This is a genomic window from Synechococcus sp. 'PEA 65AY6A-5F PE A', assembly GCF_047462575.1.
In the GTDB taxonomy this organism is placed as follows: Bacteria; Cyanobacteriota; Cyanobacteriia; order Thermostichales; family Thermostichaceae; genus Thermostichus.
Window position 1 is genome coordinate 1 of sequence record NZ_JAOALE010000018.1, and the last position, 41,684, is coordinate 41,684.

Genomic DNA, 41,684 nt, shown 5'->3' on the forward strand with positions numbered 1-41,684 from the left:
AGCGCGAAGATTGACAACCTAACCTTAAATCATCCGTTAAGTTCTGTCAACTACCTCGCTTGATCCTGAGAGAGGCCATGTCAGTTCCCCGCTGGATTTTAGGGATCCACACCACCACGCCTGTTCTGGGCTTGGCCGTGTTGCCGCTGGAGGAGAAGCTGGGGGAGAGCCGCAGCCGGAGTTGGTGGCTGGATCGGGAGATGGCGGCGCAGTTGCACCCTTGCCTGAAGGAGTTCTTGGCCGGCCAGGACTGGTCGCAGATGGCGGGGATCGCTGTCGCTCTGGGGCCGGGGAGTTTTACCGGCAGCCGTTTGGGGGTAAGTGTGGCGCGGCTGTTGGGCCAGCAGTTGCGCATTCCGGTGTTCGGCTACTCGACTTTGGCGGTTCTCGCCCGCCAGGTGTGGCAGGAGCAGGGATCCCCGCCTCAGCCGCTGACGGTGGCGGTGCAGATGGACGCCAAGCGAGGGGAGCAGTATGGTGGCGTGTACCGGCTGGGGCCAGAACATTGGGTTGCCGAAGTGGCGGATCAGATCTGGGAAGAAGCGGCTTGGCAGAAGGTTCTGCGGCAGTGGCCCCAGGCTCTGGTCGTCGATGCTGCCGACTGGGTGGATCCGGCGCCTGTGCTGGCGTTGGCGGAACTGGCCCGCGCCGACTTCCAAGCAGGCTTGCGCCCTTCCTGGCAGACGGTGTTGCCTCTTTACGGACGTCAGCCGCCCATTGATCTCAGAGAGCTGAATCGGAGTGCCCCGCAGCCGGGGTAAGATTGGGAAGTCTGAGCAACGGATCCCTGTGCTGACATGATCTCAAGCAACGACTTGCGCCCCGGCGTCTCTGTGGAAATTGATGGCGCTCCCTACAAGGTGATCGAGTTTCTGCATGTGAAACCCGGCAAGGGCGCGGCCTTTGTGCGCACCAAGCTCAAAAATATGCAGACCGGCAACGTTGTGGAGAAAACCTTCCGCGCCGGCGAGATGCTGCCCGCCGCCACTATTGAAAAAGTGAATATGCAGTATCTCTATTCAGAAGGGGACAATTTCGTGTTCATGGACATGGAGACCTACGAACAGGCTCCCCTCAGCGCTGCCCAAATCGGCTCTGCCGTGAAATACCTGAAAGAGAACATGGAGGTGGCCATCCTGCGCTGGAAGGGGCAGGTGATCGATGTGGAGCTGCCCAACACCGTTGTCTTGGAAGTGGTGGAAACCGACCCCGGCGTGAGAGGAGATACGGCAACAGGGGGAACCAAGCCCGCCAAGCTGGAGACCGGCGCTGAGATCCAGGTGCCTCTGTTTATTAAGGTGGGAGAACGGGTGCGTGTCGATACTCGCACCGACACCTATATAGGCCGCGAGTGATGGCTCCCCCTCTTCTTGCCGCTGGGCTGCCGTTGTGGACAGGTGATGCATCAGGAGTAATCTTCCCTTGGATGTTGTCAATTGGCAGGAAGTTCGCCTTCTGCTGGCCGCTCTGCAGGAGAGCGACGTTACCGAGCTAATCCTGGAGTACAAGGATTTCCGCCTCACCCTGCGCAAAGGGATCCCGGCTGGCCTTGCTGCTGCTGCCGCTGCTCCGCCCGCTGCCCCGCCGCCAGAACCCCCCCCTGCTTCCCCTGCAGAAGCTCCCCCTCCTGAGAGCGCTCCTAAGCCTGCCCCCAGCCACTGGGTGGAGGTGACGGCGCCGATGGTGGGCACCTTCTACAGCGCTCCTGCCCCTGGAGAAACGGATTTTGTGCAGATTGGCCAACGGGTGAACAAGGGCCAAACTCTCTGCATTATCGAAGCCATGAAGCTGATGAACGAGATAGAAGCTGAAACGGCGGGCGTGGTGAGGGAGATTTTGGTGAGCAACGGCCAGCCGGTGGAATTTGGCCAAGTTTTAATGCGACTGGATCCCACCGGCTAACAACAAGGCTGGGGCAGAGATAGGGAGGGATCCCTTGGTGGAGGAGGGGCTGTGGCAATTTCTCTTGCCGACCTTTGCCTGCGACTAGGCAACTTTGCCGATGCTTCAGCCCAGAGCTGCCGAGATGGTTGAGGGAGTCACGGTTCTGCCCCCCCAGCACATCGTCGGGCAGGAGCTGGCGGCGCGGCTGCTCGTGGCGGCCTTGGAAAAGGGGCGGGTGACCTCAAGCTACTGTTTCTTGGGACCAGAAGGGGTGGGACGGAGCCTGATGGCCCGCTGGTTTGCCCAGGCCCTCTTCTGCGAGGCCAGCTCAGGGATCCCTTGCGGCCAGTGCTCCAACTGCCGTTGGCTCCTCGCAGGCACCCATCCCGATCTCCACTGGGTCAGCCCCACCTATGTCCACCAGGGCCGCCTGATAGCAGCAGACGCCCCGGAGGCACAAGCTCTGCAGCGGCGCTCCCCGCCGCAAATTCGCCTGGAACAGGTGCAGGAAGTGGTTCGCTTCTGTGCCCGTAGGCCAATGCACGCCCGCCGCTCGCTAGTTGTACTGGAGGGAGCGGAAACCCTGACAGAAAGTGCGGCCAATGCCCTGCTGAAAACCCTGGAGGAGCCTGAGCCGGCCCACATCGTTCTTATCGCCTCCCACCACTCGCCTACCCCCCCTCCCCACCCTTTGCCACCGACGCTGCTGTCCCGCTGCCAGATGGTGCCGTTTCGCCGCCTCAGCTCGGCAGAGATGGAGCAAGTGTTGACAGCTTTGGGCTGCCCGGAGCTGCCCGGGATCCCTCGCTCTGAGCTAATTGCCCTAGCCCAAGGCAGCCCTGGACGGGCGCTGGCCGCCCAGCAGCACCTGCAAAGCCTTCCGCCGTCACTGCTGCAGGACCTAAGACGCTGGCCCCACTCGCTGCGGCAGGCGCTGGAAGTGGCTAGGGCAGTGGCTGCTCTCGATTTGCCGGCGCAGCTGTGGCTGATTGACTATCTGCAGCAGCAGTTCTGGGCGCAGGGATCCCGCCAGGCCATCCGGCAACTGGAGCAGATTCGCCAACAGCTTTTGCAATTTGTGCAGCCGCGCCTTGCTTGGGAGGTCAACCTGGCCGGATTCGACAGCAGTGGCAACCCAAGCCCTGTGGCAAAGTGAGGAGAGAGCGTTCAAGACGTGTCTATGCCTGCATGGCTTTCCGCCCTCCTTGCCGCCCTTGGAGGCTACCTGCTGGGATCCATCCCCACCGGCTACTGGGTGGGCCGTTGCTGGGGTGGGATCGACCTCCGCCAAGCGGGATCCGGCTCAACGGGGGCAACCAACGTGTTGCGGACAGTGGGCAAGGGGCCGGCGCTGCTGGTGTTGCTGGTGGACGCTGCCAAGGGAGCGGCAGCGGTGGCGCTGGGATCAGCTCTGGGCTCGCCGTGGTGGGTGGTCGTGGCGGCCCTGGGGGCGGTGATCGGCCATAGCCGCTCCTGCTGGCTGGGCTTCAAGGGGGGCAAGTCGGTGGCCACCAGCCTGGGGATCCTGTTGGCCATGGCTTGGCCGGTAGCCCTGGCTACCTTCGGTGTCTGGCTGCTGGGGATCGCCCTCACCCGCATCGTCTCGTTTAGCTCCCTGCTGGCGGCGGTGGCGGCGCCGCTCTTGATGTGGGCTCTGGGCCAGCCTCTGCCGTATTTGCTGTTTGCCTTGGCAGGGGGGGTTTATGTCATTGCTGCCCATCGCCGCAACATCGAACGCCTGCTGGCCGGCTCGGAGCCGCGCATCGGCCAAAAATGGGCCCAATCCCCCTGATCCCGGTTGTCAAAGTTGCGTAGCTTTACATGGAACCCTCCACCGTGGTTTTTGTCTACGGATCCCTGCTGCGGGGCGGCCAGTACCACAGCCTGCTGCAAGGGGCAGAGTTTTTGGGCCCAGACAGCCTCAACCACATCGACCTCTACGATCTCGGCCCCTACCCGATGGCCGTTCCTGGCCGCAACCGGCTCTACGGCGAGCGCTACCGCATTCCCTTGGGCCTGTTGCCCCGCCTAGATGAGCTGGAAGACCACCCGCGGCTATACGAACGGCAGTGGGTGCAACTGGAGAGCGGCACCTTTGCCTGGGTTTATCTGGGTCGGCCTGAGCAGGTGCAGGGGTGTCCCCTCATTCCTAGTGGCCGCTGGCTGCCCTGGGACCCCTAGAGATCGAAGTGGAGCTTGACGCCCTCAACATACTGGGGCAGTAGCTCGGCTGAGGGTGGATCCCATTCTGGGGGATCCAACTCTCTGGCAGAGGGAGCAACGGCCTCTACGGGGCTGGACGTGCGCTCCAGGTAGTAGATGCAATCTCCGCGTCGCCAGATGCCCGGCTCCGGCAGGTAGAACAGCCGACCGACCTGGGACGACTTGCCCTTCTCCCCAAACCAGCCTCCCAGACGCTGCGGACGCACCAGCAACAAAGGCAGGCAGAGATCGGCTTTGATGCGGTAGGCGAACTGATCCCGCAGCCGCTCCAACGTGGGATCCTCTAGCCCCATCTGGGCCGAAAAAGGGTTGAGCAGCGCTGAGCGCGCTGCCGCGATCGACTCCTGAGCCGAGGCCGCGGCGGATTGGGGGGGCTTCAGGCCCAGGTCCGCCAGGGTGGGCAGGGTGATCGAGCGCAGCTCGGCCCGATTGGCCTCCAGGTAGCTGGCCCAGCGCTGCAGTTGGGAAAAAGGGATCGGCAGGGTGCGGATCCCTTCCGAGATGGGCATCTCCGGCAGCAACACCGTCCAGATGGCGGCAGAAACCGAAAGCTTCACCATCAGCTCGGCAATGGCCCAGTTCACCTGCGGATCCAAAGTCAGGATCAACAGAGTTTCCGCATGGTCGATATCGGCCTTCAAGAAGGCTGACTCGCTCAGCACGGCTTCCTGCAAAGATCCGGGCAGCACCTGGCCAGGTTCCTCTGAGGACTCCGTCCCGCTGACGCGAACCGGCAGGGCTTTGGAGCTGCCATTGCCGCTGGCGGGGTGGGTCCCTGAGGTATGGCCGGCTTTGTGGCCGTTAAGCTCGGCGGGAAGATTGGCGGTGCGCTCGCGCAGACGGGATCCCGACGGCAGCGGCAGCACCTCCACCGCCTGGTTGAGGGAGCGCAGCAACTGGGCCAACTGGCCGACCAGCGGATGGTTGCCGATGATCACCGTAGAACTCCCCTGATCCAAGCCCAGCCAGCGGGCCACCCAGGCAGCGGTCAGCCCCTGCACCGTCACCGTGACCGAGATGGTCAAAAACACCAGCGCCTTGAGGGCATCCCCCCCGGTAATGCCCCGCTCGGTGAGCAAAATGGCAAACAAAGAAGCCACCGAGGCCGCCACGATGCCGCGGGGGGCCAGCCAGGCCACAAACAGCTTCTGCCGCCAATTCAGGTCGCTGCGCCAGGTACACAGCCACACGCTCAAAGGACGCACCACCAGCATCAGGCAGAGCACCGTGGCCAAGGCTCCCCACCCCAGCGCAAATACCGCCTTGAGCGAGAGGGTGGAAGTCAGCAGAATAAACAACACCGAGATGGCCATCACCACCAACTGGCCGTGAAACTGGCGCACGCTCCGCTCGGCAATGGCCGCCTTCTGCCGCACCACCAACCCGGCCATCACCACCGCCATTAGACCCGCCTCGGAGCGCAGCGACTGGGCCAGGGCAAACACCCCCAGCGCCCCCGCCAGCACCACCGAGTTGCGCAGCTCCTCCGTCAAAAACTGCCGCGACCAGAGCAGGAAGGATCCCATCAGCCAGCCCCCCAGCGCCCCCACCGCCGACCCAATGGCCAAGCGGCTAGATAGCTGCTCTAGGGCCAGCAAGAAACTGGGGTGGCCGGAGAGCACCACCTGCAGCACCACCACCGCCAAGATGGCCCCCACGGGGTCGATGAGCACCCCTTCCCCCTCCAGCAGGGTGCTGACGGCGGAATCGACCCGCACCCGCTTCAGGATGGGGTTAATCACCGTCGGCCCCGTCACCACCACCAGGGATCCAAACAAAAAGGCCAGGGGCCAGGGAAACTCCCCCAAATAGTGGACCGCCAGCGCTCCCCCTCCCAAGGTCAAAAGGGATCCCAGCAACACCAGATTGCGCAAGCTGTCGGAGACCTGGTTAAGGCGTTGCAGCCGCAGGTTCAGCCCCCCCTCAAACAGGATCAGAGCCACCGCCAACGACACCAGCGCCTCCAGGCCAGATCCCATGATTTGGGGACGAACCCAGCCCAGGCCATCTGGCCCCAGCAGCACCCCAAACAGGAGCAGGAAAACAATGCTGGGCACTTTAACAAAATTGGCCAGGACTTGAGCCGCGATCCCGGCCACCAAGGCCAGCGTAAACAGGATCGTCAGCTCAAAGGAGTTTTCCATGCCGAGGCTCAACCTCCCTTAGCGCGAACTCCGTCCCGGCGACTTTGTCCTGGTCAGCATTGGGGCCACAGACGGTTTACCATGAGCAGGCTGCAAACAGCTACAAGGCACCCCCGGCCGGGACAGACACAAGTGGGAGCAAAGAGAAGGCATCTTGGCGAACGGACGCAACCTAGGCGGATGTAACACTCTATGTAACACCTTGAATTACTGCTCCCTGAGTCTAGGGTAGCTCAGGGAGAAGGCGAGCTCAAATGGCCGCCCTCGGATGGGGCCGCTCCGGGATCCTGTTGTGGGTTCTCCCCTTCACAGGAATTGAGGCGGGCCTCCGCCAGGGGCTTGACACGGCGAATGGGGAGGTTGGCGATCAGGGCCGTCGTCCCCCCTTCTGCCGCCAAGTGAAACTGCATCCCCTCCGAATCCAGCTCCACATAGCGAGATACTACCCCTAAAATCTCCAGGCGCATCGCTTCCAAGGCTGCCGGGGTGAGGTCGGCGCGGTCGTGGGCCAAGATCAGTTTCAGGCGCTGCTTGGCTTGCTCGCGGCTGTTGCCGGAGTGGCGGGAAAAAAGCTGATCCAAGAAATCGAGAAGCATGGGCTTTATTGAAGGTGCATAGCAGGGAAAGCAAAGACTCCAGGCAAAGAGGATGATCCCGTTGAGATGGAGCTCAAGAGCCGTTGAGATTCAGAGCACCTTTTGGCTGAAAAACCGCTTGGCCTTTTCCCAGAAAGACTCGCCCAAGCTGGCCAACTTGGGAAATTCCACCGTCTCCCCTTCCAGCCGTCGGGCAATGCGCTGGATGGCCTGGGCAGCCTGAGTCGGGTTGGCCGAGAGGACTAGGGGCTCCCCTTTGTTGGTGGAGACGATCACCTCCCGGTCTTCTGGAATGATACCCACCAAGGGGATGGCCAGCACCTCCACCACATCTTCCACTGCCATCATCTGGCCAGCGGTTACCATATCGGGGCGCAGGCGGTTGACGATTAGCTGGATAGAGGAAATCCCTGCCGCTTCCAACAAGCCCACCACCCGGTCTGCATCCCGCACCGCTGCTACTTCGGGCGTAGTTACTAGCAGGGCTGCCGTTGCCCCCGCAATGGCATTGCGAAACCCTTGTTCAATTCCCGCCGGGCAGTCGATCAACACGTAGTCATGGCTGCTGGCAAGCTTTTCCATCAACTGACGCATCTGATCCGGGCTGACTGCCGTTTTGTTGCGGGTTTGGGCCGCCGGCAGCAACGCCAAATTGGGGGTGCGCTTGTCCTTCACCAATGCTTGTTCAAGGCGGCATTCCCCCGCAATCACCTCCAAAGCCGTGTACACCACCCGATTCTCTAGCCCCAGCAACAAGTCCAGGTTGCGCAGGCCAAAGTCGGCATCCACCACCACCACCGAGCGACCCAAGCGCGCCAAGGCAGTGCCCAAATTGGCCGTTAGGGTGGTTTTCCCCACTCCCCCCTTCCCAGAGGTGACGACGATAACTCGGCTCATACCCCCCTCCGCAGAAAATCCTGAAGGCTGGCAATGCAGATGACACCCTCCTGCAAGTAAACCACCTCTGGCGTGTTGGGAGGGGATCCGCCCTCGGGTGGACGGGCCACCTGATCGGCAATGCGCAACTGAGTTGGCTCCAACTGTAAGGCCAAGATCACCGCGCCTCTATCCCCCTCAGCACCAGCATGCACCAGCCCTCGCAGCCGTCCCCAGACCCAAATGTCGCCGCCGGCAATGATCTCGCCGCCGGGGTTGAGATCCCCCAGCAGAAAAACCGAGCCACGGTGGCGCACCGACATCCCCGACCGCACCGTGGACCGCAGGTAGAGGGGAGTAGTATCCGGGGAGACGGGGGGAATCGCCTCCAAGGGGGAAGATTGTTCCACAGAATAGCCTAGGGTCGCCGCCGCGATCGCCGTCCCTCGGGATCCGGTTTGGACGCGCCACAAGGACAACCGATGCCGCGACAACAAGACGGCCAGAGTTTGTAGGGTGGGCAAGTCCAGCTCTCGCTCTTGGCACCACAGGGTCAGGGGGGCCACTCCTGCCCAGTAGGGTTTGCGGCTGCGCAATTGCCACACCAAATCGTCCCAGACTTCTTCCCAAGCCAGGGTGGCGGGCAAATGCAGATGGATCCCTTGGGCATCGAATCGAAAATAAACACCCCTTTCGGATCCCCGCGGATTAGAGGATGAGGTCGGCGAGACTGCAGAAATTTCCGGGTTCCATGCCGGGGATCCCATCATGGCTGCCCAACGATTTGCCTCAATACAAAGCCTTATCCTATTCCATTCGCCCAACGTCGGGAATGCGCTGCAGTCTATGTTGAGCTATCGGGGCCTTCTACACTGCTACCCTCGGGGCAAAAGGTTGAGAGCAGTGAGCTGCAGTCCAATCAGTCAAAATAGAAGAGCGTAACCACCTTGTGTTGCTCCTCAGCGTGCCTGCAGGCCTCCAAAAGCGTGACGCTGTCGTGGAAAACAAAGCAGATCAACTGCTGGCACTTGCTGACGATCTCTAGGTTGCACAGGCGGCTGGCCTCCGCCAGGGGCAGGTGGTCATTTTCGGGGTGCTCCACCAGATGCAGCACCTGCTCCAGGCTGGCCCGCGACTCTGCCGGCTGTCGCTCCAGGCTTTGGGGCAGGATCACCGTCAGGGATTTCATGTCCGCCCGCATGGCTCCGCGAATCACAGCCAGGTTGGTGCCAATGGCCCCGGAAGTGAGAATGCGGTTGCCGGTAAGGGCCAAAGCGTAGCTGAGGGTTTCGATGAGGTACTGGTGGGTGATGGGCACATGGCGACTGCCCAGAATGGCTATCCGCTTTGGCCCCACTTGCTGAATCGCAGCCAGCTCTTGCAAAAACGTATCGACGCTGGTGGGAAGATCAATAGACTGGGTCAACGGGATCCCTCGCTAGACAGGATGGGCCAGATTATGCTAGCAGCCTACACCGTTGCTCTGGGATCTAGCTAGAGGGTTGGGCTATCCCTGCTCAAGTTGCTAGACCTACCAGCGCAGCAGCGCCGCTGCTCCCTGAAACTCGTGGAGCAAGCGCTCTTCAGCTTCGCCGCGAACGAACTCCAGTTTAGCGCCAAAATCGCGGCCTAGCACCCACACCAGATCCCGCAGGGGTGCCGGCTGTGGCTCTGGGCAAAGGAGCTGGGCCATCTCCTGGGTTCCTCCCACAAAGCCGTCTGGGCAGCGCCAGATGGTGGCCTCTAGCCTCCAGGGCAGGACAAGGATTTCCACCCGGCCTAGCTGGAGGGCGTCCAGCACCGCATCCAAGCCCCAAGCGCCGGGCTGCTCTCGAATCCGCTCCAACAAAGCCAGCTCTCCTCGGCGCTCAGCGGCCTCCAGGACGGGTACCACTCGGTCGAGGATGTCTTGCGGCGTCGGTGTGTGAAGGTTGGCGGGGTGCCCCACCCGCGCGACGATGCGGTTGCGTAGGCCGCGGTTGAGATAGCCCTCAAAGTGAGACACCTGCCAGGCCTCGCCCATAAGCACTAGCCGCTCGATGCCCAGGCGATCCACTGCCTTATCCAGGGCGGAAGCCAGGCGCAGGTAGAGCTTGTGCATCCAGAGGCTGACCTTGGCCGCCTCCCGCTCCTTGGGGGAAAGCTTGTCGAAGGTGCCACCGCTGCGGGCGCGACGTTCGGCAACGGCATTTTCAATGCGGCCGGCCAGCTCCTGCAGTTCCTGCCATTCCTCGGCGCTGATGTTGGCAAAGATTTCCGTGTCCTCTCGCAGTTCTCCCAAAAAGAGCTCGTAGAAGCGCCACCTGCTGCCAGACAGGTGCAACACCCCACCCCGCTCGTATTCATCAAAGGCAAAGAAAAGGGGCGTGAGGTAAGGTTCCCTCCAGCGGGCCTCCACCCGCCCATGGGCCAGATCCACCACCGGCAGCTCCACCTGCAGGTCGATTCGGCGCAGCACTGGCTTGCCGGCGGGATTGCGGCTGGCAAAAAGAACCAGGGTGCGGGCTGAAGGGCGCTCCTGCTCTACTAGAGCAAGGACTTGCTCGCAGAGGGAGTTATCAGGCTTGCTCTCCTCCCTCTCCAGCAGCTCCTTGAGGGTATTCTTGATGCGCCTCACCCAGGCGCGGCCAGCATTTTCGGGACGGGCAGGGTTGATGTCGGCGTATAGGGAGAGCACCGGCGTGCTGCTGTCGCTAAAGGCAGCTTGCAGATCCTGGATCAGGGTGTTGAGTTCGTCCATGGTTTTCAAGAGAGGGCTCGGTTAGAACTAGAAGCTAGCAGAATATCACGGCAGGAGAGACGCTGACAGGGTTCTCAAAGGATCCCGCTAGGATATGGGGCTCAGTTGGGCTTGGCTCTGCAGGGCGGATTCCGCCTCGATGTGAATGGTGTAGTCCATCTTGCTGTGAACGCCTCTGCCCAGCCAGTGGCCGTAGATGGGGCCGGCATCTTTGGGGTAGGCACTGGCCGCCAAAGCCACATGGCCATCGGCCACGGCCAGCCCTTGGGTGGGATCGAACCCCCGCCAACCGGCCCCCGGCAGATACACCTCTGCCCAGGCGTGCAGGTGGCGGCGGACAGGCTCTGCGGGCTCTTTGCCGGTTGTGCCCTGGAGTTCCAGGTTCTCTTGCAACGGCGGGCCGACCTGGTAGCTGCTGACAAATCCTGCCGCCAGACCTACTGCCCGACAGGCCTCCATCAACACCAGCGTCAGGTCACGGCAGGAGCCGGTTTTGCGCTGCCAGGTCAAGCCGGCGGGCGAGGGATCCCCCTTTTCCCGCAGGATGTGACGGCACTCGGAGTAGATGCGTTGGTTGAGCGCCGGCAAAAAAGCCGTCGTCTCCCCCTGCACCTGATCCCACAGCTCCCAGGCCAGGCTTTGGATGCCAGCATCCGCCTGCGCCGTCCGATAAGGCTGCAATTGAGCTGCCAGCGTGCTGGGATAGTCAATCGGAAGATGGGTAGCCCAATCGCAGAGCAGATAGTCAAAGGGATTCTCCCGCAGGGTGAGCACCGTGGCCTGAGTTTGGACGCGCAGATGTTCGGTGGGATCCCCAAACTAGAGCTGAACCGCCGCGTTGCCATCCAGATCCACCAGCTCCGATTGGCCTGCCGGCGGCGGATCCACCCGCAGCTCAAAGGCCAAGAGGGTTTGGATCCCGTTGCAACGGGGCCGCAACCGCTTTGAACTTGCACAGGCTTGCCCCAGGACGGTCAACAGACAGGTTTTGTCGCAAGTCTTAGTCGCTCGTCTGTGCTACAGTTACCCAAAATTGGCGATCAAATATAGGTGGGGCTTTGCCTTGGGCAAGTGTGCAGGGGCGCATTGACGGTGCCTTGGAGGTTTGCTTGTGGCCTGGGTGTCGGGTCAGCAGGACGGAGGTTTTAGCTTCTGGGGGTGCGGAGGTGGATAAGCCCCGACTTGTACCCCCCTACTGGGGGGCAGTCAGGGTCGGGATACAGCCACCCCCGCAAAAATATCGTAGAATCAGATTGGCTATACAAGACGGCATTGCCGGAATCTGGTATAGCCCCGCGCTAGAGCATTCCGCGGCTGCATGCCTAACGGCACGGCACAGCCGGACGCAGAAGGTTCTCGCAGTAGCTCCCCGTTCGCGTCAGCGGCGCGGAGCGCTTTAGGGTGAGAGACGAGAGTATGTCACTCGGTGAAGGCGTCACCCTACCTTCGAGGAGCGGCGGTTGGCAAGGGCGTCGTCCGAGCTGGGGAGGCAGCCAAAGCATCTGAGGGAGCCTGCCGGAAAGCTCTCCTGCTGGAACTCCTGTAGCCGTCCGCTGCTCAAGCGACCAGACTGCCACAGGAGGCTGGGCTAGGCTCTGGCCTGAGGATTTGGCGAAGCGGCGCGGCTTTCCTCTCACTCGAGCTGGACTTGCCCCTTCAGCAAAGCCAAGATCAGCCGATCAATTGCCTCCAGATCCAATTCGTCGTAAAGCCGCTCCTGGAGGAAATGGCAGATTTGGGATTCTTGGCGGCGGCTGAGGTAGGTGCTCTGGAGAACCGATTCGACAATGAGTCGAATGGACATGGGGCAGCGCTCCAAACTCAACTACCCCCATCAAATTCGAAGGGAAGGGATGCAGCGGTGATCCAGGTCAAATCGCCATCTTCAGCCAGCGCTTTTTCGGCAGCAATTGGCCGGACTAGCCGAGCAAGGCCACCGCGGGCAGGGGCAGTTCAGCCGCTGCCGCCGCATCCAGCAGCCATAGCAGCCGTCCTTGGGGGTTGAGGCGCTGGCAGGGCAGGTGGGCCTCCGTTGTCAGCGCCTCCTTGACGATCGCGGCTTTGCTGGCCCCCGTTACCAAAACCACCACCTGAGCCGCCCTGTTCAAGACAGGGTAGGTCAGAGTCAGGCGCGGCTCCTCCCCTTTTTGGCCCACCGTCACCCAGCGGTGTTGCACCTCCAGGGCGGCTGTACCGGGAAATAAGGAGGCCGTGTGGCCGTCTTCTCCCACTCCCAGCCAGATCAGATCAAAGGCAGGGCATTCGGTGCCGAAAATCTGCTGCAGGGTCGCCTCGTACTCCGCCGCATCCCGTAAGGGATCTCCTGAGTGGGTGGGCATGGGAAAGACTTGGGAGGTGGGAACCCCGACCGTATCCAGCAGGATCCGCCGTACCATGCCGTAATTGCTCTCGGGGTGATCCGGGGGAACGTAGCGCTCGTCCCCCCAGAACAGCCAGGTTTGCTGCCAAGGGATCCCCGGCGCCTGGGTTAAAGCAGCATACAACTTCCGTGGCGTGTTTCCCCCTGCCAAGGCCACCGTAAAGCGGCCCCGTTGACGGATGGCCGCCGCGGCCTGCTCTTGCCAGATCTCGACCGCCCGCCGGAAAAAGGCTGTTCCCTCCGGCCAGATTTCCAACTGGAACCCTTGCATGGATCGCCACCTATCGCCGCTTGCCCAACTGCCCGAGCCAGGTCAAGGGATCCCCTTCACGCAGAGGCCAAACCTTAGGAAGCAACCGCCAGCTCTTTGGCTTCCGCCTGAATCTTCTCGTAGAGGGCCCGCAGCTTCAGGCCCACGATTACCTGGATGAGTCCAGAGCCATTGCGGGATCCAGGATATTCCGGGTGCTTGCGCAGCAGCTCCGTCAGCTCGCCGTAGTAACGGGTCGACAGGTTGCTCAGGTGGTTCTCGATGTAGATAACCTCTTCCAGCTTGTCGAAGGTGCCGTCAATTTCCAACACCGAAACCGGCTGGTCGAAGTAGGTGGAAGGGCCGTAGTGCAGGCGAATGCCTGGGTAGGAGCAGGTCAGCTTTTTGCCACAAGGGATCCAGTCGATGGTGGAGCCTTCGTCGAAGAGGTAAACATGGTCGAAATACCTCACCCCCTCCCGCTGGATCATGCGCACCCGCAGCACCTTGTGCTCCGGATCCAGCTCCGGCAGCAGCTTGGTGGGCAGCACCTCGATGACTACATCGGCATAGCGCTTCTGCACATCGACGTAGGCCTCGAAATCGGGGCGGCGGGCCTCAATGGAGCGCAACACATCTTCATAGGTGTGGCCCCGCTCGGCCATGTCCCGCTTCACCTTCCAGGCAATCTTGATCTCCGGCGCCAGATCCAGATAGACCTTGAAGTCCAGCAGCTCCCGCACCCGCTCGTCGTACATGGGGTGAAGGCCCTCCAAGACGATGATGGGGCTGGGATCCACCCGCTCCGGCGGGTCAATGAGCCCTGTCTCGTGGTTGTAGATGGGCTTCATCACGCTCTGGCCATTTTTGAGCGCCTTGGCCTGCTCGTACATGAGGTCGAAGTTGTTGGCGCGGGGATCCAGCGCCGTAATGCCCTTCTCTTTGCGCTGGTAGCGATCCAAGGAGTGGTAGTCGTCCAGACAAATGGTGGTAATGAGATCCCGGCCAAACAAGTCCCCCAACCGCCGCAAGAACGTGGACTTGCCACAGCCAGAATCTCCGGCAACACCGATCATTACAATACGTTCAGGACTGCTTGCCATGGGAACTCCTTGGGGATGGGCAGGGCAAAACTGAGAGGAAGCCTCTAAAAAAGTTACTGTTCTTTATGGTCTTGCATATTACCACAAGACGCTCCCCCACAACCGAGCTTGAGGCCAGAGAGGCGGGCGGCGTCAAGGAACAATTTAACAAAAACTGCCTGTTTCCCGGCGACGACTGAGGAGAAGAGAAGTTTTCCGGGCGGGCTTTCTCAGGATCGGCCTGGGGTGTTCCCCTCCGGCAAGTTCCCTTCGGGCGGGCGGGCTGCTAAGGTGTTTGCTAGAGAGTTTTCTCCCATTGCCAGGAGCAGATCGCCGTTATGGTTGCCAGCGCCCAAAAGCGAGAAGTTGTTGTCAATCTGTACCGTCCCAACGCGCCCCTGATCGGCCAGTGTGTAGAGACCTACTCCCTTGTGGGGGAAGGGGCACCCGGCCTGACCAAGCACATTGTGCTCAGCCTGCCGGATCCCAACTACCGCTACCTGGAGGGCCAAAGCGTTGGCATTATTCCTCCTGGCGTAGATGACAAGGGCAAGCCCCACAAGCCCCGCCTCTACTCCATTGCCTCTACCCGCTATGGCGACGATGGCGAGGGGCGCACCGTTTCTCTGAGTGTGAAACGGGCCGAATACGTGGATAAGGAGACAGGCCAGTCGGGGGTAGGGGTCTGCTCCGGCTTCCTCACCGATCTCAAACCCGGCGACGAGGTGATGATCACCGGGCCCTCGGGGAAAACTTTTTTGCTGCCGGAAGATGAGAACGCCAACCTGATTTTGATTGCCACCGGCACCGGCATCGCCCCTTTTCGCGCCTTCATCAAGCACCTGTTTGAAGAGGATCCCAACTATCAGGGCAAGATCTGGCTGTTTTTTGGGGTGCCCACCACGTCCACCTTGCTCTACCACGGGGATCTAGAGGCCTGGAAAGCCCAGTATGGGGATCGCTTCCGCGTCGATTACGCCATCAGCCGCGAACAGCAAACCCCCGACGGCAAAAAGATGTACGTGCAAAACCGCATGGCCGAGTACGGCCCCGAGCTGTGGGAGATGCTGCAGCAGCCCAACACCTACACTTACATCTGCGGCCTCAAGGGAATGGAGGACGGCATCAACAGCGTCATGGCCCCCCTTGCCGAGCAAGCCGGTCAAGACTGGAGCAAGTTCCAGAAGGAGCTGAAGAAGGCCAACAGGTGGCACGAGGAAACCTACTGAGGGGATCCCTTTGGGTTAACTGGTTTCCGGTGGATCCCGTCGGCGCCGGGGATCCGCAAAACATGCCAAAATGCTGGTATCTTAGCCCACCTGAAGCCGAGAGCTGTTCTCCCCAGGAGCCCTAGACTGTGGACGCGCGCTACAATCCTCCGGCCATCGAAAGCAAGTGGCAGGCCCACTGGCGTGAACTCGGGTTGGATCGCACGCCGGAGCTGACGGCGGAAAGCCGCAAGTTTTATGCCCTGTCGATGTTCCCCTACCCCAGTGGCAGCCTGCACATGGGGCATGTGCGCAATTACACTATCACGGATGTGATTGCCCGCCACAAGCGGATGCAGGGGTACGCGGTGCTGCACCCCATGGGGTGGGATGCCTTTGGCTTGCCGGCAGAGAACGCCGCCATCGATCGGGGGATCCCGCCGGCCAAGTGGACATACGAGAACATTGCCCAGATGCGGGATCAACTGCAGCGGCTGGGGCTTTCCTACGACTGGGAGCGGGAGATTACCACCTGCGCCCCCGACTACTACAAGTGGACGCAGTGGCTCTTCCTGCAGTTTTTCAAAGCGGGCCTGGCCTACCAGAAGGAGGCGCCGGTGAACTGGGATCCGGTGGACCAGACCGTCTTGGCCAACGAGCAGGTAGATGCGGAAGGGCGCTCCTGGAGATCGGGAGCTCTGGTGGAAAAGCGCCTCCTCAAGCAGTGGTTTCTCAAGATCACGGCCTATGCCGACCAACTGCTGGCTGACCTGGAGAAGCTCTCCGGCTGGCCGGAGCGGGTGCTCACCATGCAGGAGAACTGGATTGGCCAGTCGGTGGGGGCTAGGGTTGTCTTCAAAACCGAAACAGGGGAGGAGCTGCCGGTGTTCACCACCCGGCCTGACACCCTCTGGGGAGCCACCTTCATGGTGCTGGCGCCGGAGCATCCCTTGGTGGAGAAGCTCACCACCCCTGAGCAAGAGGTTGCCGTCAAGGCCTACCGGGCCGAGGCCGCTGCCCGCAGCGAGATCGAGCGCAGCGCCGAAGACCGCGAAAAAACGGGCGTCTGGACGGGATCCTACGCCATCAACCCCGTCAATCAAGAGCGGATCCCCATCTGGATTGCCGACTATGTGCTCATGGGCTACGGCACAGGAGCCATCATGGCCGTGCCGGCCCACGACCAGCGGGACTTTGAGTTTGCCCGCCAGTTCGGCCTGCCCATCAAGCTGGTGGTGCAGCCGCCCCAAGGGGGGGTGACGAGTGCTGAAGATCTGCAGGCGGCCTGGACGGGGGAGGGGGTGTTGATCAACTCCGGCCCCCTGGACGGGATCCCGGTGGGCAAAGGCCCGGGGCAAAGTGTAGAAAGGGCCATCGCCTGGCTAGAAGAGCAGGGGCTGGGAGAACGGCAGGTCAACTACCGCCTGCGGGATTGGCTCATCTCGCGACAGCGCTACTGGGGCTGCCCCATTCCCATCATCCACTGCTCCCACTGCGGCATTGTGCCGGTGCCGGAGGAGGATCTGCCGGTGCTGTTGCCCGAGGATGTGGAGCTGACGGGGCGAGGGGGATCCCCCTTGGCCCAGTTGGAGGACTGGGTAAAGGTGAAGTGCCCCGCCTGTGGTGCCGACGCCCGCCGCGAGACGGACACGATGGACACCTTTATCTGCTCCTCGTGGTATTTCCTGCGCTTTAGCGATCCCCGCAACGACCGCGAGATCTTCCGCAAGGATCTGGTCAACGCCTGGCTGCCGGTAGATCAGTACGTGGGCGGCATCGAGCACGCCATCTTGCACCTGCTTTACTCCCGTTTTTTCACCAAAGTGCTGCGGGATCTGGGGTTGTTGAATTTCGATGAGCCCTTCTCCCGCCTGCTAACCCAGGGGATGGTGCAGGCGCGCACCTACTACAACCCCAACAAGTCCGGCAAGGATCGCTGGATCCCTACTGCATTGGTCAAGGATCCCAACGACCCGCGGGATCCGGAAACCGGCGAGCCCCTGCAGGTTATCTACGCAACTATGTCCAAGTCCAAGGGCAACGGCGTGGATCCGGAAGAGGTGCTGGCCAACTACGGGGCAGACACAGCCCGCATGTTCATCCTCTTCAAGGCGCCGCCGGAAAAGGACTTGGAGTGGGACGATGCCGATGTGGAAGGGCAGTTTCGCTTTCTCAACCGCGTCTGGCGGCAGGTGTACGAGTTTGTTGTTCGCGGTAGCGGGACGGAGTCCTTGCAGGGCAAAGCCGCCGAGCTGCTGCAGGCCAAGGTTGAAGCAGGATCCCTGACCAAAGCGGAAAGGGATCTGCGCCGCGCCGTGCACACGGCCATCAAAGAAGTCAGCGAGGACTTGGAGGAGTACCAGTTCAACACTGCCATTGCTGGGCTGATGAAGCTGAGCAACGCCCTGGCTGAAGCCGAGATCCCGGACTCGCCAGTCTATGCGGAAGGGATCCGCACCTTGGTCTTGCTCCTAGCCCCCTTTGCCCCCCACATGGCTGAGGAGCTGTGGCAGGCCCTGGGCGGCACCGACTCAGTGCATCGCCAGGCTTGGCCTACCTATGACCCGGCGGCCCTAGTGGCCGATACGGTAACGATTGTGGTGCAGGTCAACGGCAAGCTGCGCGGCTCCTTTGAAGCCCCTGCCGATGTCACGCCCCAGGAGCAGGAGCGGCTGGCTCTGCAATCGGAGGCGGCGCAAAGGTATCTCCAGGGGGCGACGCCGAAGAAGGTCGTCGTGGTGCCGAAGAAGCTGGTCAACGTGGTTGTCTAGCTCTCCGTTTGCTCAGGCAACCTCCCCCCCTGCATAGGCAAGACCCAGGAACAGGGCCTAGGATACTGAACCGATGTCTGTTCCTTGCCCTTGGATCACCTATGCGCAAGCGATGGGTTCTCAAGCTGCAGCAGCTTCCTCTGCTGTGGGTGGCCATTCAGCTAGCGGTCGGGATCCCTGCCCTGGCCCACCCCAGCAGCAGCTCTGCCAATCCTCCGGCTGCCCTTGAGGCTGCCACCCAGCGAGTTACCGAAATCCACGGGGGTGCTGGCCCCTGGGCGGTGGTGGGTTATCGCATGGGGATGCGGGCTCTCAAGGAGCTGGGCTTGGCAAGTCCCCTCCCCCCCACCTCCCCAAGTCGCTTTGTGGTGGAAGTCATTCACGAGTCGCCGCTCCAGATTCCCTTTGCCTGCATCGTGGATGGGTTGCACGCCGCCACTGGAGCCAGCTTGGGCAAGCTGAACTTAAAGCTGGTGGAGGTGGACTCCCTGGACAAAATGCGCAGTGTTGTCATCCATCGAGAAACTGGCAAGCGGGTGGAGTTTCAAGTTTTGCCTGAGTTCATTGCTAAGTACCGAGAGCTGCCCCCAGAACGGCTTATGGCAGCGGGGCAAGAAGTTCTTCAAATGGCCGACGAGGCTCTTTTCCGTCTCACGATTAGACCCTAGCGCCATCTCCCCCAGCAGGATGGGAACTCCAGGGCGGGAGAGATATGATGCCTAGCACGGCTTTCAAATCCGGCGCTGTGCCGCAACTGTGATGGCAGGATGCCCGCCTGCGGCTTCAGCTCAGGGCTTAGAGCCCTTCCGGGTCGCATGGAACAAAGAGCTGACATGAAAAAGACAGTTCTAGGCCTCAGCCTTGGGCTGGGAGGCTGGGTTTTGGGGATCCCAGCCTGGGCGCAAGCGGTTTTGGATACCGGCCTCAGCGCCGAGATTTTGAATCAAACCGTCACCACCCCGTTTCGCCGTCCCGACCTCTTGCGAGAGTCTTCCCGCCCCGTCTATGTCATCACCCGCCAGCAGATGCGCGAGCAAGGGGCAAGAACCGTGCAGGAAGCCCTGCGCTATCTGCCCGGCATCCTCAGCGATGGCACAGCCGGCACCCAGTTGGGAGCCCTCAGCTCTCAGTTCCTGCGAGGGGCGCGAACGGCCCAGGTGCTGGTGCTGTTGGATGGCCGACCCCTCAACGATCTGGGTTTTTTTGGAGGGTTTGACCTCTCCCAAATCACCACCGATGTCGTCGAGCGAATTGAAGTCTCCCCCGGCGGTGGCTCTACCCTGTACGGCTCAGACGCTGTTGGCGGCGTCATCAACATCGTCACGGTGGAGCCCCAGCCAGCAACGGAGACAGTGGTGGAAGTGGCGGTCGGCAGCTATGGCCTTAATGAGCAAGGGATCCAAAGCCGCGGCCAAGGGCAGGAGCTGGGCTGGGTGCTCAGCTATCGTCGCCTGCAGAGCAACAACGACTTTCCCTTTACCATCCGGCGGCTGGGCAAGTCGGGCAGGCGGGAAAACTCGGCGGTGGAGTACCACAACTTGCAGGCCAAGCTCACCTGGCAATTGGCCGAAGACCAAGTCCTAACGGCCAACGCCCTCTACCTCAACAAAACCTTCCGCGTGCCCGGCAGCGTAGACTTTCCCTCCCTCGATGCCGAGCAAACCACCAACGACCTGCTGCTGGATCTCAGGTGGCTGTGGACTCAGGAGACAGGATCCCTGCAAGCTCGACTCTTTTTGGACGATCTCAACTACCGCTTCAGTGCCCCGCAAAGCCAGGGCTCCCGCGACCTCATCCTGCGCGATAGCTGGGGATCCCAGCTCCAGTATGCTTGGCAAGCCGGCGAAAACCTAGAAGGAGTCCTGGGGGCAGATTATCGCTCCATCTCAGCTCGCAATACAACTTTTTCGTTTGCCGGGGGTTCTACCAATATCAATTACGACGATACGGTTAACCAGGGAGCCCTGTTTGCCCGCCTGGATTACAGCCCAGATCCCCGTTTCCGCCTCGACTTAGGCATCCGCCAGGACTTCAGCAGTTTGGCCAGCGGCTCGGCTACCTCGCCTGCTCTGGGGATCCGCTGGGCTTTGGCGGAAGGCACCACCTTGAGGGCCAGCTATGCCGGCAGCTTTCGCACTCCCTTGATCTCGGAATTGTTCTTCCGGCTGCGCGGCTTTTTTGAAGTGGATGGCAACCCCAATCTCCGCCCAGAGCGAGGGGAAAGCTTTGACATTGGTTTAGATCAAGCCTTGGGAGATTTTGGCCTGCTGCGCTTGACTTTTGCCCACAACCGCATCCGCGATGGCATCACCTTTGTCAGCCTTGGGCCGCGCCGAGGAACCTATGAAAATATTGGGCTGGTTGAATATACCGGCCTGGAGGCAGCTTTGGATGTGCGGCTGGGGGAAAACTGGACGCTTTTTGCCAACTACACCCTCAATGATCCCATCATTCGCGCCGCCCTTGACCCAGCTACAGTTGGCAAGCAGCTAGCCTTTGTGGGAGCCGATAGCCTGAACTTAGGCCTGACCTACCGTCACGAGCAAGGCTGGTACAGCTCAATTTTAGTCCATCACATTGGGAGCTTTTTTACCAACAACACCAACACGGAATCCCTACCAGGCTACACCACCGTAGCTTGGCGAGGAGGGATCCCGTTGACTGAGGACCTAAGCCTAGAGATGGGGATCGACAACCTGCTGGATGAGCAGTATGAAGTCTTCCCCGGCTATCCCGGCGTTGGTCGCACGTTGAGGGTGAACTTGCGGGGGCAACTTTAGCAACATCTCAGGTTGTTTTTGAATTCTGGCTAACCATTTGTGGGGTGCTTCTAGTTTGGAAGCAACTGTATGACGATCTCAACCAGAATCTCGACTCAAGCTGAGGCCAAACATTACCTTTGGGTTTGTACCACCTGCGGATCTCGCTGGGTCAACGGCCAAAAAGAAGGGACTAGCAAAGGAGAAATGCTTCTAGCCGCCTTGCAATCGCAGGTGCTCAACCCTCAATTGCAGCTTAAGCCGGTTGCCTGTATGAGCGGCTGCAGCCATGCTTGCGTGATTGCCCTGACAGCCCCTGGAAAGATGACCTACGTGTTTGGAGATCTCGATCCCCAAGACGTGGAGCCAATCTTGCAGACAGCGGAGCTGTATTTGACAAAGCCCGATGGCGTCCTGCCCTGGGCAGAGCGCCCTCTTAAAAAGGGGGTGATTGCCCGCATTCCACCAGTCCAATAGGAGCAACCTATGGCCGCTTTCAGCCCCTGGATCACGCCTCTAAACCAGAGTTGGCAGGAGGTTTCCCCCACTGGCTGGATAACCCTCTACGAAGGGATCCCGGCTCACATCGACTGTCTTGGGCCGCTCCTCTATGAGCTCTTCCAGGAGCACTGGGCTGAGATCCAAGTGGGCTGTGTGGTGGAGGGAGGAGTGCTGGAGGCGGCCTTCAAGGATCCCCCTGCTCTCTGTGTGCTCTACGACGGCTATTTGACCGTGGCCACCGAAACTTGGCATTTGCATCTGTGTCTAGAAGAGCACCGGGGCGGCCCCTATGGCCGAACCCCCCTAGAACTGCGCCGCAAAAGATTGGTCAGCCGCGCCGCCCTCTATCGCCGCCTCAATCCGCAGCGCCAGCCTCGCCAATGGGGAATTCAATTTTGGAACGGGGCAGAGGAATCTCTGCTGCAGATCTTTTTGCCCAGTCCCTTTTTGGGGCCAGGAGAAGACTACCTGCCCGAAGGCAAAGCCAACTACCAAAAGCTCTCCCTCTATGAACGACTGCGAGCCATTTATGTCGAGGGAAAAGAGCGGATCCCTTACGAGGATAACCCTCTCAAGCGGCCCTACTTGGCGGTTTGCCGCTCCAGCCGCTGTTATCCTTCCCGCAACTATCAACCGGTTGTGGAAGCCCTGCAATCTGCCCTGCAGGAAGCGAATTTAGATATTCGGGTCATTACTTCCGGATGTCTAGAAGTCTGTCAGGAAGGCCCTGTGGTTTTCTACTCTGGCGACCGCACTTGGTACAAGCGGGTTACACCTCCAGTAGCGCGGCAAATTGTCCAGGAGCATCTGCTAAAGAACTGCCCCTTGAAGGCTCACCTTTTTCCCGGAGATTAGCCTATGGTCAGTCTGCAATCCCTTGTGCAGTCCATCCCCAAACCTCGCCCCTGGATCCCGGTTGCCATTTGGCTACGAGCTGCCCAAGACTTGGCCTGTGGCCGATTTTGGCCCAGTCTATTTACCACCATTGGCTGCCTCAGCAACATTGCCTATACCTGTACGCTGCCTTTTGTAACCATTGGCATCATCGCGGGCACTACGTTAACTCGCCAAAGGGCAATGGTTAGCGCCTCGATGATTTGGCTAGCCAACCAAATCTTTGGCTATGTCTGGCACAACTATCCCCGCACGCCTGACTCTTTTGCCTGGGGGGTGGTCTTGGGGATCGGCACGGTGGGAGTAGCCCTGCTAGCCAGCTACCGCCCTCTCTTCTTCCAGCCCCACCCTCTCCGAGCCGGACGATGGCTGTGGAATTATCTTTGGATCCCAGCCATGCTCATCCTAGGTTTTCTTGCTTTTGAAGGGCTGGTCTTGGCGGCCGGCCTAGTTTTGGGAGGGACAGAGGGTTTAACCCTACCTATTCTCGGCAAGATCTGGGTGGATAACTGGCTGTGGACGAGCTTTTGGCTTGGGATTCATACTCTTTTGGTGTGGGACAGGGCACGTCACTTAGGTTTTAAACAAGCGGGCTTGGATCTCTAAGAATTCGAGATTGACAATTTCAATTGAGGTCAAGAGAGTACATTCACGCTCAGCTTGCTGTCCACTTGGATTTGTTCAATTCAATGGCGCGATGGGAGCTGGGGGCAGCCCTATTGGTCTCAAGCTCTCGAAGGGCGCCGCCCTATGGCTGTCGGAGCGGGCTGCCGACGAGGGCCGGGCGAAGAACCGCCTCTTGGTGGAGCTGGCTAGCGACAAAATCCCCTAACACCTTCAGGCTTTGGAGCACGACTGTGTAGCCAAGAAATCTGGACACCGCTGCGATGGCGAACTAGCTTAGAGGCAACTCTTTTTTCAAGCTATTTCGTGGGGTGGGATCCATGCTGAGGCCCAGTCTTTTGTTGTCCGGATCGGCGCTTTTGGGTTTGCTGTCTTGGCTGTGTTTGAGCGGCGAATGCGGCTGGTTGGCTTCCCTGCGCAAGGGACGGGGCGCTGTCCCTGAAGTTGCCTCGGCGCCAGCGCAGAGTGTTCAAGTGACGGCATTTGCCGATGAACCCGATCCTGAGCTCCTGCTCAGGCAACAAGCCCAACTGCAAGCCCAAGTACGGCAGCTTGAGCAGCGCTCTCAGGCGCATCAGTTGCTGGCGCAGCGGGGGATCCCTCTTTCCACCCAGGCTGGCGAGCGTTTTCACTTGGATCGCGTCTATCTGGCGCGGCTAGCTCAGTTTCTGGAACAAGAGCCGGGGAACGCGCAGCTCTATCTGCAGCGGGCTCAATACTTCTGGGATCGGTTGCAGAGCGATCCCCTGGCCTTGCCCGAGCCGGAGCAGGCGGCTGTCGTTGATCACCTGATGCGCAGAGCGCTACAGGATCTGGACATTGCCATTGCTTTGGATCCCTATTTGCCTGAAGCTTACTTGCTCAAGGCCAGAATACAACACGAGTATTTTGGGGAGCTGCAGCAGGCTTTGGCAACTTTGTCCCCTCTGGATCGCATTGCCTATCGCAACCCCCAACTCCACTTGTTGCGCTCTCGCATCTGGGCCGAACAGGGACATCTGGAATCGGCGTTTGATGTGTCGCACCTGGCCATCGAGCTGGCCAAGCAAAACCAAAGCTCTGCCGATCTTTTCGATGCTTATGTCCATCGCGGCCTGATGTGGGCCAGCATTTGCGACTTCAACTTGGCCGTTCAGGATTTCAGCCGAGCTATCGAGGTGCAGCCGCAGCAAGCCGAGGGCTACTACCACCGCGGCATGGCACGCGCCTATCAGGGAGAGGATAGGGCCGGTGCCGCTGCCGATCTGGGCCGTGCTTTGACGCTGTGGCAGGCTGCAGGCAGAGGATCCCCAGAGCTGCTGGAATATGTAGAAGCAGTACGGATGGAACTGTTGCGGTAACTCCACTGCTAGCTGGTTTTCTGCTGCGGATCTTTGTCTGGGCTATTGAGTAGAGAGGTTGCGGGTTTGGCGTCTTTGGGCAAGGGGCGTTTGGCAAGTTCGGCTAAGCCAGGCCAGGATGGTAGAGCCGTCTGTTACCCCGGGGGACTGAAACGCCCCCCTTGAAGAGAGCCCAGCCAGATGATGAGCCGAAGACAGCTGACCCTCTCCGTCTCCTCCATAGCCCTGGTAGTGGCCACAGGGATGCTGCTGCTGTTGCTGTGGCAACTGCGCAACCTGGTGGTAACTGTGATGATCGCGGTGGTGGTGGCGGCGGCGCTGGCTCCCCTGGTGGATCTGGCGGAGCGGATGCGGATCCCCCGTTGGCTGGGGGTGGTGGTGATTTATCTGAGTTTCATTGCCGGGATTGCCGGCTTGGCTCTGCTCATGGGTCCGACGGTGGTGACCCAGACCCAGCGGCTGCTGGCAAGGTTGCCCTCTTACCTGGAGCGGCTCCAACTGTTAGCAGACACCTGGATTGCCGATCTGGCAGGGGTGGATCCGGCGGCGCTGGACTACTTGAACCAGTTGCTGGATCCGCAGTCGCTGATGAACTGGGCAGTTCGCTCAGGACAACAGTTGCTGGTGCAGTCCTTCGATTTCACCCGCGGTCTGCTGGGCGGCCTGTTGACCGTAGTGCTGACCCTCTTCATTTCCGGTTATATGCTGGTGAGCGGCTCTGACCTGGTGCAGGGCCTGGTGGAGCTGTTCCCCTACCCCTGGAATGAGCGGTTGGCCCAGCAGGTGCAGCCGATGGCGCAACGTATGGGGGGCTACATCCAGGGGCGGGTCTTGGTCTCGGCCATTTTGGGGGTGATGATTGCCGTCTCGCTCCGCTTTTTGGGCCTGTCGGAGTTTGCGCTGGCGCTGGGGGTAATCGCCGGGTTTACCAATCTGATTCCCTTTATCGGCCCAGTCTTGGGATCCCTGCCGGCTTTGGTGGTGGCCATCGTCCAAGGGGGCTGGACTTTTTTGTGGGTGCTGATCCTGTACGTTGCCGTGCAAAACCTGGAAACCTATGTGTTGGATCCCTTGTTGGTGGGATCCTCGGTGCGGGTGAAGCCCTTGTATCAATTGCTGGCGGTGCTGGGGGGCACTCAGTTGTTGGGCATTGTTGGGGCGGTGATCGCGCCCCCCTGGGTAGCCGGTATGGCGGTGCTGCTGGAGAACCTTTATCTCAAGCCCAAGCAGGAGGCAGAGCTGCGCGCCAAGCTGTGCGCTCAGGCCGCCGAAGCCTCCGGTTCTCTGGCTTGGCGAGGGATCGGTAGCAACCTGGAGGGATCCTTGCCCTCTCCTGCCACTGGGGAAGCCGACTCCCTGACGCGGCCAGGCGGTTCTGAGGAATTGCCGCGGGTGGAAGATCGCGTGGCCGGACGCAGTCCTTGATGAGGCGACTTTGCTTAGTCAGACAGCGGGGCGGGATCCCGGCATCAGCTTTCTCCGGGCGCAGTCTTGGCTGGGTTGAGAGGAGCTGGCTGATCTTGCCGATCTGGCCCAGAGAAATCCAAAGGGTTGAAGCGGTTCATGGCCGTCTTCAATCCTTCTTGCAAGCAACACTCCACCGCTGCCACTGCCGCCCTTAGAACCCGGTCCAGCACTGCCTGCTCAGCGGGTTCAAAGCTCCCCAAAACATGCCCAACCCTGTCTTGGTGGCCTTTGGGCTTGCCCACGCCCAGGCGCAAGCGGGGGAAGGCTTCGCTGCCCAAGTGCTCAATGACAGACTTCATGCCGTTATGTCCGCCGGCGGAGCCAGATCCCCGCAGCCGCAGGCGACCCAGGGGCAAGTCCATATCGTCGTACACCACCAGAACCGAGGCAGGATCCAACTTGTACCAATCCAACACCGCCCGCACCGCCTCGCCAGAGCGATTCATGTAGGTCTCCGGCTTGAGCAGGCGCCGCTTGCCCCCCAGGGCAAAACCTTCTCCGTAGCTACCTTGGAACCGCTTTTCCAAAGCCAACGGGATCCGCCAGCGCTCCGCTAGCCGGTCCACCACCATAAAGCCGCAGTTGTGGCGGGTGTTGGCATACTGCGGGCCAGGATTGCCTAGGCCAACGATGAGCTGGAGGGCAACCTCATCTGGCTGCTGGGTCTTGACCTGGGTCACAGCGTCTCTCGCTTCCACAGGTAAAGTAGGGTAGCAGAGTTACTTTGGATTGGCGACCCCCAGCCTCCCAACTTGGAGCAGGGGCAGGATCCCTGCTAGCGCTCCAATCCCGCTTCCTTGGGAACACTCGTAACCCACTGGAGGATCAGGTTATGTCCCATGGGCCTTCCGCCTTCGATCTCTCTCTTGCTCTTGGCGAAGCCAAATTCGAGGCTGCTGCTGCCTTGCGCCTGAGTCAGCGGCTGATCCAAGTGGGGATCGCCCTTTCTTCGGAAACGGATTTAAGGCGCCTGCTGGAACTGATTGTTGCCCAAGCCCGCGAGCTGACGGGTTGCGATGGCGCCAGCCTGTTCATCCGCGAAGGGGAGGAGTTGCGCTTTTTTGTAGTCAAGCGCAACGAGGAACTGCAGGATCTGCGCCTGCCCCTTACTCCTTCTAGCATTGTGGGCTATGTGGTGCTCACCGGGGAGAGCTTGAATCTGCCGGACGTTTATCAACTGCCCCCCGACCTGCCCTACGCTTTTAACCCCCAGGTGGATCGGCAGACCGGATATCGCACCCGCTCCCTGCTCACTGTGCCGCTGCGGGATCCCTCAGGAAACATCCTCGGTGCCCTGCAACTGTTGAACCGCCTCAGGCCGGATCGCCCTGCTGACCTGGCGCCCGACCAGGTGGCTGACTGGAGCCAGCCGTTTTCTGAGCTGGAAGTCCAAGTGGCCGAAGCCCTGGCTTCCCAGGCGGCGGTTGCCTATCAAAATGTGCGCTTGCGGGAAGAGCTGAAAGCCGCTCACCTGGAAACGATTTTCTGTCTAGCCCAGGCTGCCGAATACCGGGATCAAGACAACGCCTTTCACCTCAAGCGGATGAGCCATTATTCCCGCATTCTCGCCAAAGAGTTGGGCCTCTCCAGCCATGAACAGGAGCTGATTTTCTACGCCAGCCCCCTGCACGATGTGGGCAAAATCGGGATCCCGGATGCCATCTTGCGGAAGCCAGGCCCCCTCACCCCCGAAGAGCGCCTGATTATGAACCGCCACCCCGAGATTGGCTACGAGATCCTCAGTAAATCGGACTCGGAGCTGATGAAAAAAAGCGCCATCATTGCCCTCACCCACCACGAGAAGTTCGACGGCAGCGGCTACCCGCGCGGCCTTAAGGGAGAAGAGATCCCGCTGGAAGGGCGGATTGTGGCCTTGGCCGACGTGTTCGACGCTTTAGCTAGCCGCCGCCCCTACAAAGAAGCTTGGGATCTGTCAGATATCTTTCGCTTCGTGGAAAGCCAAAGCGGTAGCCACTTCGATCCCCACGTAGTGGCCGCTTTTACCCGTGGCCGCGGCGAAATTCTAGAGATCTACCACCGCTACCAAGAGCCTCGCTGAGCTCAGAGCCGGCCAAATCGCGGATTTGGAGTATCCCCTCTTGCCGGGATCCCCACTCGGCAACGGGAAAAACCCGCCTTTGTCTTTTTTTTCAACCGATCCCCAGCCTGCGACCGTAGCCAGGGAACGAGATCCCAAGGCAAACTAAATGCAGTCGGCAGTAGTCTCCTGGCAAGCCGACCAGATCCACTTTTGTGTGTTTCCCAATACATAGCACATCTACTGGCTACCTGTCTCGACCCAAGCTGCGCCGAGGATCCCTGTGATGGCTACCCTGACCAATCCGCCCACTCCCACCCTCTCGATCCACACCAAGCTGCGCGATCTGGCCCTGGTGGACTTTCAGGTGAGCGAGTCCACCCCTTGCGAGAACGTGGTGCGCCGCCTAGAGGATGACAGCAGCCTTTCGGGGGTGATCGTGTTGGATGAGCGGTCACAAGTGCAGGGGATGCTGACCCGGCGCGCCATTTTGGAGTGGATGCTGAGCAAGCCCTACGGCCTAGACGTGTTTTTGAAGCGGCCCATCAGCTCGATGGTGGAGTTCCATGGCCGGGGTTTTCTCCTTCTGTCCGGCGACTGCGATGTGTTGCAAGCGGCCAGCCAGGCCTTCCAGCGGCCCCAAGAAACCATCTACGACCCGGTGGTGGTGCAAATTGGCCCGCAAGACTACCGCCTTTTGGATGTGCCGGTGCTGTTGGTGGCCCAGTCCCAGGTATACTTGGCCACGCAGCAGAGGCTGCGGGAACAGCAGGAGGAGATGAAACGGCTCTTGGCCGAGCTGGAGCAGGAAAAAAACCGCAGCCTTCAGTATGCCCGCGATCTGGAGCGGCAAAAAGCCGAGATCCTCAGCCAAAACCTGGCTTTGGATCGGGAGCGGCGCCAAGCCCAGCAGCGCTCGGAAGAGCTGGCCCGCCTCAACGCCCGCATCATCGAGATCAGCTCGGTGCTCTCGGAAAAGGGCAAATCCACCTTTGCCGCCACCTTTGCCGGGGTAGAGGCGGTGCGCCGCCTATTTCAGGACATTGCCGACAGCAACCGGGAGCTCTCCCGCGAGCTCAAAGAAATCAACACCATCGTTGACTTGATCGTAGAGGTGGCAGGCTATATTCGCCTGCTCTCCTTTAATGCGGCTGTGGAGGCCAACCGCAGGGGTGGGGGCGGCGGTTTTGGTGCCATTGCCCAGGAGATCCGCAAATTGGCGGGGCGCACCACCGAAGCCAGCAACCGCATCCGCGGCTTGGCAGAGCGCATCCAACGCCAAAGCCAATCCACCCTGCAATCGGCTCAGGCCAGCGCCGAGATGGTGCAATCCCTTTACCAGCAGGCGCAGTCGGCCCAGGCAGCCCTGGAGGAATTGCAAGCGCTGTTGGAGCAGGCCCAGGTTTAGCCCTTTTGGGGAGTGGTTTTGCCCTCGCGGATCTCATAGGTATAGAATTGCCCTGCCACGGCCAAGGTTTCAAAGTGGTAGGTGGGCAGGGAGATCCCCAGCGGGCCAAAGTTAAGCAACGACAAATCGGTGCTGTAGAGGCTGAAGAGGATGAAGTTTTGCCGGCGGGTCTGGCGCAGAAACAGCTCCACCAGCTCTGGTTGCAGCTGTTGCACAAGGGCGTGACATTCCTCAATGAGGGTGGGCAAAAAAGCTGGGATCTGGGCGCAGTATTCCCGTGTAGCATAGGCAGCCAATTGGTCTCCTGCGTAGGCTCCGTACTCTTCCGGGGTGGGATTGGTGATGGCCAAAGCAGCCACCCCCCCAGCCAGAACCAGTCCGGAAAGCAAGGAAAAGACCCTCAGCATAGCGGCCTCCGAAACAAGATTTTCCATTCTGCTACGGGCTTGAGGTGCTCCGACAGGGATCCTTCGGCAAAAGCCATCGCCCAAGGCCGCTCTGTCGCGTCCTAGAGCCGGCGCGGGATCACCCAATTGGCCAGGAATGCGGTTCACAGTGTTGCAGCAAACCTGCAAAAGAGCTGGATCCCTTGGTTGAATTGCCAGCCTACAGGCTAGGATGAGAGCCGAAGCGCAGCTTGATGCTCTCTCTTGATGCTCTCTATGGAACTGGCCGATCTGAGACGCACCCTAGAATCGCTCACCTCGCGCCTGAGCAGTGCTCAGGACTATCTTTGACCTGCCCCACCTGGAGCAGCAGATCGCCATTTTGGAGCAGGAAGCAGCGCAGCCGCAGTTTTGGAACGATGCCGAGGCGGCCCGCCGCCACCTGCAACAGCTCAACAGCCTCAAGGCCTCCTGGGATCAAATCCACCGCTGGAAGGATCGCCTAGAGGATGCTGCCAGCGCCTTGGAGCTGCTGCAAGAAGACCCGGACCCGGAGCTGTTGGCCGAAGTGTCCGGATCCCTGGCGGCGGTGGAGCGGGAGCTCGGCCAATGGGAGCTGCGGCAACTGCTTTCGGGCCCCTACGACAAAAACGGCGCCATCCTCACCATCACCGCTGGCGCGGGGGGAACCGATGCCCAAGACTGGGCGGAGATGCTCCTGAAGATGTACACCCGCTGGGCGGAAAACCAGGGCTACAAGGTCACGCTTTCGGAATACTCGCAAGGGGCAGAGGCCGGCATCAAGTCGGCCACCCTGCTGATTGAAGGCCCCTATGCCTACGGGTATCTTTCCGCCGAGAAGGGCAACCACCGCATGGAGCGCATCAGCCCCTTTAACGCCAACGGCAAGCGCCAGACCAGCTTTGCCGGCGTTGAGGTCATGCCTATCCTGGAGGAGGACAATGAGTTCGAGCTGAGGATGGAGGATCTGGAGTTCGAGACTTCTCGTTCCGGCGGGGCAGGGGGCCAAAACGTCAACAAGGTGGAAACGGCGGTGCGGGTTATCCACAAGCCCACCGGCATTGCCGTGCGCTGCACCGAAGAGCGCTCCCAACTGCAAAACAAGGAGCGGGCCATCCAGATCCTGAAGGCGAAGCTGATCGAGCTTGAGGAAGAAAAGCGCCGGCAAAAGCTGGCCGAGATCCGGGGTGAGATGGTGACCCAGGGCTTTGGGGGTCGGATTCGCACCTACACTTTCGATCCCTACAAGTTGATCAAAGACCACCGCACCAACGCCGAAACCTACAATGTCGAGGCGTTTATGAATGGCGAACCGGAGGAGCTGATGCACTTTATCCAGGCCTACCTGCGGCAGGAACGGGCCAAGCAAGCCGCCGCCGTCTAGGGCTGGCTGTGGAGCTCCCACACCGCCTGCATCAGGGCTGCCCGCTCCTGGGCTGAGAGCGTGATCAGGGTGAGGGGATCCCCTTCCTGGAAAAACTCCCCCACCCCCCATCCCAAGGCTCTGGGATGGGCTGTTTTTGCCTGCAGGGATCCCGCCCAAACTAGGCCATGCCAAGCGCCGATGGGCGTTTCCAGGGCGGAGGAGAAGGCCAAATCTAGGCTAGGGTGTTGCCTGAGGTAGTCCCTAAGGGCAAGGCAGGAGCCAACCAAGGAGGGCTTGACCACCAGGATCCCTTTCCAGCCGGCTTGGTGGACAGCTTGCAACTGCTCCAGCCCAACCACGGACTCATCCAAGGCAATGGGAGTCTGAAACTCCCAGCTCAGCCGGCTTAGATCGGCGTGCTGCGCTGGTGGCAAGGGCTGCTCGAAAAACTCAATCTTGCCTGGCCACTCTTGGTTGATCCGGTCACAGAGGGCCAGCCAGCGCCGCGCCCCTTCCAGACTCAGCCCCCCATTGGCATCCAGGCGCAAGCAGGATCCTGCGGGCAACTGCTCCAGCCAGCTTTCTAGCTTTTTCACCTCCTGCTCGAGAGGCTCCACCCCCACCTTGACCTTGTAGGCGGGGTAGGAACCTGAGGGTGGGGTTTTCCCAAAAAGCCCACACCAGGAAAGCCCGGAGAGATCCCTTGCCAGCCAGCCGGGATCCCGACAGGCCAGCCAGGCGCATTCCAGCCCAAAGCGCGTGGCGGGCAAGGTTGCCGGGATCTTCTCGATCTCTGCTTCCGACAGCTCAGGGGGCAACTGCTGACAAAATGCCAGCGCTTCCTCTACGGTCTCGCTGCCCAACCAGGGGATGGGGGCAATCTCCCCATAGCCCTGACCTCCCGTCTCCGCGTCCGTCAGCCGAACCAGGATCCCTTCGCGGATAGACCACAGGCCGTAGCGCGTGCGCAAGGGCTGGCGGAAAGGCCGCCGGTATCGGCAAAACGCAAAGCGCATGTTCAACACCTGGGGATCCCCGCTGCTAGTTTCCCCCCAAGGAAGGGGGAGCCGCTTACTTGGCCAACCTACACCCTATCTAGGGATCCCCCGGAAGGGGGAACTTGAGGACGCGTGACTAAAGCAAGCCCGGGAGTTCTTAAACTCCCTGGGCGTTTCCAATTTCTAGGGATCCCCCCGAAGGAGGAACGATTGTCTTTCACCACCCTGATGAGTGGTATGAATACTAGTTTCCAATTTCTAGGGATCCCCCCGAAGGGGGAACAATGGACCCCTTTCGGTGTCCTTCTAATTTTCTAGGGATCCCCCCGAAGGGGGAACCTCCCCCATTGAGATCCCCATCGTTAACTGCCCTCCCGAGTGTTTCCAATTTCTAGGGATCCCCCCGAAGGGGGAACAATCCGAAGGATCTGTTATATTTCCTGGTTCCTGTCGTTTCCAATTTCTAGGGATCCCCCCGAAGGGGGAACACGGCGTCATCGAGTGGATCCCATCTTCTGGCCCGATCTGGGTTTCCAATTTCTAGGGATCCCCCCGAAGGGGGAACTTATCTTCTACGATCTGGAGACAGTCGTAGAGCTACTGGGGTTTCCAATTTCTAGGGATCCCCCCGAAGGGGGAACATGAGTACCTAGTGTACAACTAAGTGTATCGTATACGTTTCCAATTTCTAGGGATCCCCCCGAAGGGGGAACATCGTAGAGAAAATTCCTGAGTGGGTTCTTGCCAAGTTTTGTGAGTTTCCAATTTCTAGGGATCCCCCCGAAGGGGGAACCCAAGCACCCAGGATTGTTTCCTGGGTGTCTTTTATGTTTCCAATTTCTAGGGATCCCCCCGAAGGGGGAACTGGCTGAAGCTCTAGGACTTCAACGCATTGTTTCCATCGAGTTTCCAATTTTTAGGGATCCCCCCGAAGGGGGAACAACACGTATCTTGAAACTCGACGAAGTAACCATTCGTGAAGGTTTCCAATTTCTAGGGATCCCCCCGAAGGGGGAACTTGAGAAGGTAGCATTCCAACCTAAGCCCATTCAGGGTTTCCAATTTCTAGGGATCCCCCCGAAGGGGGAACCTTATTTATGCAATGGCTGGTCGGAGTCGAATATCGACTATGTTTCCAATTTCTAGGGATCCCCCCGAAGGGGGAACATCGTGGGCGGTAGCCTGCGAGCTCCTGCCTGATTGGTTAGACTAGTGTTTCCAATTTCTAGGGATCCCCCCGAAGGGGGAACATCAAGCCCGTCTGGCCAACGGGCGTCACTTCTGGGTCTGTTTCCAATTTCTAGGGATCCCCCCGAAGGGGGAACTGTTGAGCCACCACGGCTCATAGTGAAGGAAATTGCTGGGAAGTTTCCAATTTCTAGGGATCCCCCCGAAGGGGGAACAATACATTCGCGACGTTGCAATTATCCTTGGGAAAGGTTTCCAATTTCTAGGGATCCCCCCGAAGGGGGAACTACGGCATAACGTATTTCCATTACTTAATGTTATATAGAAAGTTTCCAATTTCTAGGGATCCCCCCGAAGGGGGAACGTGAACGTCCGGTGCCGCAGGAAATCTTACCAACACTGTTTCCAATTTCTAGGGATCCCCCCGAAGGGGGAACAGTACAAGCCGTTGCCCATTGGGCCTTATGGTTTGCAGCACAGTTTCCAATTTCTAGGGATCCCCCCGCAGGGGGAACCAGTATAACACAGCTGTAGGTCTGTTGCGTCAATTGTGTTTCCAATTTCTAGGGATCCCCCCGAAGGGGGAACTTACCAGAACATAACGGAGGTTTACCAAGTCTTCCGCATTATCGTTTCCAATTTCTAGGGATCCCCCCGAAGGGGGAACTTTAACAACCTGAAGGACTACGTGGACATGTGTGCCTTGTTTCCAATTTCTAGGGATCCCCCCGAAGGGGGAACGTTTCGGCTACTTCCTACCAGATGAGGTAGATGAATAGTAAGTTTCCAATTTCTAGGGATCCCCCCGAAGGGGGAACGCTCAAGCAGCTTGGAACGAAGCTGCTAACATACTAGAAGTTTCCAATTTCTAGGGATCCCCCCGAAGGGGGAACCCGGGATATTGCCCGGATTCTAGCACGCGTTCACAAGGGGTTTCCAATTTCTAGGGATCCCCCCGAAGGGGGAACATCCGGGCAATATCCCGGATGTACGCACAACGTTGTGGTTTCCAATTTCTAGGGATCCCCCCGAAGGGGGAACATGATGTAGTGACCGTCTGCACCGAAGAACTTCATAGGTTTCCAATTTCTAGGGATCCCCCCGAAGGGGGAACTTGAAATAGGCATAACCACCTTCTGCCTATTAAGTGTAGTTTCCAATTTCTAGGGATCCTCCCGAAGGGGGAACAAGAACACCCAGGAAAAATCCTGGGTGTGTTGGTGGGGTTTCCAATTTCTAGGGATCCCCCCGAAGGGGGAACCAAAAACACAACATAGCCCTGTTTACCCCTGATGATCCAGTTTCCAATTTCTAGGGATCCCCCCGAAGGGGGAACTGTCCCACTACGTCAGGTTATATGGGTGGGTTATTAACCAAGTTTCCAATTTCTAGGGATCCCCCCGAAGGGGGAACCAAAGCCTTGTCCACTGCGACTGTGGTCTTGTCCCGTATGTTTCCAATTTCTAGGGATCCCCCCGAAGGGGGAACATCCCACTTGTCAAGCTATCTCCGTAATAACCTTCTTAGCGTTTCCAATTTCTAGGGATCCCCCCGAAGGGGGAACCTCTACGAAATCTCCCAGAAACCCAGCCAGCAAAACTGCCGTTTCCAATTTCTAGGGATCCCCCCGAAGGGGGAACCAAGCTAGTCTCTATTAGAGGACTCCGCCTGAAACTCTTGTTTCCAATTTCTAGGGATCCTCCCGAAGGGGGAACAGGATTGTTCTTTGCCCAATCTAAAAAATCCTCCCAGTTTCCAATTTCTAGGGATCCCCCCGAAGGGGGAACTTCATGGTGGTCTACCGCCACCGGGGTCACTGGATGTTTCCAATTTCTAGGGATCCCCCCGAAGGGGGAACTCTACCCCTATTAAACCCAAGCAGGGCAAGGAATGCAAGGCCTATTTGCGAGGGGGTCGGTCGAAGGTGGCAAAAAAGGGCCCCGAAGAGGGGGGGTGAGAGGCCTGAAAGCCTTGTGGCGCAAGGCATCGAGCGGGTCAACGAAAGAATCAGCCTTTGCGGGTTTTGGCGAGGCGCTCGCAGAGGCGTTGATACCATTTTTGTGTTGCCTCGCAAACATAGCTAGCCTGAGGATTCACGCAAGGGTTTGCGGGCTGCCCAGGCAACTGGGGCGGAGCGAGTGGCGGGGCAGACAGGCCGACAACTGTTCTAGAGAGGGTACTGCATCAGCCAAAAGCCGGCGAAGGACTGGGCCCGGAAATCGCTCTGGATGGCAAGGAAATGGATCCCTTGGGCTTGGCGTTGTCGCTGGGCAAAGCCTTCTGCCTCCGCCCGCAGCTTTTCATCTTTTAATTGCGCAAACAGATAGCAATCGTTGAGGCCAGCCTCGAACAGCAGCCGTCCCTCGGCAACATGCAAATAAGCAGGCTCCATACCGCTCAGCCAAGCTGCTATGGGCAAAGCCCGCCGCGAGGCAATCACCAAGCCGGGAATGATCGTGTCCGGCGCCCAGGCCTCCCAGTTCACCGGGAACAGCTCGCCGAATTCCATTGGCCAGGTCTCGGCTTCCCGCAGATCCCTGGCCCGCAGCGTCACGAACGCCCAGCGCTCCCCCTGCAACTTATCCGGCAGGGGGATGGGATCCGGCGGCTCCGGCTCTACAGGGGGCTCAGGGCTGTAGGTGAACTGGGTTTCTTGGGGGTAAACCTGCTCTGCCCGCTCTCGCATCCAGGCCTTGAGGGCATAGACCCGACGGCTGGGCAGCATGGGGATCCCGGCGGCGTTGCAGGCCCGCTGCAAGATGGAGCTCATGCGGGCTCGGAAGACGCGAATGGCTGCAGGCGGCTGGGGGGCTGCCTCCAGATAGCCGCGCAACTGTTGGGCTACCCAGGTGCTATTGACCTCTTGGTTGCTGCAGTACTTGGCCTGGCGCAACTGGCCGCTGGCATCGCAGACCAGCAGCTCCCAAACCCGCCGCCCCTGCCCATCCCGCAGTGGGACGGCGTTGAAATCCATCTGCCAAATGGGGCCGCGCCCAGGGCTAGAGTGTAGGGGTTGAGTGGCCAAGGTGTTCCTCCCGTTTGCTACGCACTGCTGGGAGAGCGATCCGGAAGCTGTTGGCCTGAGGGATGGAAAGCAGTATCCCCGACCAAAGCCCATTCCCGCTCTCCAAAAATGGCGGCAGGGTAGCGGTAGTACTTAAACTCCAGCAGGTTGTAGAAGGGATCCTGCAAAAAGAAGGTGCCGTGCTCCAGGGGGGTGCCGACAAAGCGCCAGCGTGGCTCCTGATAGAAAAGCAATCCCCGCGTGCGGGCCCGCTCGGCCAGCGCCTGCCAATCTGCCTGGGCAGGGAAGATCAGGCCAAAGTGGCGGGGGTAGATGCCCCGCTGGGGCGTCAGCTTTTCCTGGGTGAGGTGGGCCACCAGTTGATGGCCATACAGGTTCAAGATGACGGCGGCAGGGGTTTCTCGACCGACCTCGCAGCCCAAGCCCTCGCCGTAGTAGGCCTTGGCCAAGGCAAGATCGGCAACCGGAAAGGCCAGATGAAAGCAGATGGGTTCCATGGGCTCTCCTGCAAATCGGGATCCCTGCTCTTTATCTAAGGTAGGCGATTTTAGAACGGCTGCTGCCAGGTGGAATGCCGACTGTACGCCTTTGCGCAGGAAGCCCAACCGCTCGGATGCTATAACACTAGCTAGCGTGTAATCTGCTTGCGCCAGCAGTGCGGAGCACTCTTGCGTCAGCGAGACGGAGTCCTTTGGCCGAGTCTGCAGCAAGAGAACTCGGTGTGTTGAGAGGTTTGTAAGAAGGGGCAAGCTTGGTCATGACCAGCATCTGGGTTGAACAGCGCCGCCGCGAGGAAGAGGCGCGCGACTTTTTTTGGATGGTGGCGCTGTCCTTGCTGCTGCACGTGCTGGCGCTGCTGGCCTTGCTCTACTGGAGTCGATTTTGGCCACTTCGCCAGCAAGAACAAGAGGCCATTGAGTTTATCCTGCTAGAGCCAGAAGATCTCAAGCCGCCGGAAGAAGCAGAGCTGGTTTCGGAAGTGGATTCCCGCGATGGGGGCGAGCGGGCGGAAGCCCCCCCTTCTCAGGGCAGTCCACCCCAATCCCAGGCTGCTCCTCGCCAGAAGGCTCCCCCACCTCCTCCGCCGCAACCCCAGCCGCCGCAACCGCAGCCGCCTGCCCCTGTTCCACCCCCTGCTCCGGCGGAAGTTGCTCTGGCCACTCCTCGATCTACCCCACCCCCTACGCCAACTGCGCCTCCGGCTCCTCCTCGGCCCACTGCAACGCCGACTGCAGCGCCGCCTCCGCCCACCCCAGCTCCCCGACCCACTCCCACCCAGACTCCGCCACCGGTGGCGGCTGCTCCCCCTGCTCCGCCGGCTCCCACCCGCCCCCCCACTGCCGAGCCTCTACCCGTGCAGCCCAGGGAGCGGGACTCGGATCCCAGCCAATTGCAGCCTGTTGCGCCTGCTCCCCAACCGCCGACGGAGGTTCTCCCTGCCGAGCGGCCCTCCGATGCTTCCCAGTTGGGGCCGCCCCTCAGCGCTTCCGCTCCCAGTGATGGGGCCGGGATCCAGGGCAGAGGAGCCAGCGGCTTGGCCAACCCCACCCAATCGGCTCCCAACCCCCCCAGCGTGGCGGCGCGGGCCAATGTGGACTGGGGCCCTTGGCTGGCAGCTCTGCAACGCAAAGTGGAGCAGAATTGGATCCCTGGCCAGACCGGCACCTCCCGCCGCACAGTGGTGATCTTTACAGTGGGCCGGGGGGGCGAGCTGCAGAGCATTCGCCTGGCCCGCACTTCCGGCAGCCAACAAACCGACGACGCAGCGCTGACAGCAATTCAGCGGGCGGCGCCCTTTTTGCCCCTGCCTGAGGCCTATGAAGGCAACTCGGTGACGATCAACTTCACCTTCGACATCAACGTCTTGGGACAGTTGACGGTGGGGGGATCCGCCAACTAGGTGGGGGATCCGCTTCTGGCAAGTTTAGGCAGAGGCGGCAGCTGTTCTTTCGGGGGCGGCACCCTGCTCCTGCAGGGATCCCATCTGGATCAGCTCGATTTTGTAGCCATCGGGATCCTCGACAAAGGCGATCACGGTGCTGCCGTGTTTCATGGGCCCGGGCTCGCGCACCACTTTGCCGCCGCGGGCTTTGATAGCCTCACAGGTGCTGTAGATATCCTCGACGCCGATGGCGATGTGGCCGTAGCCGTTGCCCAGCTCGTAGTGGTCGGTACCCCAGTTGTAGGTTAGCTCGAGCACCGCCGTTTCCGATTCGTCGCCATAGCCCACGTAGGCCAGCGTGAACTCCCCGCTGGGGTAGTCTTTTTTGCGGAGCAAGTGCATCCCCAGAACGTCACAGTAGAACTGCAAGGAGCGCTCTAGGTTGCCAACGCGGATCATGGTGTGGAGAAGACGCATGGGACGAGCTCCAAGAAATGGGCGACGTTGCGTTTATTCTAGTCCTTGACTCCTAGAGATCCGTGGATGAGCTCAACTCCCCTGCAACGCACCCCCCTGTTTCCCCTGCACCAAGCCTTGGGGGCGCGGTTTGTCTCCTTTGCCGGCTGGGAAATGCCGCTGCAGTATCAGGGGGTGGTGGCCGAGCATCGGGCGGTGCGGGAGCGGGCAGGCGTCTTCGACATCTCCCACATGGGCAAGTTCGACCTCTGGGGGCCGGAGCTGGGATCCCACCTCAGCCGTCTGGTGCCCAGCGATCTGGGCGCTGTGGCGGTGGGATCCGCTCGCTACACGGTTTTGCTAAACCCCCTAGGGGGCATTGTGGACGATGTCATCTTCTACCGGCACCCACCAGAAGGCGAGCTGGAGCACTGGAGCCTGATCGTCAACGCGGCCACCCGCCAAAAGGACTGGGAGTGGCTCCATCAGCAGGGGATCCCCGGCCTGGAACTTCAAGATCACACCGAGTCTCAGGTGTTGCTGGCGGTGCAGGGGCCGGCAGCCGAAGAGGTTTTGCAGCCTTTTTTGGCGGGATCCCTGAGGGCTTTGCGCCGGTTTCAACACGGGCAGTTTGCGACTCGAAAAGAGAGATCCTCAGGGGCAGGGGTCTTTGTGGCCCGCACCGGCTACACCGGAGAGGATGGCTTTGAGCTCCTGCTCGGCCCTGCCGACGGGCTTTGGCTCTGGGAGCAACTGGTGCAGGCGGGGGTACAGCCTTGTGGACTGGGCTGCCGCGATACGCTGCGCCTGGAGGCCGCTTTCTGTCTCTACGGGCAAGACATAGATGAGAGCACCACCCCCCTGGAAGCCGACCTGGGCTGGTTGGTCAGCAATCCAGGGGACTACATCGGCAAGCCTGCCCTCGAAAGCCAACGCCAGCAAGGGATCCCGCGCCGTCTGGTGGGGTTTCGGCTGTTGGAGCGAGCCATTCCCCGCCGCGGCTATGCCATCTACGCTCCCAACTCCCCTGAGCCGATCGGCCGGGTAACCAGCGGCACCCATTCTCCCACTTTGGGCTATGGCATCGGCCTGGGATATGTGGATTCAACTTGGGCTAAGGTGGGATCCCGGCTAGAGATTGAGATTCGGGGCCAGCGCCGTCCTGCTGAAGTGGTGAAGAAGCCGTTCTACAGAGGGCAGGCTCCAGTTAGCTTGGGGAGTTGAGCTGTCTGCCGGCCTTGGGGGTGGAGTATTCCTGCTGTAGCCGCCGCAATTTCCGCAGGGCCCGCCGCTCAATTTGCCGGACTCGCTCCCGCGAAAGACCGATGTGCTCCCCAATCTCCCGCAACGTCAGGCCCTTCGACCCATCCAGCCCATAGCGGGCCACAATTACCTGCTGCTCGCGTTCGCTCAGTTGGCTCACCAGGGCGCGCACTTCCTCGCAATGGGCAACCCGATTCAGATGTTCGATGGGATCGTTGTCCTCGTCAGGGATAAAGTGCTGCAGCTCGGTGCCGTCCTCGTCGCCTACCCCTACATTAAGGGATCGGATCTCGGCCATGTGGCGGGTGATCAGTTCGCGGTAGTTGTCGCCAATATCCAGCGAATCGAAAACTTCCTCTGCGGCAGGCCGGGATCCCTTCTCAGCGGACAGCTCGCGGTAGCGCCGCTTCACCTGGGAGACCTTCTCGTACATGTGGGCGGGCAGCCGGATCAGGCGCCCTTTGTTTTGGATGCCGCGGTTCACGCTCTGCCGGATCCACCAGGTGGCGTAGGTGGAGAACTTGTACCCCCGCGTGGGATCAAATTTTTCCACGGCGCGGGTGAGGCCAATGGTGCCCTCTTGAATCAGATCCAGGAACGGCAAGCCGCGGTTGCGGTAGCGCTTGGCAATCGACACCACCAGGCGCAGGTTGCATTCCACCATGCGCTTTTTGGCCGCTTCCCCCTGCCGCAGGATCTGCTGCAGCTCCTCTAAAGGGATCCCCAGCCGTCGGCTCCAATCCTCCAGCGACTCGTGCTGCCGCCGCTGCTCCAGAAGGGCCATCATCCGCTGCACTTGGTGGGCCAGATGCAGTTCTTCCTCAGCGGTGAGCAACGAGTAGCGCCCAATGATTTTTAAAAAACGCCCCACTGCGTCTTGCAGCTCAAGATTCTCCGCCATATCAAACCCCACACCATAAGTTGATGCCCTGTCAGAATCTTCGCTTCTGCTGTCGCATCAAGCTTGCTTCCCACAGTACGAAGCCGACCTTGCTGCAAACAGCACTTTATTCATACCAGTAGAAAAGCCTTTCCGTAAAGGTTTTGGCAACCTAAAATCCAGACTTTCAGCGGCTATTTGATTCACTAAATTTATTGAGTCTTGTCCTTGAGCTACCGCCAGCGGTTCCTCAGTTCCGGCCTCTGTCAGCTCGCCGATTTACGGGTAGATGTTACTAAAATAAGGCGATTCCGTTACTCAAAACTTAAATCAATAGGACAGAAAAAAGCAAGCAAGATCGGTCATGCTCTCTCAATCGTTAACCAGATTGTACTGAGATAAGAAACATGTTTTTTGATACACTCTACATCGCTACAGATGCCTATTTTGTCTGTAGAAATCTATCGGAGAGGCTGGCCCGGCAAGGTATCAAACAGCCTGCTAATCCATTTCTGAAACCTTTTGAGGCTGATTTCAGAGAGAGTTGTCAATGAGCCTCAACCCCAAACCAGCCAAGGCAGATCCCAAGGAAAAGCCATCGTCTTGGCTGCCCCAAGTTTAGAGTAAATCAAGATAAATTTTAGATCTCAGACACTACCCATAGAGTCAAGTCTTCGAGCCGCCATCGTACTACAGGTTATCCGTCGAGTAGGGGCTATGGAGCCCAGGCGGGAAAAGCCGCAACCCCTGCTGTCGCACTCGCCGCTCCTGGAAGGGGATGGGGGTGACGCGCGGCAAAGGTGTAGCCACAGGCTGGGGAGTTGAAGTGGGGACAGGCTGCGGAGAGGGCTCTGGGCTGGGTTCAGGTTCAGGAGTGAGCCCTACGGGCGGTGGCGCGGGAACAGCCGGGATCCCTTCTGCGGTGGGACGGGAACGGTCCAGCTGAAAGCGAGGCTGGCGAGGCGGCGCGGGAGTGGGTGTCGGGGTGGGCGTCGGCGTCGGGGTGGGCGTCGGCGTCGGGGTGGGCGTCGGCG

General features: G+C 60.0%; 38 protein-coding genes, 1 pseudogene and 1 CRISPR repeat array. Of the genes and pseudogenes, 20 read left to right on the top strand and 19 right to left on the bottom strand.

What is annotated here, in order from left to right; all coding sequences use genetic code 11:
* Positions 1-77 precede the first annotated feature (77 nt).
* The 6 genes from tsaB to GG26_RS07575 all read left to right on the top strand — a co-directional run bounded on the left by tsaB (position 78) and on the right by GG26_RS07575 (position 4,065).
* Entirely contained in the window at positions 78-761 is a 684-nt protein-coding gene (tsaB, locus tag GG26_RS07550) for a tRNA (adenosine(37)-N6)-threonylcarbamoyltransferase complex dimerization subunit type 1 TsaB (protein WP_011430135.1), read from the top strand.
* Positions 762-797: 36 nt separating this feature from the next.
* On the top strand, positions 798-1,355 hold the full coding sequence (gene efp, locus GG26_RS07555) for an elongation factor P (protein ID WP_011430134.1): 558 nt from the start codon (positions 798-800) through the stop codon (positions 1,353-1,355).
* 67 nt (positions 1,356-1,422) lie between these two features.
* Entirely contained in the window at positions 1,423-1,902 is a 480-nt protein-coding gene (accB, locus tag GG26_RS07560) for an acetyl-CoA carboxylase biotin carboxyl carrier protein (RefSeq protein WP_414389740.1), read from the top strand.
* A gap of 124 nt (positions 1,903-2,026) precedes the next feature.
* Positions 2,027-3,040, top strand: a complete 1,014-nt coding sequence (locus GG26_RS07565) for a DNA polymerase III subunit delta' (protein ID WP_011430132.1) — start codon at positions 2,027-2,029, stop codon at positions 3,038-3,040.
* Between the two features lie 24 nt (positions 3,041-3,064).
* A complete protein-coding gene (gene plsY / locus GG26_RS07570) occupies positions 3,065-3,676 on the top strand; it encodes a glycerol-3-phosphate 1-O-acyltransferase PlsY (protein WP_011430131.1) in 612 nt (203 codons plus the stop codon).
* Positions 3,677-3,705: 29 nt separating this feature from the next.
* The gene (locus tag GG26_RS07575; protein ID WP_041438264.1) at positions 3,706-4,065 is read left to right on the top strand and encodes a gamma-glutamylcyclotransferase; all 360 of its coding nucleotides are present in this window, start codon (positions 3,706-3,708) and stop codon (positions 4,063-4,065) included.
* Here the strand turns inward: GG26_RS07575 and GG26_RS07580 are convergent.
* The 11 genes from GG26_RS07580 to GG26_RS07630 all read right to left on the bottom strand — a co-directional run bounded on the left by GG26_RS07580 (position 4,062) and on the right by GG26_RS07630 (position 14,196).
* Positions 4,062-6,251, bottom strand: a complete 2,190-nt coding sequence (locus tag GG26_RS07580; RefSeq protein WP_414389743.1) for a cation:proton antiporter — start codon at positions 6,249-6,251, stop codon at positions 4,062-4,064. The two genes, GG26_RS07575 and GG26_RS07580, sit on opposite strands and share 4 nt — an antisense overlap.
* 233 nt (positions 6,252-6,484) lie before the next feature.
* Entirely contained in the window at positions 6,485-6,847 is a 363-nt protein-coding gene (gene minE / locus GG26_RS07585) for a cell division topological specificity factor MinE (RefSeq protein ID WP_011430128.1), read from the bottom strand.
* A gap of 90 nt (positions 6,848-6,937) precedes the next feature.
* A complete protein-coding gene (gene minD / locus GG26_RS07590) occupies positions 6,938-7,744 on the bottom strand; it encodes a septum site-determining protein MinD (protein ID WP_011430127.1) in 807 nt (268 codons plus the stop codon).
* Complete coding sequence (gene minC, locus GG26_RS07595) at positions 7,741-8,493, bottom strand: septum site-determining protein MinC (protein WP_011430126.1); 753 nt, start codon at positions 8,491-8,493, stop codon at positions 7,741-7,743. Before minC ends, minD begins: the two co-directional genes overlap by 4 nt.
* A 149-nt stretch (positions 8,494-8,642) precedes the next feature.
* Complete coding sequence (locus GG26_RS07600; RefSeq protein WP_011430125.1) at positions 8,643-9,149, bottom strand: hypothetical protein; 507 nt, start codon at positions 9,147-9,149, stop codon at positions 8,643-8,645.
* Positions 9,150-9,254: 105 nt separating this feature from the next.
* On the bottom strand, positions 9,255-10,463 hold the full coding sequence (locus tag GG26_RS07605) for a VLRF1 family aeRF1-type release factor (protein WP_414389748.1): 1,209 nt from the start codon (positions 10,461-10,463) through the stop codon (positions 9,255-9,257).
* Between the two features lie 87 nt (positions 10,464-10,550).
* On the bottom strand, positions 10,551-11,237 hold the full coding sequence (locus tag GG26_RS07610) for a transglutaminase-like domain-containing protein (protein WP_228375472.1): 687 nt from the start codon (positions 11,235-11,237) through the stop codon (positions 10,551-10,553).
* Between the two features lie 45 nt (positions 11,238-11,282).
* The gene (locus GG26_RS07615; protein WP_228375471.1) at positions 11,283-11,402 is read right to left on the bottom strand and encodes a transglutaminase N-terminal domain-containing protein; all 120 of its coding nucleotides are present in this window, start codon (positions 11,400-11,402) and stop codon (positions 11,283-11,285) included.
* A gap of 694 nt (positions 11,403-12,096) precedes the next feature.
* Positions 12,097-12,267 (bottom strand): hypothetical protein, encoded by a 171-nt coding sequence (locus GG26_RS07620; protein WP_011430123.1) that lies wholly within the window; start codon positions 12,265-12,267, stop codon positions 12,097-12,099.
* A gap of 115 nt (positions 12,268-12,382) precedes the next feature.
* A complete protein-coding gene (pgl, locus tag GG26_RS07625; protein WP_414389752.1) occupies positions 12,383-13,114 on the bottom strand; it encodes a 6-phosphogluconolactonase in 732 nt (243 codons plus the stop codon).
* A gap of 74 nt (positions 13,115-13,188) precedes the next feature.
* Entirely contained in the window at positions 13,189-14,196 is a 1,008-nt protein-coding gene (locus GG26_RS07630; RefSeq protein ID WP_011430121.1) for a phosphoribulokinase, read from the bottom strand.
* A gap of 317 nt (positions 14,197-14,513) precedes the next feature.
* On the opposite strand from GG26_RS07630, the gene GG26_RS07635 reads away from it, so the two are divergent.
* From GG26_RS07635 to GG26_RS07675, 9 genes are all read left to right on the top strand, one after another.
* The gene (locus GG26_RS07635) at positions 14,514-15,404 is read left to right on the top strand and encodes a ferredoxin--NADP(+) reductase (RefSeq protein WP_414389755.1); all 891 of its coding nucleotides are present in this window, start codon (positions 14,514-14,516) and stop codon (positions 15,402-15,404) included.
* Between the two features lie 128 nt (positions 15,405-15,532).
* Positions 15,533-18,154 (top strand): leucine--tRNA ligase, encoded by a 2,622-nt coding sequence (leuS, locus tag GG26_RS07640; RefSeq protein ID WP_414389758.1) that lies wholly within the window; start codon positions 15,533-15,535, stop codon positions 18,152-18,154.
* Between the two features lie 101 nt (positions 18,155-18,255).
* The gene (locus GG26_RS07645; protein WP_414389761.1) at positions 18,256-18,822 is read left to right on the top strand and encodes a formylmethanofuran dehydrogenase subunit E family protein; all 567 of its coding nucleotides are present in this window, start codon (positions 18,256-18,258) and stop codon (positions 18,820-18,822) included.
* A gap of 165 nt (positions 18,823-18,987) precedes the next feature.
* Positions 18,988-20,934, top strand: a complete 1,947-nt coding sequence (locus GG26_RS07650) for a TonB-dependent receptor plug domain-containing protein (RefSeq protein WP_414389764.1) — start codon at positions 18,988-18,990, stop codon at positions 20,932-20,934.
* A 69-nt stretch (positions 20,935-21,003) separates the two neighbouring features.
* On the top strand, positions 21,004-21,390 hold the full coding sequence (locus tag GG26_RS07655; RefSeq protein ID WP_414389766.1) for a DUF1636 domain-containing protein: 387 nt from the start codon (positions 21,004-21,006) through the stop codon (positions 21,388-21,390).
* Positions 21,391-21,399: 9 nt separating this feature from the next.
* Positions 21,400-22,269 carry a (2Fe-2S) ferredoxin domain-containing protein gene (locus GG26_RS07660; RefSeq protein ID WP_414389769.1) on the top strand — a complete coding sequence of 290 codons (870 nt, stop codon included), beginning with the start codon at positions 21,400-21,402 and terminating at the stop codon, positions 22,267-22,269.
* Positions 22,270-22,272: 3 nt separating this feature from the next.
* Positions 22,273-22,914: a hypothetical protein gene (locus GG26_RS07665; RefSeq protein WP_099812176.1), complete on the top strand. Its 642-nt coding sequence runs from the start codon at positions 22,273-22,275 to the stop codon at positions 22,912-22,914.
* A 338-nt stretch (positions 22,915-23,252) separates the two neighbouring features.
* Positions 23,253-24,272, top strand: a complete 1,020-nt coding sequence (locus tag GG26_RS07670; protein WP_414389771.1) for a hypothetical protein — start codon at positions 23,253-23,255, stop codon at positions 24,270-24,272.
* 180 nt (positions 24,273-24,452) lie between these two features.
* Positions 24,453-25,697: an AI-2E family transporter gene (locus GG26_RS07675; protein ID WP_414389773.1), complete on the top strand. Its 1,245-nt coding sequence runs from the start codon at positions 24,453-24,455 to the stop codon at positions 25,695-25,697.
* A 44-nt stretch (positions 25,698-25,741) separates the two neighbouring features.
* Here GG26_RS07675 and pth read toward each other — a convergent pair whose 3' ends face one another.
* On the bottom strand, positions 25,742-26,419 hold the full coding sequence (pth, locus tag GG26_RS07680) for an aminoacyl-tRNA hydrolase (protein WP_414389775.1): 678 nt from the start codon (positions 26,417-26,419) through the stop codon (positions 25,742-25,744).
* Between the two features lie 152 nt (positions 26,420-26,571).
* On the opposite strand from pth, the gene GG26_RS07685 reads away from it, so the two are divergent.
* Together GG26_RS07685 and GG26_RS07690 are read left to right on the top strand one after the other, a co-directional pair.
* Positions 26,572-27,798 (top strand): HD domain-containing phosphohydrolase, encoded by a 1,227-nt coding sequence (locus tag GG26_RS07685; RefSeq protein ID WP_414389778.1) that lies wholly within the window; start codon positions 26,572-26,574, stop codon positions 27,796-27,798.
* Positions 27,799-28,063: 265 nt separating this feature from the next.
* A complete protein-coding gene (locus tag GG26_RS07690; RefSeq protein ID WP_099812180.1) occupies positions 28,064-29,185 on the top strand; it encodes a methyl-accepting chemotaxis protein in 1,122 nt (373 codons plus the stop codon).
* Here the strand turns inward: GG26_RS07690 and GG26_RS07695 are convergent.
* Positions 29,182-29,592: a DUF4359 domain-containing protein gene (locus tag GG26_RS07695; RefSeq protein WP_240527379.1), complete on the bottom strand. Its 411-nt coding sequence runs from the start codon at positions 29,590-29,592 to the stop codon at positions 29,182-29,184. The genes GG26_RS07690 and GG26_RS07695 overlap by 4 nt on opposite strands.
* Positions 29,593-29,847: 255 nt before the next feature.
* On the opposite strand from GG26_RS07695, the gene prfB reads away from it, so the two are divergent.
* Positions 29,848-30,976, top strand: a protein-coding gene (prfB, locus tag GG26_RS07700) for a peptide chain release factor 2 (RefSeq protein WP_143596961.1) whose coding sequence is annotated in 2 segments (ribosomal slippage) — positions 29,848-29,919 and positions 29,921-30,976 — 1,128 coding nt in all. Because the reading frame shifts where the segments join, the coding sequence is not laid out codon by codon here.
* Here prfB and GG26_RS07705 read toward each other — a convergent pair.
* The 3 genes from GG26_RS07705 to GG26_RS07715 form a co-directional block, all read right to left on the bottom strand.
* Positions 30,973-31,974 (bottom strand): o-succinylbenzoate synthase, encoded by a 1,002-nt coding sequence (locus GG26_RS07705; RefSeq protein WP_414389782.1) that lies wholly within the window; start codon positions 31,972-31,974, stop codon positions 30,973-30,975. The two genes, prfB and GG26_RS07705, sit on opposite strands and share 4 nt — an antisense overlap.
* Positions 31,975-32,336: 362 nt before the next feature.
* A CRISPR array of direct repeats spans positions 32,337-35,002; the repeat unit is 36 nt; unit sequence GTTTCCAATTTCTAGGGATCCCCCCGAAGGGGGAAC.
* A gap of 309 nt (positions 35,003-35,311) precedes the next feature.
* Positions 35,312-36,169 (bottom strand): Tab2/Atab2 family RNA-binding protein, encoded by an 858-nt coding sequence (locus GG26_RS07710; protein ID WP_011430111.1) that lies wholly within the window; start codon positions 36,167-36,169, stop codon positions 35,312-35,314.
* Between the two features lie 17 nt (positions 36,170-36,186).
* Positions 36,187-36,666 (bottom strand): VOC family protein, encoded by a 480-nt coding sequence (locus GG26_RS07715; RefSeq protein WP_011430110.1) that lies wholly within the window; start codon positions 36,664-36,666, stop codon positions 36,187-36,189.
* A gap of 260 nt (positions 36,667-36,926) precedes the next feature.
* Here GG26_RS07715 and GG26_RS07720 point away from each other — a divergent pair, with 260 nt between their 5' ends.
* Positions 36,927-38,069: an energy transducer TonB gene (locus GG26_RS07720; RefSeq protein WP_099812181.1), complete on the top strand. Its 1,143-nt coding sequence runs from the start codon at positions 36,927-36,929 to the stop codon at positions 38,067-38,069.
* A 24-nt stretch (positions 38,070-38,093) separates the two neighbouring features.
* On the opposite strand, the gene gloA is transcribed toward GG26_RS07720, so the two are convergent.
* The gene (gloA, locus tag GG26_RS07725) at positions 38,094-38,528 is read right to left on the bottom strand and encodes a lactoylglutathione lyase (RefSeq protein WP_011430108.1); all 435 of its coding nucleotides are present in this window, start codon (positions 38,526-38,528) and stop codon (positions 38,094-38,096) included.
* Positions 38,529-38,594: 66 nt separating this feature from the next.
* On the opposite strand from gloA, the gene gcvT reads away from it, so the two are divergent.
* Entirely contained in the window at positions 38,595-39,731 is a 1,137-nt protein-coding gene (gene gcvT / locus GG26_RS07730) for a glycine cleavage system aminomethyltransferase GcvT (RefSeq protein ID WP_011430107.1), read from the top strand.
* Here gcvT and GG26_RS07735 read toward each other — a convergent pair.
* Together GG26_RS07735 and GG26_RS07740 are read right to left on the bottom strand one after the other, a co-directional pair.
* Positions 39,715-40,671: a sigma-70 family RNA polymerase sigma factor gene (locus tag GG26_RS07735; RefSeq protein ID WP_011430106.1), complete on the bottom strand. Its 957-nt coding sequence runs from the start codon at positions 40,669-40,671 to the stop codon at positions 39,715-39,717. The two genes, gcvT and GG26_RS07735, sit on opposite strands and share 17 nt — an antisense overlap.
* Positions 40,672-41,340: 669 nt before the next feature.
* Positions 41,341-41,684: pseudogene (locus GG26_RS07740) on the bottom strand (hypothetical protein); the annotation flags it as partial.

Bases quoted from the DNA above. Each gene is read 5' to 3' on its own strand.
- GG26_RS07735 (WP_011430106.1), bottom strand. From the start codon at position 40,671: ATGGCGGAGAATCTTGAGCTGCAAGACGCAGTGGGGCGTTTTTTAAAA.
- gcvT (WP_011430107.1), top strand. From the start codon at position 38,595: ATGAGCTCAACTCCCCTGCAACGCACCCCCCTGTTTCCCCTGCACCAA.
- GG26_RS07605 (WP_414389748.1), bottom strand. From the start codon at position 10,463: ATGGACGAACTCAACACCCTGATCCAGGATCTGCAAGCTGCCTTTAGC.
- minE (WP_011430128.1), bottom strand. From the start codon at position 6,847: ATGCTTCTCGATTTCTTGGATCAGCTTTTTTCCCGCCACTCCGGCAAC.
- efp (WP_011430134.1), top strand. From the start codon at position 798: ATGATCTCAAGCAACGACTTGCGCCCCGGCGTCTCTGTGGAAATTGAT.
- GG26_RS07655 (WP_414389766.1), top strand. From the start codon at position 21,004: ATGACGATCTCAACCAGAATCTCGACTCAAGCTGAGGCCAAACATTAC.
- GG26_RS07650 (WP_414389764.1), top strand. From the start codon at position 18,988: ATGAAAAAGACAGTTCTAGGCCTCAGCCTTGGGCTGGGAGGCTGGGTT.
- GG26_RS07695 (WP_240527379.1), bottom strand. From the start codon at position 29,592: ATGCTGAGGGTCTTTTCCTTGCTTTCCGGACTGGTTCTGGCTGGGGGG.
- GG26_RS07665 (WP_099812176.1), top strand. From the start codon at position 22,273: ATGGTCAGTCTGCAATCCCTTGTGCAGTCCATCCCCAAACCTCGCCCC.
- GG26_RS07720 (WP_099812181.1), top strand. From the start codon at position 36,927: ATGACCAGCATCTGGGTTGAACAGCGCCGCCGCGAGGAAGAGGCGCGC.
- GG26_RS07645 (WP_414389761.1), top strand. From the start codon at position 18,256: ATGCGCAAGCGATGGGTTCTCAAGCTGCAGCAGCTTCCTCTGCTGTGG.
- GG26_RS07565 (WP_011430132.1), top strand. From the start codon at position 2,027: ATGGTTGAGGGAGTCACGGTTCTGCCCCCCCAGCACATCGTCGGGCAG.
- tsaB (WP_011430135.1), top strand. From the start codon at position 78: ATGTCAGTTCCCCGCTGGATTTTAGGGATCCACACCACCACGCCTGTT.
- minC (WP_011430126.1), bottom strand. From the start codon at position 8,493: ATGATGGGATCCCCGGCATGGAACCCGGAAATTTCTGCAGTCTCGCCG.
- GG26_RS07575 (WP_041438264.1), top strand. From the start codon at position 3,706: ATGGAACCCTCCACCGTGGTTTTTGTCTACGGATCCCTGCTGCGGGGC.
- GG26_RS07580 (WP_414389743.1), bottom strand. From the start codon at position 6,251: ATGGAAAACTCCTTTGAGCTGACGATCCTGTTTACGCTGGCCTTGGTG.
- plsY (WP_011430131.1), top strand. From the start codon at position 3,065: ATGCCTGCATGGCTTTCCGCCCTCCTTGCCGCCCTTGGAGGCTACCTG.
- gloA (WP_011430108.1), bottom strand. From the start codon at position 38,528: ATGCGTCTTCTCCACACCATGATCCGCGTTGGCAACCTAGAGCGCTCC.
- GG26_RS07690 (WP_099812180.1), top strand. From the start codon at position 28,064: ATGGCTACCCTGACCAATCCGCCCACTCCCACCCTCTCGATCCACACC.
- GG26_RS07685 (WP_414389778.1), top strand. From the start codon at position 26,572: ATGTCCCATGGGCCTTCCGCCTTCGATCTCTCTCTTGCTCTTGGCGAA.
- GG26_RS07660 (WP_414389769.1), top strand. From the start codon at position 21,400: ATGGCCGCTTTCAGCCCCTGGATCACGCCTCTAAACCAGAGTTGGCAG.
- pgl (WP_414389752.1), bottom strand. From the start codon at position 13,114: ATGCAAGGGTTCCAGTTGGAAATCTGGCCGGAGGGAACAGCCTTTTTC.
- GG26_RS07635 (WP_414389755.1), top strand. From the start codon at position 14,514: ATGGTTGCCAGCGCCCAAAAGCGAGAAGTTGTTGTCAATCTGTACCGT.
- GG26_RS07705 (WP_414389782.1), bottom strand. From the start codon at position 31,974: ATGCGCTTTGCGTTTTGCCGATACCGGCGGCCTTTCCGCCAGCCCTTG.
- GG26_RS07620 (WP_011430123.1), bottom strand. From the start codon at position 12,267: ATGTCCATTCGACTCATTGTCGAATCGGTTCTCCAGAGCACCTACCTC.
- GG26_RS07675 (WP_414389773.1), top strand. From the start codon at position 24,453: ATGATGAGCCGAAGACAGCTGACCCTCTCCGTCTCCTCCATAGCCCTG.
- GG26_RS07715 (WP_011430110.1), bottom strand. From the start codon at position 36,666: ATGGAACCCATCTGCTTTCATCTGGCCTTTCCGGTTGCCGATCTTGCC.
- GG26_RS07630 (WP_011430121.1), bottom strand. From the start codon at position 14,196: ATGGCAAGCAGTCCTGAACGTATTGTAATGATCGGTGTTGCCGGAGAT.
- minD (WP_011430127.1), bottom strand. From the start codon at position 7,744: ATGAGCCGAGTTATCGTCGTCACCTCTGGGAAGGGGGGAGTGGGGAAA.
- GG26_RS07670 (WP_414389771.1), top strand. From the start codon at position 23,253: ATGCTGAGGCCCAGTCTTTTGTTGTCCGGATCGGCGCTTTTGGGTTTG.